Annotated in this window: 49 protein-coding genes (1 of these 49 only partly in view); 24 read left to right on the top strand and 25 right to left on the bottom strand. The window is 49.4% G+C overall.

The window, feature by feature from the left end:
• Positions 1-38: 38 nt before the first annotated feature.
• The 5 genes from prfA to ACTHUF_RS03010 form a co-directional block, all read right to left on the bottom strand.
• On the bottom strand, positions 39-1,115 hold the full coding sequence (gene prfA / locus ACTHUF_RS03030; protein ID WP_003745798.1) for a peptide chain release factor 1: 1,077 nt from the start codon (positions 1,113-1,115) through the stop codon (positions 39-41).
• A gap of 156 nt (positions 1,116-1,271) precedes the next feature.
• Positions 1,272-2,540, bottom strand: coding sequence for an Nramp family divalent metal transporter (locus tag ACTHUF_RS03025; protein ID WP_049348944.1), 1,269 nt, complete (start codon positions 2,538-2,540; stop codon positions 1,272-1,274).
• A 287-nt stretch (positions 2,541-2,827) separates the two neighbouring features.
• Positions 2,828-3,595, bottom strand: a complete 768-nt coding sequence (locus ACTHUF_RS03020; RefSeq protein ID WP_070823927.1) for a TatD family hydrolase — start codon at positions 3,593-3,595, stop codon at positions 2,828-2,830.
• A 12-nt stretch (positions 3,596-3,607) separates the two neighbouring features.
• Complete coding sequence (locus ACTHUF_RS03015; RefSeq protein ID WP_315093848.1) at positions 3,608-4,591, bottom strand: asparaginase; 984 nt, start codon at positions 4,589-4,591, stop codon at positions 3,608-3,610.
• A 66-nt stretch (positions 4,592-4,657) separates the two neighbouring features.
• Positions 4,658-5,320, bottom strand: a complete 663-nt coding sequence (locus ACTHUF_RS03010) for a DedA family protein (RefSeq protein WP_440407001.1) — start codon at positions 5,318-5,320, stop codon at positions 4,658-4,660.
• 285 nt (positions 5,321-5,605) lie between these two features.
• Here ACTHUF_RS03010 and ACTHUF_RS03005 point away from each other — a divergent pair, with 285 nt between their 5' ends.
• Together ACTHUF_RS03005 and ubiD are read left to right on the top strand one after the other, a co-directional pair.
• On the top strand, positions 5,606-6,115 hold the full coding sequence (locus tag ACTHUF_RS03005) for a DUF2199 domain-containing protein (RefSeq protein WP_083324777.1): 510 nt from the start codon (positions 5,606-5,608) through the stop codon (positions 6,113-6,115).
• Positions 6,116-6,443: 328 nt separating this feature from the next.
• Positions 6,444-7,922, top strand: coding sequence for a 4-hydroxy-3-polyprenylbenzoate decarboxylase (gene ubiD, locus ACTHUF_RS03000; protein WP_315093852.1), 1,479 nt, complete (start codon positions 6,444-6,446; stop codon positions 7,920-7,922).
• A gap of 267 nt (positions 7,923-8,189) precedes the next feature.
• Here the strand turns inward: ubiD and ACTHUF_RS02995 are convergent, their stop codons facing one another.
• The 4 genes from ACTHUF_RS02995 to nirK all read right to left on the bottom strand — a co-directional run bounded on the left by ACTHUF_RS02995 (position 8,190) and on the right by nirK (position 13,037).
• Positions 8,190-10,283, bottom strand: coding sequence for an AsmA family protein (locus tag ACTHUF_RS02995; protein WP_315094004.1), 2,094 nt, complete (start codon positions 10,281-10,283; stop codon positions 8,190-8,192).
• Between the two features lie 176 nt (positions 10,284-10,459).
• Positions 10,460-10,729: a 30S ribosomal protein S15 gene (rpsO, locus tag ACTHUF_RS02990; protein ID WP_036491726.1), complete on the bottom strand. Its 270-nt coding sequence runs from the start codon at positions 10,727-10,729 to the stop codon at positions 10,460-10,462.
• Between the two features lie 209 nt (positions 10,730-10,938).
• Positions 10,939-11,694 (bottom strand): formylglycine-generating enzyme family protein, encoded by a 756-nt coding sequence (locus ACTHUF_RS02985; protein WP_003745813.1) that lies wholly within the window; start codon positions 11,692-11,694, stop codon positions 10,939-10,941.
• A 173-nt stretch (positions 11,695-11,867) separates the two neighbouring features.
• Positions 11,868-13,037, bottom strand: a complete 1,170-nt coding sequence (nirK, locus tag ACTHUF_RS02980; RefSeq protein ID WP_004519389.1) for a copper-containing nitrite reductase — start codon at positions 13,035-13,037, stop codon at positions 11,868-11,870.
• A 399-nt stretch (positions 13,038-13,436) separates the two neighbouring features.
• Between nirK and ACTHUF_RS02975 the strand changes: the two genes are divergently transcribed.
• The 3 genes from ACTHUF_RS02975 (at position 13,437) to ACTHUF_RS02965 (ending at position 17,650) form a co-directional block, all read left to right on the top strand.
• Entirely contained in the window at positions 13,437-15,692 is a 2,256-nt protein-coding gene (locus ACTHUF_RS02975; RefSeq protein ID WP_003745817.1) for a nitric-oxide reductase large subunit, read from the top strand.
• Positions 15,693-15,787: 95 nt separating this feature from the next.
• Positions 15,788-16,687 carry a 50S ribosomal protein L3 N(5)-glutamine methyltransferase gene (gene prmB, locus ACTHUF_RS02970; RefSeq protein ID WP_440406997.1) on the top strand — a complete coding sequence of 300 codons (900 nt, stop codon included), beginning with the start codon at positions 15,788-15,790 and terminating at the stop codon, positions 16,685-16,687.
• 225 nt (positions 16,688-16,912) lie between these two features.
• Positions 16,913-17,650, top strand: a complete 738-nt coding sequence (locus tag ACTHUF_RS02965) for a toxin-antitoxin system YwqK family antitoxin (RefSeq protein ID WP_440406995.1) — start codon at positions 16,913-16,915, stop codon at positions 17,648-17,650.
• A 46-nt stretch (positions 17,651-17,696) separates the two neighbouring features.
• Here ACTHUF_RS02965 and ACTHUF_RS02960 read toward each other — a convergent pair whose 3' ends face one another.
• Positions 17,697-18,257 carry an adenine phosphoribosyltransferase gene (locus ACTHUF_RS02960; RefSeq protein ID WP_003745823.1) on the bottom strand — a complete coding sequence of 187 codons (561 nt, stop codon included), beginning with the start codon at positions 18,255-18,257 and terminating at the stop codon, positions 17,697-17,699.
• A gap of 168 nt (positions 18,258-18,425) precedes the next feature.
• Here ACTHUF_RS02960 and gmk point away from each other — a divergent pair, with 168 nt between their 5' ends.
• The 3 genes from gmk (at position 18,426) to ACTHUF_RS02945 (ending at position 21,565) form a co-directional block, all read left to right on the top strand.
• A complete protein-coding gene (gene gmk, locus ACTHUF_RS02955) occupies positions 18,426-19,043 on the top strand; it encodes a guanylate kinase (RefSeq protein ID WP_003745825.1) in 618 nt (205 codons plus the stop codon).
• Positions 19,044-19,095: 52 nt separating this feature from the next.
• On the top strand, positions 19,096-19,302 hold the full coding sequence (gene rpoZ / locus ACTHUF_RS02950) for a DNA-directed RNA polymerase subunit omega (protein WP_003682294.1): 207 nt from the start codon (positions 19,096-19,098) through the stop codon (positions 19,300-19,302).
• A gap of 106 nt (positions 19,303-19,408) precedes the next feature.
• On the top strand, positions 19,409-21,565 hold the full coding sequence (locus tag ACTHUF_RS02945) for a RelA/SpoT family protein (RefSeq protein ID WP_440406993.1): 2,157 nt from the start codon (positions 19,409-19,411) through the stop codon (positions 21,563-21,565).
• 122 nt (positions 21,566-21,687) lie between these two features.
• Here the strand turns inward: ACTHUF_RS02945 and ACTHUF_RS02940 are convergent, their stop codons facing one another.
• From ACTHUF_RS02940 to ACTHUF_RS02930, 3 genes are all read right to left on the bottom strand, one after another.
• Positions 21,688-21,849 carry a hypothetical protein gene (locus ACTHUF_RS02940; protein WP_003745829.1) on the bottom strand — a complete coding sequence of 54 codons (162 nt, stop codon included), beginning with the start codon at positions 21,847-21,849 and terminating at the stop codon, positions 21,688-21,690.
• A gap of 75 nt (positions 21,850-21,924) precedes the next feature.
• Complete coding sequence (gene recX / locus ACTHUF_RS02935; RefSeq protein ID WP_315093866.1) at positions 21,925-22,386, bottom strand: recombination regulator RecX; 462 nt, start codon at positions 22,384-22,386, stop codon at positions 21,925-21,927.
• 96 nt (positions 22,387-22,482) lie between these two features.
• A complete protein-coding gene (locus ACTHUF_RS02930; protein ID WP_315093868.1) occupies positions 22,483-23,196 on the bottom strand; it encodes a phosphoglycolate phosphatase in 714 nt (237 codons plus the stop codon).
• Positions 23,197-23,617: 421 nt separating this feature from the next.
• Here ACTHUF_RS02930 and ACTHUF_RS02925 point away from each other — a divergent pair, with 421 nt between their 5' ends.
• From ACTHUF_RS02925 to ACTHUF_RS02910, 4 genes are all read left to right on the top strand, one after another.
• Entirely contained in the window at positions 23,618-24,883 is a 1,266-nt protein-coding gene (locus tag ACTHUF_RS02925) for a Glu/Leu/Phe/Val family dehydrogenase (RefSeq protein ID WP_003745834.1), read from the top strand.
• A 160-nt stretch (positions 24,884-25,043) separates the two neighbouring features.
• Complete coding sequence (locus tag ACTHUF_RS02920) at positions 25,044-25,862, top strand: FKBP-type peptidyl-prolyl cis-trans isomerase (RefSeq protein WP_315093870.1); 819 nt, start codon at positions 25,044-25,046, stop codon at positions 25,860-25,862.
• Positions 25,863-25,959: 97 nt separating this feature from the next.
• The gene (gene purN / locus ACTHUF_RS02915) at positions 25,960-26,586 is read left to right on the top strand and encodes a phosphoribosylglycinamide formyltransferase (protein WP_315094006.1); all 627 of its coding nucleotides are present in this window, start codon (positions 25,960-25,962) and stop codon (positions 26,584-26,586) included.
• Between the two features lie 30 nt (positions 26,587-26,616).
• Positions 26,617-27,285 (top strand): DUF3108 domain-containing protein, encoded by a 669-nt coding sequence (locus ACTHUF_RS02910; protein ID WP_440406990.1) that lies wholly within the window; start codon positions 26,617-26,619, stop codon positions 27,283-27,285.
• Between the two features lie 55 nt (positions 27,286-27,340).
• Here the strand turns inward: ACTHUF_RS02910 and ACTHUF_RS02905 are convergent, their stop codons facing one another.
• Entirely contained in the window at positions 27,341-28,834 is a 1,494-nt protein-coding gene (locus ACTHUF_RS02905; protein WP_039861979.1) for an Rne/Rng family ribonuclease, read from the bottom strand.
• Between the two features lie 238 nt (positions 28,835-29,072).
• Here ACTHUF_RS02905 and grxC point away from each other — a divergent pair, with 238 nt between their 5' ends.
• The 4 genes from grxC (at position 29,073) to recG (ending at position 35,382) form a co-directional block, all read left to right on the top strand.
• Positions 29,073-29,330: a glutaredoxin 3 gene (gene grxC, locus ACTHUF_RS02900; RefSeq protein WP_222570596.1), complete on the top strand. Its 258-nt coding sequence runs from the start codon at positions 29,073-29,075 to the stop codon at positions 29,328-29,330.
• A 21-nt stretch (positions 29,331-29,351) separates the two neighbouring features.
• Positions 29,352-29,786 carry a protein-export chaperone SecB gene (gene secB, locus ACTHUF_RS02895; protein WP_003745844.1) on the top strand — a complete coding sequence of 145 codons (435 nt, stop codon included), beginning with the start codon at positions 29,352-29,354 and terminating at the stop codon, positions 29,784-29,786.
• 262 nt (positions 29,787-30,048) lie between these two features.
• Positions 30,049-33,093 (top strand): TonB-dependent siderophore receptor, encoded by a 3,045-nt coding sequence (locus ACTHUF_RS02890; RefSeq protein ID WP_440407117.1) that lies wholly within the window; start codon positions 30,049-30,051, stop codon positions 33,091-33,093.
• 249 nt (positions 33,094-33,342) lie between these two features.
• The gene (gene recG / locus ACTHUF_RS02885; RefSeq protein ID WP_440406988.1) at positions 33,343-35,382 is read left to right on the top strand and encodes an ATP-dependent DNA helicase RecG; all 2,040 of its coding nucleotides are present in this window, start codon (positions 33,343-33,345) and stop codon (positions 35,380-35,382) included.
• Between the two features lie 64 nt (positions 35,383-35,446).
• Here recG and gdhA read toward each other — a convergent pair whose 3' ends face one another.
• A complete protein-coding gene (gdhA, locus tag ACTHUF_RS02880; protein WP_003745850.1) occupies positions 35,447-36,781 on the bottom strand; it encodes an NADP-specific glutamate dehydrogenase in 1,335 nt (444 codons plus the stop codon).
• A gap of 412 nt (positions 36,782-37,193) precedes the next feature.
• Here gdhA and ACTHUF_RS02875 point away from each other — a divergent pair, with 412 nt between their 5' ends.
• Together ACTHUF_RS02875 and smc are read left to right on the top strand one after the other, a co-directional pair.
• On the top strand, positions 37,194-37,988 hold the full coding sequence (locus ACTHUF_RS02875; RefSeq protein WP_315093878.1) for a thymidylate synthase: 795 nt from the start codon (positions 37,194-37,196) through the stop codon (positions 37,986-37,988).
• A 134-nt stretch (positions 37,989-38,122) separates the two neighbouring features.
• Positions 38,123-41,608, top strand: coding sequence for a chromosome segregation protein SMC (gene smc, locus ACTHUF_RS02870; protein ID WP_440406986.1), 3,486 nt, complete (start codon positions 38,123-38,125; stop codon positions 41,606-41,608).
• Positions 41,609-41,701: 93 nt separating this feature from the next.
• On the opposite strand, the gene ACTHUF_RS02865 is transcribed toward smc, so the two are convergent.
• From ACTHUF_RS02865 to pmbA, 3 genes are all read right to left on the bottom strand, one after another.
• Complete coding sequence (locus ACTHUF_RS02865; RefSeq protein WP_440406984.1) at positions 41,702-42,211, bottom strand: cold-shock protein; 510 nt, start codon at positions 42,209-42,211, stop codon at positions 41,702-41,704.
• 154 nt (positions 42,212-42,365) lie between these two features.
• Positions 42,366-43,535: a glycosyltransferase gene (locus ACTHUF_RS02860; RefSeq protein WP_440406982.1), complete on the bottom strand. Its 1,170-nt coding sequence runs from the start codon at positions 43,533-43,535 to the stop codon at positions 42,366-42,368.
• Positions 43,536-43,622: 87 nt separating this feature from the next.
• The gene (gene pmbA / locus ACTHUF_RS02855; RefSeq protein WP_315093884.1) at positions 43,623-44,954 is read right to left on the bottom strand and encodes a metalloprotease PmbA; all 1,332 of its coding nucleotides are present in this window, start codon (positions 44,952-44,954) and stop codon (positions 43,623-43,625) included.
• Positions 44,955-45,078: 124 nt separating this feature from the next.
• Here pmbA and yjgA point away from each other — a divergent pair, with 124 nt between their 5' ends.
• From yjgA to ACTHUF_RS02835, 4 genes are all read left to right on the top strand, one after another.
• Positions 45,079-45,612: a ribosome biogenesis factor YjgA gene (yjgA, locus tag ACTHUF_RS02850; protein WP_315093886.1), complete on the top strand. Its 534-nt coding sequence runs from the start codon at positions 45,079-45,081 to the stop codon at positions 45,610-45,612.
• Between the two features lie 71 nt (positions 45,613-45,683).
• On the top strand, positions 45,684-46,394 hold the full coding sequence (locus ACTHUF_RS02845) for a hypothetical protein (RefSeq protein WP_315093888.1): 711 nt from the start codon (positions 45,684-45,686) through the stop codon (positions 46,392-46,394).
• Between the two features lie 101 nt (positions 46,395-46,495).
• Positions 46,496-48,196, top strand: a complete 1,701-nt coding sequence (recJ, locus tag ACTHUF_RS02840; protein WP_315093890.1) for a single-stranded-DNA-specific exonuclease RecJ — start codon at positions 46,496-46,498, stop codon at positions 48,194-48,196.
• Positions 48,197-48,213: 17 nt separating this feature from the next.
• Positions 48,214-49,149 (top strand): DMT family transporter, encoded by a 936-nt coding sequence (locus ACTHUF_RS02835; RefSeq protein WP_315093893.1) that lies wholly within the window; start codon positions 48,214-48,216, stop codon positions 49,147-49,149.
• Between the two features lie 70 nt (positions 49,150-49,219).
• Here the strand turns inward: ACTHUF_RS02835 and ACTHUF_RS02830 are convergent, their stop codons facing one another.
• The 6 genes from ACTHUF_RS02830 to ACTHUF_RS02805 form a co-directional block, all read right to left on the bottom strand.
• On the bottom strand, positions 49,220-50,203 hold the full coding sequence (locus ACTHUF_RS02830; RefSeq protein WP_315093894.1) for a hypothetical protein: 984 nt from the start codon (positions 50,201-50,203) through the stop codon (positions 49,220-49,222).
• A gap of 18 nt (positions 50,204-50,221) precedes the next feature.
• On the bottom strand, positions 50,222-50,653 hold the full coding sequence (locus ACTHUF_RS02825; protein ID WP_315093895.1) for a hypothetical protein: 432 nt from the start codon (positions 50,651-50,653) through the stop codon (positions 50,222-50,224).
• An 18-nt stretch (positions 50,654-50,671) separates the two neighbouring features.
• Entirely contained in the window at positions 50,672-51,100 is a 429-nt protein-coding gene (locus ACTHUF_RS02820) for a hypothetical protein (protein ID WP_440406979.1), read from the bottom strand.
• A gap of 29 nt (positions 51,101-51,129) precedes the next feature.
• A complete protein-coding gene (locus tag ACTHUF_RS02815; RefSeq protein ID WP_315093898.1) occupies positions 51,130-51,591 on the bottom strand; it encodes a hypothetical protein in 462 nt (153 codons plus the stop codon).
• Between the two features lie 103 nt (positions 51,592-51,694).
• Positions 51,695-51,997 (bottom strand): hypothetical protein, encoded by a 303-nt coding sequence (locus tag ACTHUF_RS02810; RefSeq protein WP_315093901.1) that lies wholly within the window; start codon positions 51,995-51,997, stop codon positions 51,695-51,697.
• A gap of 148 nt (positions 51,998-52,145) precedes the next feature.
• Complete coding sequence (locus ACTHUF_RS02805; RefSeq protein ID WP_188213636.1) at positions 52,146-53,627, bottom strand: aldehyde dehydrogenase family protein; 1,482 nt, start codon at positions 53,625-53,627, stop codon at positions 52,146-52,148.
• A 340-nt stretch (positions 53,628-53,967) separates the two neighbouring features.
• On the opposite strand from ACTHUF_RS02805, the gene adhP reads away from it, so the two are divergent.
• Positions 53,968-55,011: an alcohol dehydrogenase AdhP gene (gene adhP, locus ACTHUF_RS02800; RefSeq protein WP_079453675.1), complete on the top strand. Its 1,044-nt coding sequence runs from the start codon at positions 53,968-53,970 to the stop codon at positions 55,009-55,011.
• Between the two features lie 69 nt (positions 55,012-55,080).
• Here the strand turns inward: adhP and ACTHUF_RS02795 are convergent, their stop codons facing one another.
• Positions 55,081-56,004 carry an RluA family pseudouridine synthase gene (locus tag ACTHUF_RS02795; protein ID WP_440406976.1) on the bottom strand — a complete coding sequence of 308 codons (924 nt, stop codon included), beginning with the start codon at positions 56,002-56,004 and terminating at the stop codon, positions 55,081-55,083.
• Positions 56,005-56,346: 342 nt separating this feature from the next.
• Between ACTHUF_RS02795 and ACTHUF_RS02790 the strand changes: the two genes are divergently transcribed.
• On the top strand, positions 56,347-57,671 hold the 5' portion of the coding sequence (locus ACTHUF_RS02790; RefSeq protein WP_440406974.1) for an HsdM family class I SAM-dependent methyltransferase. 736 nt of this gene lie beyond the right edge of the window; 1,325 of the gene's 2,061 nt are visible here — the first part of the coding sequence; it begins with the start codon at positions 56,347-56,349; its stop codon lies beyond the right edge, outside the window.

Below are 57,671 nucleotides of genomic sequence, written 5' to 3'. Positions count from 1 at the left end.
GGCCGTCTGAAAAGTATAAACGCAATGGACCAAATCCATCAATCCCCCATGGCCGCCAAAAGCTCGGCTTGATGCTCGGCAATCAGAGCGTTGGTGATTTCTTCCAAGTCGCCGTCCATCACAAAATCCAGCTTGTGCAGGGTGAGGTTGATGCGGTGGTCGGTTACGCGGCCTTGGGGATAGTTGTAGGTGCGGATGCGCTCGCTGCGGTCGCCGCTGCCGATGAGGGATTTGCGTTCGGCAGCCTCTTTGGCTTGGGCTTCGCGTTTTTGTGCGTCGTTTAAGCGGGCGGCGAGGACTTTCATCGCCTGCGCTTTATTGGCGTGTTGGCTGCGGCCGTCTTGGCATTCGACCACCATGCCGGTGGGCAGGTGGGTGATGCGGACGGCAGAGTCGGTTTTGTTGATGTGCTGACCGCCCGCGCCGGATGCGCGGAAGGTGTCGATGCGCAGGTCGGCCGGGTTCAACTCGATGTCTTCGAGTTCGTCCGCTTCGGGCATGACGGCAACGGTACAGGCTGAGGTGTGGATACGGCCTTGGCTTTCGGTGGCAGGGACGCGTTGCACGCGGTGGCCGCCCGATTCGAATTTCAGACGGCTGTACGCCCCGAGTCCGATAATGCGGGCGATGACTTCTTTATAGCCGCCCAACTCGCTTTCGTTGGCGGAAACGATTTCGACCTGCCAGCGGTTGCGTTCGGCGTAGCGGCTGTACATGCGCAGCAAATCGCCTGCAAACAGCGCGGCTTCGTCGCCGCCTGTTCCGGCGCGCACCTCGATGAAGATGTTTTTGTCGTCGTCGGCATCTTTGGGCAGCAAGAGTTTTTGCAGTTCGGTATCGAGCGTGTCGATTTTGGCTTTGGCCGCTTCGATTTCTTCGGCGGCAAAGTCTTTCATCTCAGGGTCGGACAGCATTTCTTCGGCATCCGCCAAGTCGCTTTGCGCCAGCTGATAGTTTTGGAACACTTCGACCACGGGGGTCAATTCGGCGTGTTCGCGCGTGAGTTTGCGGTAGTTGTCCATATCGGACGTGGCTTCAGGCTGTCCGAGCAAATGCGTGACTTCTTCCAGTCGGTCGCTGAGTTGTTGTAGTTTTTCTAAGATAGACGGCTTCATAAATTTTCCAAAATACGGATGCCGTCGAGTGGTCTGCAACGGCGAAATAAGGCGTTATTATAATGGGTTTGAATGGAAATTCAAAAAGATATGATGGATTGGAAAGGCCGTCTGAAACCTGTTTTGAAGTTTCAGACGGCCTTTTTTCATATGTGCTTATTTAGGCGCAGCCAAGATGCCTGTTTGGTTCAGCAGGAACAAAACGGTAAAGCCGGTCAAATAAATCAAACCGATAATGGCGAGGAAGTTCATGCCCATGGTCAGTTTGTGGCGTTTGTCGCCTTTGACGAGGCGGTAGTTCAACCAAGCGAACACTGGGGCGGCAACGAAAGCGGTAATCATGGCGAATTTGAGCAGCTCGGCCATTGCGCTGTTGAACCAGAAAATCACGGCCAAGCCTGAGCCTGCGACCCAAATGTTCCAAGCAAACAGTTCGAGGTTGCCGGTTTTGTCTTTACCGCGCAGCAGGCGTACCGGTTCGGCAATCGCGCGGGCGTAGCCGTCCACTACGGTAATCGTCGTGCCGTACATGCAGGCGAAGGCGATAAATGCCACTAATGGACGAGACCAGTCGCCGATGGTCACGGCGTACATATTAATCAGTTGGCCGACATATTTGCCGCCCGCCATTTGCACTTCTTCGCCGTTGCCGTATTGGACATATGCACCCAAGGCGAGGAAGACGACTGCCAAAATCGCGCTGGTGATGTAGCCGACGTTGAAGTCGAAAATACCGTCGCGGTAGCTGGAAGGGTTGATGCGTTGTTTTTCGGTAACCCACAAAGAGTTGATGGCGGAAATTTCAATCGGCGCAGGCATCCAGCCCATCAATGCGATGAGGAAGCCCAAGCCTGCCAGTGTCCATGGGGTAGGCTCGATAAAGTCGGGTTTCATCTGCATGCCGCGAGACATGGCCACGGCGGCTGCGGCGACGGTGGCGATGGTCAGGCTGACGATGATGATTTTGGAAACGTTGTCCAATGCTTTATAGCGGCCGCTTGCCAAAATCAGCAGGCAGGAAACCATAATCATGACGGATACCATGCCGGCATCGAAAGTCAGCGACGGGATTGCCATTTTGACGATGGCGGCGGTAACGATGGCGACTGCACCGGCATTAATCGTTGCCGATGCAATACACAAAATCAAAAATACCCACAAATAAACGCGGCTTTTTTCGGCATAGCCCTCAATCAGGCTTTTGCCCGTGTCCAGCGTGTAATGCGCGCTGAAGCGGAAAAACGGGTATTTGAACAGGTTGGTCAGAATAATAATCAGCGCAAGCTGCCAGCCGTAAAGTGCGCCTGCCTGCGTGGAGGCAATCAGGTGCGAGCCGCCGACTGCCGCCGAAGCCATCATGATACCTGGGCCCAGAGCATTGATTTTGCTCTTCCAGGTGGAAGCGTGTGTATGTTGTTCAGCCATAATTAGTTTCCGCCTTTTTCAGACGGCCTTATTATCAAAAAAAAGCATATTTTAACGTAAATAAAAAGTTTGCCCAATAATATGCGTAATACTTTTTATCAATCAAAGGGAAAATACGGTGTTAAAAAGCCGAGATGACGGAGTGAACGATATTTTGTGCCAAAAACATTTTTTCAGACGGCCTTGTATCGCTTTTTATCCATGAATATGGGGTAGGGAGGGCTGAGTGTGTCCGTTTGGAAACGGAACGGACGGGCGAGGCTTTTTGATGCCTTGAGGTCGGTATGTTAAGGGGAAGTATGGAGCAGGGAATTCACGTTTTGCTCGGTTGCTTCAGCCAGTTGTGCCAGCGGTACGCCGCGCAGTTCGGCGGCAATTTCGGCGATACGGCGGATGTTGGCCGGGGTATTGGTTTCGTGGCCGAGCATAAAAGGGCTGTCGGTTTCGAGAACGAAATCCGTGTCATCTAAGGCTTGTAAGGCGGTACGGACTTTTTTGGCATTGGGATTGAGCAGCAGTGAGCCTATACCGATTTTGAAGCCGAGTTTTACCAAAATCCGCGCTTCTTCTACGCTGCCGGAGAATGCGTGAACAATACCGCCTAGCGTGAAACCGGCGGTTTTGACGGCGGCGGCAATGGCGGTGGTGGCTTTCAGATTATGGATGATGACGCGGCGGTTGAGGTGTTGGGCGAGGATAAGTTGGCGGATAAAGACGTCGATCTGCGTGTCGCGTTGCGCTTGGGTTTGCTCTTTGCCATAAAAATCCAAGCCGATTTCGCCAACCCATGCTTGCGGATGCCGGATTAATTCTTTCTCTAACTCTTGGAATGCCGCTTCGTTGAGGCCGTCTGAAAACCACGGATGAATGCCCAAAGCGATATGGATATTTTCAGACGGCCTTTCCAACTGTGCAACGGAGTGCCAATCCTTGGGAGATGTAGCCGGTACGATAAAACGCGTCACGCCGGCGGCTTGCGCTTCGGCAAGCACGGCAGGCAGCGTGTCGGCAAGTTTGGGATCGACAAGATGGCAGTGGGTGTCGGTGAAAGTCATATTTAATGGCGGTTACCGCAGATTTAATTGTCGCAATTCTTGTCGCACCTTATCCGCATTCCAGTCATGCGATACGGCAAGGGTCATCAGCGCGGTGGCCGTTTCAAGATTGCATTTGCCGCCGTTGATGATGCCTGCCTGACGCAAAGCATCGCCTTGGGCATAGACGGCGGCGGCGCAACCTTGCGGCACTTGGCTGATGTTGAGCAGCAACTTGCCTTGTTGCGTAAAGGCTTGAACGGCTCGGACAAACGCATCGTTACTCGGCGCATTGCCGTGGCCGTAGCTTTGCAGAATCAGGGCTTGGGCGCAAAGGTGGGGCAGGCCGTCTGAAAGTTCTTGCGCGGCATAACCGGGAATCAGCGTGCGGACGGAAACTTTGGCTTCAGAATTGGGAAGACGCGGTTTGAGGCCGTCTGAATGTTGTGCCGGGGCGGTACGGATATTGTGCCAACCTTTGTTTTCCTCCCATTCGGCGAGTGCGCCAAAATGCAGGTTGTCGAAACCTGCGGCGGTTTCGGTGCTGACCTTGCTGCTGCCGACGGCGGGGAAGAGCTTGCCGTCAAAGGCAATCGCCACTTGTTTGAGCTTGAGCGAGAAAGCGGAAACGGCGGTGGCCAGGTTGCGCGGCGCATCGCTGTTGGCGGCATCGTAAGGCCATTGCGAGCCAGTCAGGATAACGGGTTTGTTCAAACCTTGCAGTGAGAGGGCGAAGAGGTTGGAGGTGTATGCCATGGTATCCGTGCCGTGCAACACCAAAATGCCGTCATAGTCAGGCAGCTTGGCGATAATAAGTTCCAACCAGTCGCGTTGGTTTTGCAGCGTTACCGCGGAAGAATCGATGAGCGGCTGACAAACGTGCCATACGAAATCAAGGCCGTCTGAAAAGGGGGTAAGGGCTTTATCGACGAGAGCGGTATCGGGACGCAGGCCAGCGCTGCTTTGGGTCATGCCAATGGTGCCGCCGGTGTAGAGGACGAAGATTTTTTGTTTCATGGTGTTTCTGATGAATGATTGAGGCCGTCTGAAAGAGGGGAAGTGTTTCAGACGGCCTGGAATGGTTTATTGATTGGTTTGTTTTTTAGCTTTTGCCGCGCGTTTTTCGTGCAGTTTCTCGCGGAAGAAGGTGTGGCGGCGGTGTTTTTTCCACCAAATCCAGCCGACAATGACTGCGCCGATGCCCAGTACGATAAAGATACCTGATTGCAGGCTGTGCATTTTTTTCATCAGCCAGTCGGTATTGCGTGCGCCGTATTCGCCCAAATAAATCCAAACCGGCACGGAAATCAGCGCGGCCAAACCGTCCATCAGGATAAAGCGCAGGTAGGAAACCTTGCGGCTGATGCCTGCAGTCACGAAAACGGCGGTACGCAGGCCGGGCAGGAAGCGGGCGACAAATAAAACCCAGTTGCCGTATTTGTCGAATTTTTCCTGTACTTGGGCATAGCGTTTGGGCGTCATCACACGCGCGATCGGTTTGAATTTAAGGATTTTTTGTCCCCAAATCCGGCTGGCCGCAAACATAAAGCCGTCGCCTACCAATACGCCGAGCATACCGACGGCAAACATAATATGCGAGTTGGTATAACCCAGGCCGGAGATTACGCCGCCGGTTACCAGCGTCAAATCTTCAGGAATCGGTACGCCGAAGCCGCAAATAACCAAAACGAAAAACACGGCCGCATAGCCGTATTCAACGAAAAAAGATTCTAAAAATGCAAACATGGCCGCCGTCCCACGATAGATATTGATTGATAACTGGATTAAGTTGGAATTCTACCAAAGATAAGGCCGTCTGAAAGCAATCACAAGCAGATATTGTTCAAATTTGACGGTAGTTTGCAAAAAATATGGAAATTTGGATGTGGAAAGTTGGGATATGGACGGATTTGGCAGGTACAATAGCCACTGGTTTATCTTTCAAACCCGAAATGGCGGTCTGTTTTCAGACGGCCTGTTTGGAAAGTTGGTTGTGGAATTAAAGAATCTAAAATTCAAAAGGAATCCATTATGTACACTTGTACTTCCTGCGGCGAAAACCATGAAGAGATGCCCGCAATCGGCTTTATCACTCCAGATCCCTATAATGAGCTAAGCGAGGACGAACGTAGTACCTACCAAGCCGAGTGTAACGGTGATTTCTGTATTATCCGCTATCCTGACCAAACTGACCGCTTTATCCGCACGGTGCTGCATATCCCCATTATCGGACATGAGGAAACGTTGGAATACGGCGTATGGGTATCTGTCAGCGAAAAGAGTTTTAACGATTATAAAAGCCACTTTCATGATAATTCGGAAAACGTTGTTTATTTCGGTATGATATGCAACTGGCTGCCCCCATATGAAACCAACACCTTCGGTCTGCATTGTAATGTTGTTACACAGTCTAATAACCAACGCCCTCTGCTGCAACCCCATCAAAGTGGCAAACATCCGCTGATACGTGACTTTTACCAAGGCATAGAATACGCTGAAGCGCAGGCAAGAATAGATGCGGTATTCGGATCGGATTACTAAGGACAAAAAGTAAACATTCCTCTCTTGAACGAAACCATACTTGATATTTCCTGCCTTTTCCTGCAACTGTTTTGTAAACCTGTCTGCTATTGAGCAAATTGTCCACTTCAGCGGAATGTCTACTGCCTTCGTGTCTGATACGATTACAGGTGAAATGTGGATAGATTTCTGCTACAAGGGCTGGAAGTTCCGTATTCACAACCCATATGGTAAATATTGGTTTTTGCTGAAAACAGCGAATGCCCAAAAGCCATATTGCAATAAATATATGATTCAGGCCGTCTGAAATCCCAAATTTGGTTTTAGACGGCCTCAAATAAGGATCAACATGAAATACAGAGATTTGCGAGAATTTATCGCCGGATTGGAAGCCGATGGCAAACTCAAGCGCATTCAGCATCCGGTGTCGCCGCATTTGGAAATGACCGAAATCGCCGACCGCGTGCTGCGCGCCGAGGGGCCCGCGCTGTTGTTTGAAAACCCGATTAAGCCCGACGGTACGCGCTACGATTATCCCGTGTTGGCGAATCTGTTTGGCACGCCCGAACGCGTGGCGCTGGGCATGGGCGCGGACAGCGTGTCCAAGTTGCGTGAAATCGGTAAAACTTTGGCATATCTGAAAGAACCCGAACCGCCCAAAGGCATTAAAGACGCGTTTTCCAAACTGCCGTTGCTGAAAGATATTTGGAGCATGGCGCCGAACGTGGTAAAAAACGCGCCGTGTCAGGAAATCGTGTGGGAAGGTGAAGACGTTGATTTATATAAACTTCCGATTCAGCATTGCTGGCCGGAAGACGTTGCGCCGCTGGTCACATGGGGTTTGACCGTTACGCGCGGGCCGCACAAAAAACGCCAGAACTTGGGCATTTACCGTCAGCAGTTAATCGGCAAAAACAAGCTGATTATGCGCTGGCTGTCGCACCGCGGCGGCGCGCTGGATTATCAGGAATTCCGCAAACTCAATCCCGATACGCCGTATCCCGTCGCTGTCGTGCTCGGTTGCGACCCTGCCACCATTTTGGGTGCGGTAACGCCTGTTCCCGATACCTTGAGCGAATACCAGTTTGCCGGACTGCTGCGTGGTTCGCGGACGGAACTGGTGAAATGTATCGGCAACGATTTGCAAGTGCCTGCCCGTGCCGAAATCGTATTGGAAGGCGTGATTCATCCGAACGAAACCGCGCTGGAAGGCCCGTACGGCGACCACACGGGCTATTACAACGAGCAGGATCATTTCCCCGTGTTTACGGTCGAACGCATCACCATGCGCGAAAACCCGATTTACCATTCCACCTACACGGGCAAACCGCCCGATGAGCCCGCTGTTTTGGGCGTGGCGTTGAACGAAGTGTTCGTGCCGCTTTTGCAAAAGCAGTTCCCCGAAATCACCGATTTCTACCTGCCGCCCGAAGGCTGCTCCTACCGCATGGCGGTGGTCAGCATGAAAAAACAGTACGCCGGACACGCCAAGCGCGTGATGATGGGCTGCTGGTCGTTCCTGCGCCAGTTTATGTACACCAAATTCATCATCGTGGTGGATGACGATGTGAATGTGCGCGACTGGAAAGAAGTCATCTGGGCAGTCACCACGCGCATGGATCCCGTACGCGACACTGTTTTGATGGAAAATACGCCTATCGACTATCTGGATTTCGCCAGCCCTGTCAGCGGACTCGGCGGCAAAATGGGTTTGGATGCAACCAACAAGTGGCCGGGCGAAACCAACCGCGAATGGGGACGGGTGATCAAAAAAGACCCTGACGTTACGGCCAAGATTGATGAGATTTGGGAGCGTTTGGGTTTGTAGATGTCATTTCTATTGGAATTTATACTTCAAATCGTGATGGAAATGATTGGGGCAATGTTTGAAGGTACGGTAGAAATATTGAGGCTCGATTGGAGCAAAAGAAAACTCTCCAAAGAAGGCTTGATAATGTTAACCGTATGGTCTGCCGTCATTGTTGCACTGATTGTGTATATGGTTATTCCTAAGTAAACATCTTATTCTGACAACACATCTGTTAAAAGGCCGTCTGAAACTTTTTGGGTTTCAGACGGCCTTTGATTTGAAAACCTAGCGCGGTTTGAGCCACTTCCATTGTTCTTGTATGGTTTCTTGCAGGGCTTTTTGTTTTTCTGCCGGTGTGTTCAAGCCATTGGTCAAGCGGCTGTAATCAAGGGTAATGGAAGGGTTTTGTACGGTTCCGCCGATTTTGAGGGGAATCGGTTTGTTTTTGGGTTGCAGTACGTTGCTGATAAGCAGGTTTTCGGACAACTTTTGGGTATTCAAATCGGTATAGCCGCTGCTGACAACGTGCAGGCTGTCGGAAAACAGTTCGGTGTTGATATGATGGCTGATGCCTTTCTCGATTTCACTATTGAGGATGAAATGATGGAAAGGGGTTTTGAGGTTGCTGTTATCGATTTTTTCCGAAGAGATGCCGTTTTTCAGAATGCTGTCCATATCGATGCCGTGCCATGCGCCGTTGGTAATATCGAGGAGCAGGCTGCCGTTTAGGGCTTGTATCATTTGGGCGCGGTCGTTGCCGGAAGTTTGAATGTCGATAACGGCGTCGCCGCTACCACTGAAACTGTGGAAACCGAACAGGTCTTGTAGCAGCGGCTGAATTTGTATGTCTTTTGCGTTTTGCTGAAGGTGATAGGAAGCAGGTTGGGTCGCCGCAATACTCAGTCCGCCTTCTGTTTTGCCGCCATAAAGCCCGGCTTTGAAACGGTGCAGGGCGATATGTTCTTTATCTGCAGTAAGCAGGGATTCGACGTTTTCAAGTTGCAGGCCGGCAGTTTGAATGCTGCCGATTTGAAGGTTGGCCTCAATGTCGGGCAGCCAGGATTTGGCCAGCAGGGAAGGAAGACTGAGTGACGGTTGGGTTTTCAGGTCTTCTAAGTAAGGGGTCAGATTGAGTTTTTGTAAGGCGATACCGGCGTCAAGGTGCGGGCGCGGTTGGGCATCGCGTTGGTATTTAAAGGCTAAGGCGAGGGCTTGTCTGTCAAATGCGCCTTTCAGACGGCCTTCCCATGTATTCAGGCTGAAGTTGGCCTGCCCTTCGAGTGTGCTGATGAAGCGTGGACGGGGAAGGCGGTTGATGGTGTCTTGCAGGGTACTGAGGTGCAGTTTGGGCGCATCGATGCCTTTGCCTTTTTGCCAAACCAACGGGCTGGAAAAGGTAAAGTTGGTTTGGAGGCGGTCGTTTTTATGGCTGCCTTTGAGTTCAAAATTGGCGGCGGTCAAAACGGTTGCGTAGAGGTTGGCTTTGTCCAGTTTGAATGAGCCGTCCCATTGGTTGTTTTCGCTGCCGGCGGTCAATGCGCCGTTGAGTGTGTTGAGGTGTAAATAGCCGTTTTTGAATTGCAATAGGGGCGAACGTGCGTTGATATGCAAGTTTTGAAAGCCGCTTTCGGCTTGCAGATTGAAGTCGCGGAGTAGGGCGGTTTGGTTTTGCCAATTAAGGCTGCCTGCGATTTGGGCATCCAGCTTGTTTTTGAATAATACGGTTTGCAGGTTCAGCTTAAGGGCGGGAACACTCCAACCGGCATTGTTGGGTACCAGATAGCCTGCACCCTGCCAACTGATAGGATTGCCAATGTTTTGCAGTGTGCCGCTGATGTCGAAGGGGCGGCCGTCTGAATCGGCTTGCTGCAGGGAAAATTGCAGATTGTTTAAGGCAATATTTTGCTCTTTAGTGTGATAACGGATGCTGCCGTTATTGATGATGATGCGGTTGAGCTGAAAACTTTCTTTTGACGATGGGTCTTGTTGCAGGCAGGCGGGCAGATGGTGTTTTGAGTCCAGTGTCAGTGTCGGGTTTAAAAGAATCCATTTTTCAAGTATGGGCGCATCCGACCATAGGCTGCTCCAGCCAAAGCCCATTTTGGATTCGGCGATGTTCAGCGTTGGCGTGTCAGGTTCGGAAGAGGAAAGGCTGAGGTCTTTTAAAATCAGCGTGGGGCGCGGCAGCCATTTTCTGCCGATAGTGGTGTTGTATTTGATTTGGCAGCCATGGGCGGAAAAGTTTTTTTGTATGAATGCGTTGATGTTTTCTGTGTTGAATATGCGGAACATTAAGGCACTCAATACCGCCGCGAGGCATAAAAGCGCGGTAATGCTGAAAACCAGGGTTTTCAGCCAAAATTTTCCTGAGTGCAACATCGAATGAACAGACAATTCAGATTCTCGCTTTGATGGGAGCTTTAAGGAATGATTGGGAGTTTAAGCCTTGCTGCTTAAGCGTGTGGAAGTATAACACAGGGTGAGCCTATGTTTCAGACGGCATGGGCATGTGAATAAAAACACCGCCCAAAGGCGGTGTTGATTTTAAGCATAAATTATTTACGCAGACCCAGGCGGGTAATCAGTGAACGGTAAGTATCAGGCTGAGTACGGCGCAGGTAAGACAGCAGGCGACGACGTTGGCTAACCATTTTCAACAGGCCGCGACGGCTGTGGTGGTCTTTAGGGTTGGCTTTGAAGTGAGGAGTCAGGTCGTTGATGCGGAAAGTCAACAGAGCGACTTGTACTTCAGAAGAACCGGTATCGCCTTCTTTGCGTTGGAAATCTTTAACAATTTGTGCTTTTTGTTCTACGGTCAATGCCATGATGGATAACTCCGAAAATAAAAGAACCTTTTCAGGTTCGGACAAGTTTGCCAAGCCAAACGACCTAAGCAAACTCCTAAGTGCCTTTTTATAAAGACGGGCGGATTATGCCACAATTTGTCTTTGTGTGCCACATCTTTTCAGACGGCCAAAAAAAGCGGCGATACCTTCCAGTACCGCCAAAGCTGCTTTGGTGATAAAACTAAACTTTATTTGCTTGCGCAGCGGAAGCCTAAGTTATTTAAAACATATTTGGATTGCAGGCTGGTACGGATGCCGTAGCGCAAGAAAGCAGCATAGTTGGATGGGTCGCTTGAGCCTACGGATGCGCCGCTACAGAACATTTGGGTGTTGGACGAACCGGCTGAGAGTTGGCTGCTGTTGAAGTCTTCAGTCCATTCCCAAATCAGGCCGTGCATATCGTATACGCCCCAGTAGTTGGGTTTGTTTTTACCGATGTCGTGCAGGCCGTTGCGGCCGCCGTCTGCATACCAATCTAAGATGGTACGGTTGTAGCCGGGTTCGGCAGAGCCGTCTTTTTGAGTGGCAGAGGCTAAGCCTGCAAATTCCCATTCGTCAATAGTCGGCAGGCGTTTGCCTTTGGAAACGCAGTAGGCATTGGCGGCAAACCATGAAACATTGGTTACCGGATGTTTGAGTTCGCTGGCCTTAGGCGCATAACTGTTGCTGCCGTTTTTTACCCAATGTTTCAGGTAAGCTTTTTCAGCTTGTTTAGAGCTGATTTTGTCTTTTTGCCATTGTGGATGTGTTTTCAAAAATTCGGCGAATTCGGCATTGGTTACAGGATATTTGTCAAGTTGGAAGGGCTTGACTTTAATAAGGGAAGTCTCTTTTTTGAGATAGAGAGGACGATAGCTGCCTCCTTCGATTTTTACCATTTCGGCTGCAAATGTATTGCCGCAGATTAAGGCACTGCCTAAGAGGAGGAGTCGTATGAGTTTCATGGTACGCCCTTATTATCGTTTGAAAACAGAAAATTTATTTTTAAGATAGCCTAATCATAACAAGGCCGTCTGAAAAATTAATCTGTCTGATTGAATAGGAAGATTAATTGTGATGGAAGCCACTGCGACTCTAAGAGAAGAGTAGCAGTGGCTTGGCGTATTAAACCGAGGGATTATTTAGCGGCTTCAGAAGCAGCAGGTGCGGCAGACGCAGCGGCTGGGGCAGAAGCGGCAGCACCGGCAGGTTGGTAAACGGTGTCGCTCAGTTTTTTGGTCATGATTTCAGGGTTTTCGTTACCCTCAACTTTCAATTGACCCAAAGCACCTTTGTTGAACGCACGGAAGATAGAGTGGTCAACTATAGTGTAGCTGCCTGGAATATCGACTTTGAATTCGATCATGGCGGCGCCACCAGCAGGAATCACAGTGCTTTGTACGTTTTCGTTAATCAGTTTACCACCTTCAACATATACTTTGTCGAAGATTTCGCCGATAACGTGGAAAGAAGATACCAAGTTAGGACCACCGTTACCAACGTACATACGAACAGTTTCACCAGCTTTAGCTTTCAGGGCATTGTCGCCGGCGATAGAGCCCACGTGGCCGTTGAATACAACGTATTCAGGTTGTTCGGCAATTGCTTTGTCCATATCGAAAGGTTGCAGGCCTTGAGCACCTTTTTTACCTTTAGTATAGAAGTCGCCTTGTACGATGTAGAACTCTTTGTCCACTTTAGGCAGACCTTCTTTAGGTTCAACCAAGATCAAACCGTACATACCGTTGGCGATGTGCATACCTACAGGAGCAACGGCACAGTGGTAAATGTACAAACCGGCTTGCAGAGCTTTAAAGCTGAAAGTAGAAGTGTGGCCTGGGGCAGTGAAGGAAGCTTCTGCACCACCGCCTTGACCGGTAGCAGCGTGGAAGTCAACGTTGTGAGGAACGGTAGAAGAAGGATTGTTAGAGAATTCTACTTCTACGGTATCGCCTTCGCGTACACGGATCATTTGACCCGGAACGTCGCCGTTGAATGTCCAGTAGTGGTATTCAACACCGTCTTCCATGGTCATGGTTTTTTCGACGGTTTCCATTTTAACGCGTACTTTAGCCGGATGATCGCGATCGATTGCAGGTGGAACTTCCGGAGCGTGAGTCATGATGGCATCGACTACAGGCAATTCTGAAGAAGGAGTCTCGGCAGCAGCTTGTGAGTCAGAAGCAGCAGCAGGAGCTTCGGCAGAAGCGGTGGCAGCCGGAGTTTCAGCTGGTTTAGCAGCTTGTTCGCCGCATGCGGCCAGTGCAAATACAGAAGCGATAAGTGCAGCTAAGGTTTGGCGTTTCATGTTTAAAGTTTCCTTATTGTAAGAAAAGTTAAGTATCCTGATAGGATGGTTTGAAATTTTGTATGATTATGTAGGCGCTTGTTTGGGTGTATTTTGACATAAATCAAATTGTTCAATGAATATGAATCTTTTAATCCTTAAATACTCCTTTAGTAGTATAAAAAACTAAACCGAAAAGTTTATTTTTGTGTGAAAATGTTAGTGTGGGCTTAACACAAAATATAACAAAGGAGGAGTTATACAAGATAATAGGAATCAATATCATGTAAGTTAATGGTTTTAAAGGAATATTATTGACAAAATATTTCTTTACTTTTAAAACCGTGATACAATCTTTAACATTCATATTTGATGAATTAATACCCAACCACTTTTTACCAAAATCAAGGAGTACTCAAAATGGGACAGTACAAGAAGCTTTGGTACTTGCTGTTTGCCGTACTGGCAGTATGCTTTACCATTCTTGGTTATATGGGTAGCGAGGTCTATAAAAAGGCTCCGCCATACCCTGAACAAGTCGTTTCTGCATCCGGCAAAGTCCTGATGACCAAAGACGATATTTTGGCAGGTCAATCTGCATGGCAAACTACCGGCGGTATGGAAGTTGGCTCTGTATTGGGTCACGGTGCATACCAAGCTCCGGACTGGACTGCCGACTGGCTGCACCGCGAGCTGGTTGCATGGTTGGATCTGACTGCGCAAGAAACTTACGGCAAAAAATTTGACGAAGTTTCTCCTGAGGAACAAGCTGTTCTGAAAACCCGTTTGGCTGACGAATACCGTAACCAAAGCCGTATTAAGGAAGACGGTTCTGTCGTTATCAGCGATACCCGCGTGAAAGCGATTGAAAGCATTCTGCCTTACTACCACGGCGTGTACAGCGACGATCCTAAGTTCCAAACCACTCGCGAACACTTTGCAATGAAAAACAACACATTGCCAAGCCAAGAAGCGCGTGAAAAACTGTTCAACTTCTTCTTCTGGACTTCTTGGTCTGCTTCGACCAACCGTCCTGACGAGAACTTCACTTACACCAACAACTGGCCGCACGAGCCTTTGATCAACAACGTACCGACTACTGAAAACTACATGTGGTCCTTCACCAGCGTGGTATTGTTGCTGATGGGTATCGGCTTGCTGATGTGGGGTTACTCTTTCTTGACCAAACACGAAGAGGTTGAAGTACCTACTGAGGATCCTATTTCCAAAGTACAACTGACTCCTTCTCAAAAAGCGTTGGGCAAATATGTATTCCTGACTGTTGCGCTGTTTGTCGTACAAGTACTGTTGGGTGGTTTGACTGCTCACTATACTGTCGAAGGTCAAGGCTTCTACGGTATCGATACCGCACTGGGCTTTGAAATGGCCGACTGGTTCCCATATGCGTTGACCCGTACTTGGCACATCCAATCCGCTATTTTCTGGATTGCAACCGGCTTCCTGACAGCAGGTCTGTTCTTGGCTCCGATTGTGAACGGCGGTAAAGATCCTAAATTCCAACGTGCCGGTGTGAACTTCCTGTACATCGCCCTGTTCATCGTAGTCGGCGGTTCTTATGCAGGTAACTTCTTTGCTTTGACCCACATCATTCCGCCTGAGCTGAACTTCTGGTTCGGTCACCAAGGTTACGAATACTTGGATCTGGGTCGCTTCTGGCAACTGTTGCTGATGGTCGGCTTGCTGTTGTGGCTGTTCCTGATGCTGCGTTGTACTGTCTCTGCCTTTAAAGAAAAAGGTACAGACAAAAACCTGTTGGCTATCTTCGTAGCTTCTATGGTCGGTGTGGGTGTGTTCTATGCTCCTGGCCTGTTCTACGGTGAAAAATCTCCAATCGCTGTGATGGAATACTGGCGTTGGTGGGTGGTTCACCTGTGGGTAGAAGGTTTCTTCGAAGTGTTCGCTACTGCCGCCTTCGCATTCATCTTCTACAACATGGGCTTTGTCCGCCGTAGTACTGCTACTGCTTCTACTTTGGCTGCTGCTGCCATCTTCATGTTGGGTGGTATTCCAGGTACATTGCACCACTTGTACTTCTCCGGCTCTACCTCTGCTTCTATGGCAATCGGTGCATGTTTCTCCGCTTTGGAAGTTGTACCTTTGGTTCTGCTGGGTCGTGAAGCTTACGAACACTGGTCTTACCAACATCTGTCCGATTGGGCGAAACGTCTGCGTTGGCCTCTGATGTGCTTCGTAGCAGTTGCCTTCTGGAACATGATCGGTGCCGGCGTATTCGGCTTCCTGATTAACCCGCCGATTTCCCTGTTCTACATCCAAGGTCTGAACACTACTGCAGTTCACGCTCACGCGGCTCTGTTTGGTGTGTATGGTTTCTTGGCTCTGGGCTTCGTATTGCTGGTTGCACGTTACCTGAAACCTAATGCTCAATTTGACGACAAACTGATGACTTGGGCATTCTGGCTGCTGAACGGCGGTCTGGTGGGTATGATTGCCATCAGCCTGTTGCCGGTTGGCGTGATTCAAGCTTATGCTTCTATCACTCACGGTCTGTGGTATGCCCGTAGCGAAGAATTCCTGCAAATGGAAATTCTGGATACCCTGCGTTGGGTTCGTACCGCTGCTGACTTGATCTTTATCGGTGGTGCTGTCTGCGTTGCTATCCAAGCTACCAAAATCGTATTCAGCCGCGATAAATAATCTTAAGCTGAATTAAATCGAAGGCCGTCTGAAAAGTTTTCAGACGGCCTTTCTGTTATAATTTCAATATTCTTAAATCGACAAGACAAAACATTATGTTTAAGCAAGCTGCTCAAGAGCTGACCACTGTTCGCGATTTATTGCGTTTCGCCGTCAGCCGTTTTAACGATGCCGGACTGTTTTTCGGACACGGAAGCGATAATGCCCATGACGAGGCAGCCTATCTAATTTTGCACACTTTGAATCTGCCTTTGGATATATTGGAGCCTTATTTGGATGCCAAATTGTTGCAAAGTGAGAAAGAAGAGGTATTGTCCATTCTCGAACGCCGCGCAGTGGAGCATATTCCTGCCGCGTATCTGACACATCAAGCATGGCAGGGCGAGTTTGATTTTTATGTCGATGAGCGCGTCATCGTGCCTCGTTCTTTTATTTATGAATTGCTTGGCGACGGTATCCGTCCTTGGATTGAACATGATGAGTTGGTGCATCGAGCTTTGGATTTGTGTACCGGTAGCGGCTGTTTGGCCATTCAAATGGCGCACCACTATCCTGATGCACAAATCGATGCCGTAGATTTGAGCTTGGATGCGCTGGAAGTGGCCGCGATCAATATTGAAGATTATGGCTTGGAAGACCGTATCAGCTTGGTGCATACCGATTTGTTTGAAGGTTTGGATGAAACCTACGACTTAATTGTTTCCAATCCGCCTTATGTTGATGCAGAATCTGTGGAAGCGTTGCCTGATGAATACCTACATGAGCCGGAATTAGCTTTGGGTAGCGGAGAAGATGGTTTGGACGCTACACGCCAAATCATTTTGCAGGCTGCGAAATATTTGAATCCGAAAGGTGTATTGCTGGTTGAAATCGGCCACAACCGCGAAGTATTGGAAGCTGCTTATCCGGAATTGCCGTTTACTTGGTTGGAAACCAGCGGTGGCGACGGGTTTGTATTCTTATTAACCCGCGAGCAATTATTGGGTGAAGAATAAATTGTTTTAATGTAATTGAAATAGAGGCCGTCTGAAAAAAATTCAGACGGCCTCTATTTTGTAATGTCTTTAATGTTTTAAGAAAATACAAACGCCTATGATATGTCGGTTGTGAAATCCAAGCAGGGTTTGAAACTATGGCTTATAATATTTGTCATAGATTCAAATGCCGGTAGATTTTTATTACTGACTTTTTGTAGAACATATACTGCCAAACCCAATATTATGAATAATTGTTTAAAATCAGGCCTGTTGGCTGCTGTTTTATTCAGTACGCCCGTTGTCGCTTTTGCCCAGCAATATACCGTTTATTTCAATCAAAACGGTAAACTGACGGCAACCATGCCTTCGGTTGCTTATGTCCGCCAATACAAAATTGCGGCAGGCAAGGCGCAGGTTCAGGATTTTTACTATCCATCAATGAAAAAATATTCTGATCCGTACGAGATACCTGCTGGTCAGATTAAGGTTTTTGTGCCGGCTCTGGACAATGGCACGCTGACTCTGTGGCATTTTAACGGGCAGAAAAAGATGGTTGGCAGCTATCGCAACGGCAAGCCGCACGGCGAGTGGATTAACTGGTATCTAAACGGCAAAAAATCTGCGGTCATGCCTTATCAAAACGGCTTAAGCGAGGGCATAGGCTCTCGTTATTACCGCAACGGCGTCAAAGAAAGCGAAATCCAATTCAAGCACGATAAGGCCAACGGTCATTGGAAACAATGGTATTCAGACGGCAGCCCGAAAACCGAAATGATGATGAGCAATGATAAACCGACGGAGATTATCAGTTGGGATGAAAATGGCCGCATTGTGTCTGAATTGAGTATTCGCAACGGCAAGCGCAGCGGCATTATTTTGGATTGGTATGATGATGGTGCGAAGAAATCCGAGTTGGTTTATAAAGACGACCAGTTGGTGAAAAAAACCTTTTGGGATACAGACGGATACGTTCTCGAATAATTTTGACAATAAAAAACCGCAGGCTGATCGGCTTGCGGTTTTTTTATTACATACAGCCTTTGTTTTGGCATAGGGTAAATAACGGCGCGCCGCTTTCGCGGATTTTTTTGCCGCCGTCCAAGTCGGTAAACTCCAAAATAGCAGCCGTTTCGATTACTTCGCCGCCCAGTTTTCGGATCAGCTCGACACCTGCCAGCATGGTGCCGCCGGTCGCCACCAAATCATCTACCAACAAAACGCGTGCGCCCGGCTTGATGGCATCAGTATGGATTTCTACCGTTGCTTCGCCATATTCCAAAGCGTAACTTTGAGAAACCGTATCAAACGGCAGTTTGCCTTTTTTACGAATGGGAACGAAGCCGACATTCAGCTGATAGGCCAAAGCCGCGCCAATGATGAAACCGCGTGCGTCCAAGCCTGCCACAACGTCAACTTTTTGCCCCATATAGCGGTAAACCAGTAAATCAACCAGCAGGCGGAAATATTCTGCGCTTTGCAAAACGGGAGTAATGTCATGAAACAAAATCCCTTTTTGCGGCCAGTTTTCAATTTTACGGATTTTGTCCGCCAAAGCTTCTACGCCCATTACTTCAGGATGAATCAACATTTCGACATTCCGAAATCAAAAAGTTTTTAACACGCCATTGTAGCGGTCATATGCAAACTTGCCAAATTAATCGATACAATAGCCAAATTTTGCAACTAGCCGTCTGAAATTCCGAGAAACATTGTGTTGTGTTATAATTTACAGATACATACCATCGGCTGAATTACCATGCAAAATCACAAAAAAGGCAATATTTTCATCATTTCTGCCGCTTCGGGCACAGGCAAAACGACTTTGGTGTCGCGCCTGTTGAAAAATCATGACGATATCCGTGTTTCCGTTTCTCACACCACGCGCCAGCCGCGCGAAGGAGAGGTGCATGGCGTGCATTACCACTTTGTCCCCAAAGACGAATTTGAATCACTGATTGAGCAAAGAGCCTTTTTGGAACACGCCAATGTGTTCGGCAACTATTACGGCACCAGCATCGCCGGCGTAAATTCGTTGAGCGAAGAGGGCTATGATGTGATTTTGGAAATCGATGTGCAAGGTGCGGCGCAAGTGCGTAAATCGTTGCCTGAAGCCAGCAGTATTTTCATTCTGCCGCCTTCCTTTGAGGTATTGGCGCAACGTTTGATCGGCCGTGGTACGGATAGCGAAGAAGTCATTCAAACACGCCTGTCCAAAGCCCGTCACGAGATTGAACAATCCGTTTTATTTGATTACGTCGTCGTGAATGACGATTTGGATCGTGCCGAAGCCGATTTGTTCCACATCATTAAAGCAGGCCGTCTGAAAAAATCCGCCCAGCAGGGATTTATCTCAAACCTGTTGGAAAATTCGTAAAAAACAGCGAAAATAACCGTTTATTTGAAACATAGAAAGAAAGCAAGCAAACATGGCCCGTATTACTACTGAAGACTGCACAGGTAAAATCCCTAACCACTTCGACCTCACACTCGTTGCCGCCCGTCGCGCACGCCAACTGGAAAACGGCAACACGCCTTTGGTTGACGACATCCGCAACAACAAACCAACCGTAACCGCCCTGCGTGAAATCGCAGCCGGACAAATTGGAACCGAGCTTTTGACACGCAACAAATAAACCAACCGGCAAACTGATAAAACCGCCGTGCGGACTGTATCGGTGCAATATAACAACCGATACAGTCTGACGGCTTAAAAAAATAGCCATAAAAGGCCGTCTGAAAATGCCAGCCCCACTGCCTACCGCTCCTTATGACCCGTTGACAGCAGAAGCGCGCGATCTTCTGTTTCGCACCGCATCCTATCTCAATGAGAATGAACAGGCCGAGCTTGAAAAAGCCATTGCCTACGCTTTTCATGCCCATGACGGACAAACCCGTAAGAGCGGCGAACCCTACATCACCCATCCCCTTGCCGTTGCCACGCAGCTTGCGATTTGGCACATGGATGTTCAGGGCCTTTGCGCAGGCGTTATGCACGATGTATTGGAAGACACGGGCGTAACCAAAGTCGAAATGGCGGCGGAATTCGGCGATACCATTGCCGAAATGGTAGACGGCCTCTCCAAACTGGAAAAACTCAAATTTGAAGATCATGCCGAGCATCAGGCGGAAAGTTTCCGCAAACTGATCCTCGCCATGACTAAAGACGTGCGCGTCATCGTCGTCAAACTGGCCGACCGATTGCACAATATGCGCACGCTCGGCTCTATGCGTCCGGACAAGCGCCGCCGCATCGCCAAAGAAACCCTTGAAATTTATGCTCAAATCGCCAACCGCATCGGTCTGAACAACGCGTATCAAGAGCTTCAAGACTTATCGTTCCAAAACCTTCACCCAAGCCGCTACGAAACCCTGAAAAAAGCCATGGACAACAGCCGCAAAAACCGTCGCGATGTTGTCGGCAAAGTGCTGCGTGCATTCAGTCAGCGTTTGGTCGGTGTCAATATTGAAGCCAAAATCAAAGGCCGCGAGAAAAACCTATACAGCATTCATCAAAAAATGCTGGCTAAAAAACTGCGTTTTGCCGAAGTAATGGATATTTACGGCTTTCGGGTCATCGTCAACAGCATTCCTGCCTGTTATGCCGCATTGGGTGCATTGCATAATTTATACCAACCCAAGCCCGGCCGTTTCAAAGACTATATCGCCATTCCGAAAAGCAACGGTTATCAAAGCCTGCACACGACCTTGGTCGGTCCTTACGGTTTGCCGATCGAAGTGCAAATCCGTACGCGTGAAATGGATGCCGTAGCCGAGGGCGGTATTGCCGGCCATTGGATTTACAAATCCGGTGAAAACACTCCGGATCAGGCCGTCCTCCATATGAACCGATGGTTGAAAAATATTCTTGACCTGCAAGCCAGCAGCTCAAATGCCATCGAGTTTCTGGAACATGTCAAAGTCGATTTGTTCCCCAACGAAGTCTATATCGTTACTCCGAAAGGTGATATTTTGACCTTGCCTAAGGGTGCAACGCCGATTGACTTTGCCTATGCCGTGCACACCAATATCGGTCATAAAACCGTTGCCGCGCGCATTAACAATGTCATGATGCCGTTGCGCACCAAGCTGAAAACCGGCGATACGGTCGAAATCATTACTTCCGAACATGCCAAGCCCAATGTGGCATGGTTGAATTTTGCCGTTTCCAGTCGTGCGCGCAGCGCCATCCGCCAATACGTTAAAAATCTGAATCGTCACGATGCCGTTGTTTTGGGTGAAAACCTGCTGCAAAAAGCTTTATCCAGCCTGCTGCCTAAAGATGTTTTGCTTTCAGACGACCTCAAAGAAAAATACCTTGCCGATTTGAATACCAAACAAACCTCGTTTGAAGAGGTCCTCTACAATGTCGGTATGGGGCATACTTTGCCGATACATGTTGCCATGCATATTGCCGAGTTGGCTGGCCAACATTTCGGCAGTGAGGTCAAACTCAGCCCGATTAAAGTCAACGATCAAGAGACCGGTCGGATTCATTTTGCCGAATGTTGCCATCCGATTCCAGGCGATCCGATTCGCGCCTTATTGGTCAAAGACAAGGGCATGATTATTCACCGTGATACCTGCCAAACTTTAGTCAAAGCCGATCCGGAAGAGCAGTTGGATGCCGGTTGGGACAGTATGCGTAATCAAACGTATCGCACCATCCTCAACGTCAAATCTGAAGATGCCCATGGCTTGTTGGCTTCAATGGCGCAAGCGATTTCCAACTCGGGTGCGGACATCGAATCTGTCGATACGCCGACCAAAGCGCAAGCAGGAACGGAAGGCTTTGTGGAATTTAAATTCACAATTAAAGTCAAGGACTTGGATCAGGTTAATCAGATTGTTCATGAAATGCATGCCAATCCGAATATCCGCAAAGTAATCCGAGGATAATCTGTAATAAGTGTGCTAAGTAAGAAAAGGCCGTCTGAAAGTATGTTCAGACGGCCTTTTGAGTATGTACAAACAAACTTCTTTCAGTTTGTTTTGAAGAAAAATAATGCTTCAGGTTGGATTTAACTCAACCAAAATCGGAAAACCAAGAAAAAAACTAAGACCAAAACGCCGGCCCAAACCAGCAACATGAATCCGGCCACTGCCTGACCCAAGCGGTAAACAGGGTTTTTGCGTTCGTCTTCAAGTAGGGGATTGGATGTATCGTGTGGTTTGTCGGACATGATGAAGCTCTGATTGGATTATTGAATGAAAGCGTAAGGGTACGCCGATAGCCGTAAAGATTCAAGTAGGAATGATTATTGATAGAAGTCTTCTTCTTCATTCCATGCGGTTTTTAAGACCGTCTGAATGGTGTCTGCACCAAAGCCGCGATACGCAAGGAAACGCGCTTGTTTTTGTTTTTCTTTCAAATCTTCAGCTTCTTGCTTGAATTTTTTACGCAAAACGGAAATGGCGGTTTGCAGCTCGTCCTCCCTGTCGGGTAGTAATTCCCGACAGTCATCCGCATCAATACCTTGTTGAGCCAAGGCTTGTTTGAGGCGAAGCGTGCCGTAACGGTTACTCTTGCTGTGAATATAGGCTTCAGCGTAACGTTGGTCGGATTGCCAATTTCGTTCGGCAAATTCGTCCAAAACCTTTTCCAATTCTTCTTCGCTTTCAGCGTGCGGGGCCAGTTTGCGTTTCAAACCGACGCGGCTGACTTCTTGACGGGAAAGAATATCCAAGGCGCGGGCACGTAAGGTTTTAGGGGGTCTCATGGGATGTGGCGGAGGTGAAGTGACTACATTGAATTACATTTTCAGACGGCCTGATTGGGAAAATGGCCGAAAAGGCCGTCTGAAAATAAAGCCGAATTATTCTTCGTCTTTATTTTTTTGCGGTTGCAGATTTTCGTAGATTTCAGGCAGGGCGCGAATCAACAAATCAGGTTTGGTTGCTTTGTCTTGGGAGAGCAAAGTCATGTCACCGTAGCCGAAGGTTACGCCGATGCTGAAGCAACCGGCCGCTTTGGCGGCAAGAATGTCATTTTTAGAGTCGCCCACCATCAGCATATTGGCAACATCGATGCCCAATACTTCGGCCGCATGCTGAAGCGGCAATGGGTTGGGTTTTTTCTCTGTCAGGCTGTCGCCGCCGAGAACCAGGCTGAAATAGCTGTCGAGATTAAGCTGTTTCAGCAGCTCGGCAGCCAGCACTTCATTTTTGTTAGTAATGACAACCAGCGGGATGCCCAAGGATTTGAGCAGGCCGAGGCCGGCTTCGGTTTCAGGGTAGGGGCGGGTAAAGTCGCTCAAGTGCTCGCGATAATATTTCATAAAGAACACAAAGCCTTTTTCCCAGATTTCAGGATCGGCTTCTTTTTCACGATCATGGGTGATGACACGATGAACCAATTTGCCGATGCCGTCGCCGACATAACTTTCAACCGTTTGAGTGGGTAAAACAGGCAAACCCAGGTATTCGCACATGGCTTGGGCGGCGGCGGTCAAATCCGGAATGGAATCGCATAAAGTACCGTCCAAATCAAAAGCAACGGCTTGAACGTGTTCTAAAGTAGCAGCGGTCATTAAATAGCTTTCTGTCATATCATTTAAGGCGTTATTTTAGCATTATTTCCCCGATTTGCCGATGTTTTGCTGATTTTTCAATGGCTGCTTATTTAAATTGTTAACAATTTTTGCAGGCGTAGGATTGGTTGTCTGTCGGGAAGGGTGGAAGTGATTTTGTCAACAAAAAGGGAGCTTGGGTAGGTATTGAAAAACAAAGAGTTTGTATCGTTTTTGGAAAGGGTTTGAGAAATATTGGGGCCGGGCCGTCTGAAAATTTTGAGTCAAGGCGTCTATATTTTCAGACGGCCTCAAACTAAATTCATATATAAATGAATGGATTTGCTTTTTATTGACTACATGCTATTACATTTTTTCCCGTTTTTGTATATAGTAACAAGTATGGCTCTCGTCTAATCATGTGTATGAAAAGGAAAAATACATGTCCGCATCTGCTGTTAAAGAAACACTGAATCCGTTTGAAATTGCACAAAAACAAGTAAAAATTGCCTGCGATCGCCTGAATGCCGACCCGGCAGTATTTGAAATCTTGAAAAAGCCGCAACGTGTTTTGGAAGTGAACTTCCCTGTCAAACTCGACAACGGTACAGTAGAAAATTTCACCGGTTACCGTTCCCAACACAATAACGCCGTCGGCCCTTACAAAGGCGGCGTGCGCTTCCATCCCAATGTGAATCTGGACGAAGTCAAAGCCCTGTCTATTTGGATGACCATCAAATGCTGCGTAGCCGGTATTCCTTACGGCGGCGGCAAAGGCGGCATCACTTTGGATCCGCGCAATTATTCCGAAGCAGAATTGGAACGCATCGCCCGCGCTTATTCCGAAGCCATTTCTCCGCTGATCGGCGAGAAAATCGACATTCCTGCCCCTGATGTGAACACCAACGGCAAAATCATGTCTTGGATGGTTGATGCCTATGAAAACGTGGTAAAACATTCTGCACCGGGCGTATTCACCGGCAAACCGGTTGAGTTCGGCGGCTCTTTGGCGCGTACCGAAGCCACCGGTTACGGCGTAAACTTCGCCGCCGTACAAGCTTTGGAAAAACTGGGCAAAGACGTGAAAGGTGCCACTTACGCCATTCAAGGTTTCGGTAACGTGGGCTACCACACCGGTTACTATGCACACAAATCCGGTGCGAAAGTCGTTGCCGTATCTACTGTTGACGTTGCCATCTACAACGAAAACGGCTTGGATATGGAAGCGCTGTTCAAAGAATACCAAGAAAAAGGCTTCATCACCAACGAAGCCGGTTACGGTAAAGAAATCAGCAATGCCGAACTTCTGGCTTTGGATGTGGACGTACTCGCCCCTTGTGCATTGGAAAACCAATTGACTTCCGAAAATGCAGGCAAAGTCCGCGCGAAAATCGTGGTTGAAGGCGCAAACGGCCCGACTACTCCTGAAGCCGACGTTATCCTGCGTCAAAACGGCGTATTGGTTGTTCCTGACATTTTGGCAAACTGCGGCGGCGTGGTTGTATCTTATTTTGAATGGGTACAAAACCTGCAAGGCTACTACTGGGAGTTTGACGAAGTTCAAGAGAAAGAAACCGTTGTCCTGCGCCGTGCGTTCCGCGATATTTGGAACTTGGCTCAAGAATACGATGTCGACCTGCGTACCGCTTCTTACATGATGAGTATCCGTCGTGTTGAAAAAGCAATGAAACTGCGCGGCTGGTATTAATCGTTTGACCGATAGCTAAGATTAGGCCGTCTGAAACCTGTTTTCAGACGGCCTTAATATTTTTGATAAGCGCCTTTACAAATTTTAATCCACTTTGATTCCATTTCAATCAAACTCAGCTATAATCCCCTTTTTTGACCTTTCCGGAAAAGACATAATCATGAACAAAACTTTCAAATTCAGCGCATTGGCTTTGTCTGCTCTGTTGGCGATGACTGCTTGCAACCAACAAAAAGACACTGCCGCCAAAGATGCTCCTGCTGCTTCCGCAGCTTCAAATGCGACTGCAGATGCTTCCGCCATCGGTTCTACTGCCCAACAAGCCAGCTACGCAATGGGTGTGGACATCGGCCGTTCATTGAAACAAATGAAAGACCAAGGCACAGAAATCGATTTGAAAGTCTTCACCGAAGCCATGGAAGCCATGTTTGAAGGCAAAGAAGTCAAAATGACTGAAGCCCAAGCTCAGGAAGTGATGATGAAATTCCTGCAAGAGCAACAAGAAAAAGCGGCTGCCAAACGTGCTGAAGATGCCAAAGTAAACTTGGAAAAAGGCGAAGCGTTCTTGAAAGAAAACGCGACTAAAGAAGGCGTGAAAACCAGCGCTTCCGGTCTGCAATACAAAATTACCAAAGAAGGCGAAGGTAAAAAACCGACTAAAGACGACATGGTTACCGTTGAATACGAAGGCCGTCTGATTGATGGTACCGTATTTGACAGCAGCAAAGCCAACGGCGGCCCAGTCAGCTTCCCTGTAAGTCAAGTGATTCCAGGTTGGACTGAAGGTATCCAACTCTTGAAAGAAGGCGGTGAAGCAACATTCTACATCCCGGCTAAATTGGCTTACCGCGAAGTGGGTGCCGGCGATAAAATCGGCCCGAACGCCACTTTGGTATTCGACGTGAAACTGGTTAAAGTCGGCGCGCCTGACACTGCCGCACAACAACCAGTACAAGTTGACGTACAAAAAGTTCAATAATCCGAATCAAGGCTTACGCCCTTAAACAACGGATAAAAGGCCGTCTGAAAAAATTCCGTTTCAGACGGCCTTTGTTCCAAACCAACAAGGAATTATGATGAAAAATATCGTCATCCTTATTTCTGGACGCGGCAGCAATATGCAGGCGATTGTGAATGCCGATATTCCTGATGCCAACATTGCAGCCGTATTGAGTAACAACGAGACCGCAGCCGGATTGGCCTGGGCGGCAGAGCACGGTATTGCCACCGATAGTTTGAACCATAAAAACTTCGACTCGCGTCTGGCATTTGATCAGGCCATGATGGAGAAAATCGATGCCTATCAGCCTGATTTGGTCGTATTGGCAGGCTTCATGCGCATTTTGACTCCGGAGTTCTGCGCACATTATGAAAACCGCCTGATCAACATTCATCCGTCCATTCTGCCTTCTTTCACCGGTTTGCATACCCATGAACGCGCATTGGAAGCAGGTTGCCGAGTGGCAGGCTGTACCATCCATTTCGTAACGCCCGAGCTGGATTGCGGCCCGATTATTTCACAAGGCATTGTTCCTATTTTGGATGGCGATACCGCCGACGACGTTGCCGCACGCGTGCTGGCGGTTGAACACCAGCTGTTCCCGCAAGCCGTTGCCGACTTTGTTGCAGGCCGTCTGAAAATCGAAGGCAACCGCGTTTTGAATGCACAACGCAATGCTGCCGGTCAAAGCCTGTTGGCTTAATTAAAACACCATACACACAAGGAAAACATCATGAATCCGATTAAAACAACCTTATTGACACTTTCCCTGCTCACTGCCTCCGTCGGCGTGCAAGCCGCCGAATTGCCGCAATCTGCCGTTTTACAATACTCAGGCAGCTACGGTATTCCTGCGACCATGACCTTCACACGCAGCGGCAACCAATACAAAATCGTCTCTACCATCAAAGTACCGCTTTACAATATCCGCTTTGAATCCGGCGGCAGCATCAACGGCACAACCTTGCATCCGTCTTACTACAAAGATGTACGCGGTGGCAAAGTGTATGCCGAGGCCAAATTCTCCGGCGGCAACATCACTTACGGCAAAGCAGGTGATTTGAAAACCGAAAAATCCGGCCCGGCCATGGACTTGTTCACTTTGGCATGGCAACTGGCCGCCAATGACGTGCGTCTGCCGTCAGGTTTGAAAATTACCAACGGTAAAAAACTGTACACCGTCGGCAGCATGAACAAAATCGGCAACGAAAGCTATAAACTGAACGGCGGTACAACGCCTGTGAGCAAATATCGCGTCCGCCGCGGCGACGATACCGTTACTTACTCGTTTGCTTCCGATATTGACAATATCCCTGCGCAAATCAGCTATACCGATGACGGCAAAACCTACAACCTGAAACTGACTTCCGTCAAAATCAACGGTAAAGTAGTGAAACCGTAATCTTTATTTGCTCAAACAAGAAGGCCGTCTGAAAAGTTTTCAGACGGCCTTATCTTTACAGCAACACAATATCGTATTGTTCCTGCGTGTAGGCAGTTTCGACAGCCAGCGAAATCGGTTTGCCGATAAAGTCTATCAACATCGCCAGCGATTGCGATTCTTCGTCTAGGAACAAGTCGATGACATTCGGAGCGGCCAAGATGCGGAAGGCTTGGACATCGTAGCGGCGCGCTTCGCGGACGATTTCGCGTTGGATTTCGTAGCACACGGTTTGCGGCGTTTTCAGACGGCCCCGGCCTTGGCAGGAAGGGCAGGGTTCGCAGAGGATTTGGCTTAAGTTTTCACGCGAGCGTTTGCGGGTCAGCTCAACCAAACCCAAACTGGTGAAACCGTTGAGGGTAACGCGGGTACGGTCGAAGGCGAGGGCTTTGGCAAGCTCTTGCAGGACGGCTTCGCGGTGGGCTTCCTGTGCCATATCGATGAAGTCGATGATGATGATGCCGCCGAGATTGCGCAGGCGAAGTTCGCGGGCGATGGTGTGGCAGGCTTCGAGGTTGGTGCGGAAGATGGTTTCATCAAAATTGCGCGCGCCGACAAAGCCGCCGGTGTTGACATCGATGGTGGTCATGGCTTCGGTGGACTCGATGATGAGGTAGCTGCCGAAGTTGAGGTTGACGCGCGGTTGCAGGGCGCGGGCGATTTCCTGCTCGATGTTGTGGGTTTCAAATAGGGGGCGTTCGCCTTTGAACAGCTCGATTCTGCCCAATGCGCCTTGAACGTATTGTTCGGCAAACTGGGTCATGCGGCGGTGGTTTTCAGTCGAGTCGACCAGGATTTTGTGCGTATCGAGGCTGAACATATCGCGCAAAACACGCAGGCTCAATGGCAAATCTTGATAGAGCAGGGTTTCGGGCGGTTGGATTTTCGCCTGTTTTTGAATGTGTTCCCACACTTTGGTCAGATAGTTGATGTCTGATTGCAGCTGGGCATCGGAAGCGTTTTCGGCGTTGGTGCGGATGATGTAGCCGTGGCAGGCGTTTTCTGGCAGCAGGTTGTTGAGGCGCTCCCTCAGGCTGCTGCGTTCGGCATCGTCCTCAATGCGTTGGGAAATGCCGATGTGGTCTTCTTGCGGAAGATGAACGAGGAAACGGCCGGCCAGTGAGATTTGGGTGGAAAGCCGCGCGCCTTTGGTATTGATGGGGTCTTTGATGACTTGAACCAAGACGGACTGGCCTTCAAAGAGCATGTGTTCGATGCGTTGGGTTTCGTCCGGATTGCGGCGTTGTTCGAGGACGTCGACGATGTGCAGAAACGCGGCGCGCTCCAAGCCGATATCGATGAACGCGCTTTGCATGCCGGGGAGGACGCGTTTGACGACGCCCAAATAAATATTGCCGACCAAGCTATGGCCGCTGTTGCGCTCGATGTGCAGCTCGCAGATATTGTTCTCTTCCAAAACGGCCACACGCGTTTCTTGCGGCGTGATGTTGACGAGGACGGTTTCGGGCGGACGCACGGCGTCCTTGGGGATGGGGATTCCTGAAAGCATGGGGATACCTGATTTTGAATAGAAAAACTTTTGCGAAGTGTTCTTCTTCAAAAAAACAAATGGCAAAAGTCATTCAGCGAAAGCGCTTATCATACTTTAATTATGGGTTTTCCGCATCTGCGCAGATGTTTACAGTCAAGAGGCCGTCTGAATGTTTTTTACAACCGTACGGCGGGAACACTTGTAAAATAACGCTTATGCCCATATAGTCATGAACATTGGTATTTTGGAAGAAATCATGCAAACCGTTACTGTTTATACCGGTCCGTATTGTCCGTACTGCACCATGGCGAAAAGGCTGTTGCAGGCGGTGGGCGTGAAAGAAATCAACGAAATCCGCATCGACGGCAATCCGGAAATTTTTGCCGAAATGCAGCAGCTTTCCGGCCAGCGCAGCGTGCCGCAGATTTTTATCGGCGACACCCATGTCGGTGGCTTTACCGATTTGTACCGCTTGCAGCAGGAAGGCAAGTTGGACGAATTACTGAATCCTTAACCCTTAACTTAGGAAAATAAAATGAGCGAAGAATTGCAACCCGTATTCAGCGTTGAGCGTCTGTATGTAAAAGACTTGTCTTTGGAAGTGCCTCACGCGCCACAAATCTTCTTGGAGCAAGGCGAGCCTGAAGTGGATATGCGCGTTTCTACCGGCAACACCAAACTGGAAGACGGTTTCTACAGCGTTGACGTTACCGTGACCGTGACTGCCAAACTGAACGAAGAGCGCACCATGTTCTTGAACGAAGTTACCCAAAGCGGCATCTTCCGTCTGGAAAACATTCCTGAAGAAGACGTACAACTGCTGTTGGGCGTTGCTTGTCCGAACATCCTGTTCCCTTACGCACGCGAAGCCATTTCCAACAGCGTAACCCGCGCCGGCTTCCCACCTGTATTGCTCGCTCCGATCAACTTCGAAGCCATCTACCAACAACAACAGGAAGCTAACGCTTAATCGCGTTATACCTAAATTGAGGCCGTCTGAAACATTGCGTTCAGACGGCCTTTTTTATCTAAAAATCAGGACATAAGAAAAAATCTATAACAAAAAGTTCATATATTAATGCAATAAGTATATAATGATATCGTTTATCATTACGATTTAATTTTAAATTTTATAGGTTATATACCATTTAAAATCAATAAATTGTAATTTTTATCTAGCAGATAAGTAGATTATATTAATTAAGGAAATAGTTGTGAAACCTGATTTTCAAATGAAAACAATTTGTTTGTTATTAGTGCTGCCTTGCCAAACTGTTTTTGCAGATACGGGACATCAAGAAGTGGAACATGTAGATATGGATACGGTCAAGGTCAGTGGCAAACGGCAGGCACAAAGGAATACCGAGCGCAGTCAGTCTTATACAATTGGAACGATGGCAACAGCGACTGGCTTGCGTATTTCAGGCAAGGATACGCCGCAGTCGGTGAGCGTAATGACGCGTCGGCAGCTAGATGATAAAGCAATATATTCTTTAGAAGAGGCAATGAAAAACACTACGGGAATCAACGTGGTTCGCGATTCGGGCCTACAAACTCGTTTTTTGTCTCGTGGTTTCTATGTTGATCAGATTGGTGAAGACGGTATTACCACGAATGTGTCTGGACGTTCGGGCTATACGGCAAAAATCGATGTTTCACCGAGCACAGACCTTGCTGTTTATGATCACATTGAGGTTGTCAGAGGTGCAACCGGTCTTACTCAATCCAATTCCGAACCGGGTGGAACCATTAATTTAATCCGTAAGCGGCCAACAGCTTTGTTTAAGCATACCGGTGAAATCAGTACTGACCATAGGGGCAGCAAGCGTTTGGCTTTGGATGTATCTGGAAGCTTGAATAATGAACATACGGTACGCGGTAGGCTGGTTGGTGTTCATGAGGACCACCGTTCTTTTAAAGAGGGTGTATGGAACAAGAAAGACATGGTTTATGGCGTGATCGATACGGATTTGAGTGATAACAGTATGTTGACATTGGGCGGCACTTATCAGAAAAATAAAGACATTCCCGATTTTGCCGGCGTGATTTTACCTTGTGAGGATCAAAAAACTGCGGCCTTCAGCTCCAGTCCTGCCTGTAACAATCCTTTGAAATTGCCACGTAAAACTTATTTGGGTGAAACCTCATGGTCACGCCTGAATGCTGATAAATACAATATTTTTTCCGGTTTCAAACATGTCTTTGACAATGGATGGCAACTCAATGCAGAAATTTCTTATACGCATAATGATTCAGATGCCAAAGTCGGACAATTTTTTCTGAAAAACGAACACGCGGCAGGTATTTCAGCATCTGAGGCAACGGGTTTCTTAACCGAGAAGGGGGAGGTTATTCCTTTTGAGCCTAAAGACAAGGCGTTGGCAAAATTAAAAGAATATCGTGATGGTGTCACTAAAACATATGAAGAGAAAAAAGCAGATTACATTGCCCATCGTTTCGATGCATCTGCTTTTGAACAATATCGCTCCCAAAGGGCGGCAGCACGTCGGGCAGGTTTTGATCAATGTATGCAGGACATTGGTTTGGATTTCCTGTGCAACGACTGGCAGGATCCGGGTGTAGAAGTAGATAAAAAAGAGTTTATTGATAAGGAGCTTGCAAAGCAAGGCATTGTTAACAATGCAGAAGGCCTGTTTCCCAACCGTCTATACGACTCAGCATACAATCTTCGCCGCACATTCAACCGCCGTTACAATTTCATGCCGTTGCACTATACCAAACACGATGTGCAATGGGGCTTTAAGCTGGATCTGACAGGTAACTACCGCCTGCTTGGACGTGAACATGATTTCTTTGTCGGCTATGCGTATAACAATGAAAAAATCCGTTCTGCTTATACGGAAATCTATCAAAACCGTTATTTTGTCCGTCCTCAAGGTTATGCAGGTGCAGGCAGTTGCGGCATTCATCCCGATGGTCCGGAGCGTAATCCTTTAGAAAAAGGTATTGTCGAGCCAGATTGGCATATTTATAACGAAAAAGGTAATAACAAAATCTATGTGCCGGAATGCAGTGGCGCGCATATTACCAAATATACTCCCCGTTTGGATGCGGAAGGCAAGCCTGTCTGGACAGTCAACGACAATGGTGAGCGCGTAATGGTGCAAGATCCTGTTTACGAATTGGATGCAAATGGAAACAAAATACAGGAGCGGGATGAAGAGGGAAATTTGAAATGGGCAAACCAATATCTGAAAATACCGCTGTGGAAAACTGTTCAGGTTGCAGATGATCATGTTCCGGCGTTATACAATTATTCGAAATACCTTAACACGAATAAAACACATTCTTTGACTGTCAGCACCCGCTTTAATGCAACCAACCGTCTGCATCTCTTGGGCGGTATGCACTATACGCGCTATGAAACCACACAAACCAAAGAAATGCCTGTACGCTACGGCCAGCCTGCTACGGCATTTCAAACTGAGAGTAGTAACAAAATCGACAAAGAACACTACACCTCAAAAATGCAAAGTCATCGGTTCACGCCATATGCAGGCATTACCTACGACCTGACACCGCAACAAAGCTTGTATGCCAGCTATACTAAGATTTTTAAACAACAGGATAACGTTGATGTAACCAGCAAATCCGTTCTTCCACCACTCATCGGGACTAACTATGAAATAGGTTGGAAAGGGTCGTTCCTGCAAGGCCGTCTGAATGCTTCGCTTGCCTTGTTTGTTTTACAGCAGAAAAACCGTACCGTTGTCGATTTTGGATTTGTTCCTGATACTAGTCGTAACGGAGGTTCATTCCAAACCATCGCTAAACCTGTGGGTAAGGTTAAGAGTAGCGGCGCAGAACTTGAATTGGCTGGCGAATTGTCGGAAAACTGGCGTATTTTTGTTGGCTACACATATAACAAAAGCAAATATAAAAATGCTGCAGAAGTCAATGCGGAGCGGTTGGAGAAAAACACGACTGCCGACCCGTATAACTTCAGTAACTTCACGCCGGTACATATGTTCCGCCTCGGTACAAGCTACCGCTTGCCTCAAACTAAGTTGACCTTGGGTGGCGGAATATCCGCGCAAAGTCGCACAAGTAGCCTTTACAATATTCGCCAAGGAGGCTACGGACTTATAGATGGCTTTGTTCAATATGACTTTTACAAACACGGCAGAATCAGCCTGATAGGAACTAACCTGGCTGACAGGACGTATTTTGAAAACAACTATAACCGTACGCGAGGTCAAAACAATTTCTATGGCGAACCGCGGACAGTCAAACTGAAATTGGATTGGCATTTCTAGAGTGAATGGATCATTATTTGGTATGTGAACATTATTGGCCAAATTCCTGATAAAGGTATGGATTGAACATCCTTCTTTTTTGAAAGCTGTTTACTAACAATGGCTGAAGTTAATTCGATAGCTGGCGTATTTTCAAATATTAATTTGTTTCAAGTATTCAGCTTTGAAGGCCGTCTGAAACATTGCGTTCAGACGGCCTTTTTGTTTTCGGATAAAATACAGCAAACTTTCAATCAGCTGCCTTTTAAGATGACGCCCGAAACCCAAAAACAGCTCAAAATCACCGATGTTTCCGCCAAGAAACTCGAAAAACTCAACCTCCATACCGCATGGGATTTGGTATTGCACCTGCCGTTGCGTTATGAGGACGAGACGCACATCATGCCGATTAAGGACGCGCCGATCGGCGTGCCGTGTCAGGTTGAGGGTGAGGTCATCCATCAGGAAGTAACGTTCAAACCGCGCAAGCAGCTGATCGTTCAAATTGCCGACGGTTCCGGAAGCGTCCTTTTTTTGCGTTTCATCCACTTTTACGCCAGTAACCAGAAACAGATGGCGGTCGGCAAACGCATCCGAGCCGTGGGCGAAATCAAACACGGGTTTCACGGCGACGAGATGATTCATCCCAAAATCCGCGATGCCGAGAGCAGCGGTTTGGCGGAAAGCCTCACGCCGATTTATCCGACCGTAAACGGTTTAAATCAACCCACTTTGCGCCGTATTATTCAGACGGCCTTGGACGTTACGCCGCTGCACGATACCTTGCCTGATGCTTTATTAGGCCGTCTGAAACTGCCGCACCTCGCTGAAAGCCTGCGCCTTTTGCACTCTCCGCCGCCGAGCTTCACCATTCATCAACTTTCAGACGGCACGCTGCCTGCATGGCAGCGGCTCAAATTTGACGAACTTTTGGCGCAACAGCTTTCCATGCGCTTGGCGCGGCAGAAGCGTGTCAGCGGTACGGCGGCGGCATTGGGTGGCGACAGCACGCTGACCCAAGCCCTGCGCCACGCCTTGCCGTTTGCCCTGACTGATGCGCAAGAAAGGGTCGTGTCCGAAATCCGCCGCGACATGGCGCAAACCCATCCTATGCACCGCCTGCTGCAAGGCGATGTCGGCAGCGGCAAAACCATTGTGGCTGCCTTGTCCGCGTTGACCGCCATTGAATCCGGTGCGCAGGTAGCTGTAATGGCACCGACCGAAATCCTTGCTGAACAGCATTTCATCAAGTTCAAACAATGGCTTGAGCCGTTGGGCCTTGAAGTCGTCTGGCTTTCCGGCAGCCAGCGTAAGAAAGCCAAAGACGAAGCCAAAGCCAAACTCGCCGACGGCACCGTCAAAATTGCCGTCGGTACACACGCTCTGTTTTCAGACGACGTCGAGTTCCAAAATCTCGGCTTGGTGATTGTGGACGAACAACACCGTTTCGGTGTCGCCCAACGCCTCGCCCTCAAAAACAAAGGACGAGACGTCCACCAACTGATGATGTCCGCCACGCCCATCCCGCGCACGCTCGCCATGAGTTTTTTCGCCGACTTGGACGTGTCCGTCATCGACGAATTGCCGCCCGGGCGCACCCCGATTAAAACCCGCCTCGTCAACAACGTCCGCCGCGCCGAAGTCGAAGGCTTCGTCCTCAACATCTGCCGCAAAGGGCAGCAGGCATACTGGGTCTGCCCGCTGATTGAAGAAAGCGAAACCCTGCAACTGCAAACCGCCACCGAAACCCTAGCCCAGCTTCAGGCGGCCTTGCCCGAACTCAATATCGGCTTGGTACACGGGCGCATGAAGGCCGCCGAAAAAGCCGAAGTCATGGCGGAATTTGCTGCAGGCCGTCTGAACGTATTGGTCGCCACCACCGTCATCGAAGTCGGCGTAGATGTGCCCAACGCCGCCCTGATGGTAATCGAACACGCTGAGCGCATGGGCTTGGCGCAGCTGCACCAATTACGCGGACGGGTAGGGCGCGGCGCGGCAGAAAGCGTGTGCGTCCTCCTGTTTGCCGAACCCTTGAGCGAACTCGCCAAAGCGCGGCTGAAAGTCATCTACGAACACACCGACAGCTTCGAAATCGCCCGCCAAGACCTCAACATCCGCGGCCCCGGCGAATTTCTCGGCGCGCGCCAAAGCGGCGTCCCCATGCTGCGCTTCGCCAACCTCGAAGAAGACCTGCACCTCTTGGAACAAGCGCTCGAAATTGCGCCCATGTTAATCGAACAAAACCCTGAAATCGTCGAAGCGCATCTGGCAAGGTGGCTTTCCAGCAGGGAAGGTTATTTGGGCGTATAAAATTTGCATGAAAAGAAAAAGGCCGTCTGAAAACAGACGGCCTTTGGTTTGGCTGGATAGAGGTTTAGAAACCTTGCGCCAACATGGCATCGGCTACTTTGACGAAACCGGCAATGTTCGCACCATTGACGTAGTTTACTTTGTCGCCGACTTTGCCGTATTTCAGGCAGGATTCGTGGATGTTGTGCATGATGTCGAACAGGCGTTGGTCGACTTCTTCACGGGTCCAAGACAGGCGGATGGCGTTTTGGCTCATTTCTAAACCTGAAGTTGCCACGCCGCCGGCGTTGGAGGCTTTGCCTGGAGCGTAGAGGATGCCGGCTTTGATAAATTGTTCGACCGCGCCTAAAGTTGACGGCATGTTCGCACCTTCGGCAACCACATAGCAACCGTTTGCCAGCAGGATTTTGGCAGCGTCTGCGTCCAATTCGTTTTGGGTGGCGCAAGGCAGGGCGACTTCGGCCGCGATGTTCCACGGTTTTTGGTTTTCAAAGTATTGCAGGCCTTGTTCTTTGGCGTAAGTGGCCACGCGTTCGCGGCGTACTTCTTTCAGCTCGATCAAAGCGGCCAGTTGCGCTTCGGTCATACCGCTGTCAGGGAAGAGGACAAAGCCGTTGGAGTCGGAAACGGTCAATACTTTTGCACCCAGTTGGATGGCTTTTTCGGCAGCGTATTGCGCCACGTTGCCGGAGCCGGAAATCAACACGCGTTTGCCTTCAATACTGTCGTTGCGGGTTTCCAGCATGGCTTGGGCAAAATACACGCAGCCGTAGCCGGTGGCTTCAGGGCGAATCAGGCTGCCGCCCCATTCGAGGCCTTTGCCGGTCAGGACGGAAGCAAATTCGTTGCGGATTTTTTTGTATTGTCCGAACAGATAGCCGATTTCGCGGCCGCCTACGCCGATGTCGCCGGCAGGAACGTCAGTATCGGCACCGATGTGGCGGTAGAGTTCAGTCATAAAGGCTTGGCAGAAGCGCATTACTTCGGCATCGGATTTGCCTTTAGGGTCGAAGTCGGAACCGCCTTTGCCGCCGCCCATAGGCAGGGTGGTCAGCGCGTTTTTGAAGACTTGTTCAAAGGCGAGGAATTTCAACACGCCCAAATCGACGGTCGGGTGGAAACGCAAACCGCCTTTGTAAGGGCCGATGGCAGAGCTCATTTGAATACGGTAGCCGCGGTTGACTTGAACTTGGCCTTTGTCGTCCATCCAAGTGACGCGGAACATAATCACGCGTTCCGGTTCAACAATACGCTCAAGCAGGCTTTGTTGGGTATATTTCGGGTTTTTCGCCAAAAACGGATCCAAACTCATGAATACTTCTTCAACGGCTTGGTGGAAGGGTTCTTGGTTGGGGTTGCGTTGTTTAAGATTGGTAAACAGGGTGTTCAGGTCAGTCATTTTTCAACTCCTATCGAGTGAGATGTTTCAATATTTATGTTTTGAAATATAACTGTAAAAAATTTACTTGCCAAGAAAAATTTTAACCAGATTGTTGACATTATTTTTTTACCAATTTGTAAAATTAGAATTATATTTTTATTCTTATTGAAAATTATGGATTATATTTCATATATTAAAAATAATAAGACATAAAGTTCTAAGTAATTAAACTAGAAAATTTCAAAATTTTTTTGTAAAATTTCATTTGGCTCAAATTTTCGTGTAAATAAATGCTAAATTGTCAACATTATTAACGGATATACGCTAAGCCTAGAGGAAGGGTTGGCCCATTGCAGACAGAGAGGCAGGCCGTCTGAAAATTCGGTACAATACGCATCAAATTCCCACAGCACATACATTAAGGAAACCCATGAAAGCCTATCACGACCTTATGCGCCATGTCCTCGACAATGGTATCGACAAATCCGACCGTACCGGTACCGGCACGCGTTCCGTGTTCGGTTATCAAATGCGTTTTGATTTGAGTGAAGGCTTTCCGCTGTTGACCACCAAAAAATTGCATCTTCGCTCGATTATTCATGAGCTGCTGTGGTTTCTCAAAGGCGATACCAACATCAAATACCTGAAAGACAACAACGTTTCCATTTGGGACGAATGGGCGGACGAAAACGGCGATTTGGGCCCGGTTTACGGCTACCAATGGCGCAGCTGGCCCGCACCCGACGGCCGCCATATCGACCAAATTGCCAATGTGGTGGAACAAATCAAGAAAAATCCCGACTCGCGCCGCCTGATTGTGTCCGCATGGAATCCTGCTTTGGTTGACGAAATGGCCTTACCGCCTTGCCACGCGCTGTTTCAATTTTACGTTGCCAACGGCAAACTGTCCTGCCAGCTTTACCAACGCAGCGCCGATATCTTCCTTGGCGTACCGTTCAACATCGCCAGCTACGCATTGTTGACCATGATGATGGCGCAAGTGTGCGGACTGGAAGCCGGTGAGTTTATCCATACGTTTGGCGATGCCCATTTATACAGCAACCATATCGAGCAGGCCCAGCTGCAATTAAGCCGCGATTTCCGAAGCCTGCCGACCATGAAAATCAACCCTGAAGTCAAAGACTTGTTTGCCTTCAAATTTGAAGACTTCGAGTTGGAAGGCTATGATCCGCATCCGCACATCAAAGCCGTCGTGTCGGTGTAATCCAAGCTAAAAAACAAAAGGCCGTCTGAAAGTTCAGACGGCCTTTTTATTTGATTTGAATCGTCAGATTTTCTCTCAACGGATTAGCGTATTTCCGTTAAAATACGCCTTCTCTTCCGATTCGAAACATTGCCATGCGCCTGACCCACATCAAACTCTCCGGCTTCAAATCTTTTACCGACCCGACCACGATTCATGTGCCGGGGCAGCTTGTTGCGGTTATCGGGCCGAATGGCTGCGGCAAGTCGAATGTGATTGACGCGGTGCGCTGGGTGTTGGGTGAGGCTTCGGCGAAGCAGCTTCGCGGCGAGAGTATGCAGGACGTGATTTTTAACGGTGCGGCAACGCGCCGTCCTGCGCCGAGGGCTTCGGTGGAGCTGGTGTTTGACAACAGCGACCACAGTTTGCAGGGCGCGTGGGGGCAGTATGCCGAGGTGAGCATCAAGCGGCAGCTGACGCGTCAGGGCGAATCGACTTATTTCATCAACAATCAGACCGTACGCCGCCGCGACATTACCGATTTGTTTTTGGGTACGGGCGTGGGCGCGCGCGGTTATGCCGTTATCGAGCAGGGGATGATTTCGCGCATCATCGAAGCGCGGCCGGAGGAGTTGCGCGCCTATATCGAGGAAGCGGCGGGAGTGTCTAAATATAAGGAACGCCGCAAGGAGACGGAAGGCCGTCTGAAAGACACGCGCGAGCATTTGCAGCGTTTGGGCGATTTGCAGAACGAGTTGGCGCGTCAGGTGGAAAAGCTGGAAAAACAGGCGGAAACCGCCGAACGCTACAAATCCCTGACCGCGCAGTTGAACCAGCAACAGGATTTGCTCGATTACGCCCAATGGCAGCAATCGCTTGCCGCCGCCGACAAGGCAACCGCGCAGTATCAGTCTTTGCAGGCGCAGCAGGACGAAACCGCCGCGCAGGTTCAGGTGTTAAACGACGAAGTACACGCCTTGCAGACCGCCGAACAGTCGCAGCAGCAGGCAGTGCATGAATTGAGCAACAAACGCGGCGTGTTGCGCGAGCAGATTGCCCGTTTGGAAGAACAAATCCGCCATCAGCAAAACCTGCACCAACGCATCGAACGCGACAAGCAGGCGGCGCAGGCGCAGTTGCAGCGCATCCATCAGGAGCAGCAGCAAATCCGCGTGCAGCTTGAAGAAAACGAGTTGCAGGCCGAAGAAAAGCAAACCGAATTGGCAGAATGGGCGATGCAGGTTGCCGAACACGAAGAGCGTCTGCCCGAATTGGAAGAAGCCCAAGCCACGCTCAACGCCGCCTTCCAAACCCAGCAGGACGAGGCAAACCGCATCCGCCGCGAACTGGCGTTGAAGCAGCAGCAGCTTGCCCATGCCGAACAAACCGTTGCCAAGCACGAAGAGCGCAAAGGTCGTCTGAAACAGGAAAACCAAGCCCTGAACCTGCCCGACGAAGCCGAAACCGCCGCCGCGCAGGAAGCCGCCGCCTTGTTGCAAAGCCAGCAAGAGCATTACGAAGAACAAATCATTGCCGCGGAAGAAGCCTTACACGCCGCCCGCGAGGCGTTTCAGATGGCCTCAAACCGCTTCCAAAGCCTGAAGCAGCAACACATCACCTTGCAGGCGCAACAGCAGGCGTTGTCGCAAATCCTGTCGCAACAGCAGGAAGCCGCCGACTTCTGGCAGGCAACCGACCACGCCGCCGCGCCGCAACTGTGGCAACACATCACCGCGCCCGCAGAGTGGCAGCACGCCTTGTCCGTCATCCTTGCCGAACGCCTGCACGCCCGCGCCGTGCCTTCTGGCTTCATTCCGCCCGAACCTTTGCCCCAAGGGCAGGCGGCATGGCTTTCAGACGACCTCTCTGGCGGCATCAAAAAATCCCTACCCGTACAGGCACTGTTGAACCAAATCCAAGCGCAGCCGCCTTTTCAGACGACATTGCACCACTGGCTCGACGGCGTATTGTGCGCGCCCGATTTGAGCTACGCCCTCGCGCATCAAAACGATTTGGGTGCACACCAAATCTGGCTCACGCCCGAAGGCCATCAGGTCGACAAAGTCAGCGTCCTGCTCTATGCCAAACCCGCGCAGGAGAGCCTGATTGCCCAAAAAGCGCGCCTTGACGGCATCGCTTCCGAACTGGAAAACCTCGCCCCCGAACTCTCCGCCGCCGAAGCCGCGTTCAAACAGACGGAAGCCGCCGTGCGCTCGTCCGAAGTGCAACATAAAAACCTGATGCAGCAGCAACAGCAGCACACGCGCCAATACAGTCAGGCGCAACAACGCGCCGCCGAACTCTTGGCGCGCACCAACCAAGGGCAAATCCGCCGCGAACACATCGAGCGCGAACTGGCGCAGTTGGCGGAAGAACAGACCGTGTTGCAACACACGTCCGACGGGCTTTCAGACGACATCGCTACTTTGCAGGAAGCTGCCGCCGAACTCGAACACCAACAGCAAACCACCGCGCACAGCCGCCAAGAGCAGCAAGGCCGTCTGAAACAGGCGCAGCTTGCCCTGTTGGAAGCCAACCGCCAATACGGGCTGGCGGAAGTTGCCGTCCACAAACTCAACCAGCAAAAACAAAACTACCAGCAGCAAATCGCCCGGCTCGAACAGCAAACCTTGGACTGGCAGGAACGCCAGCAAGAGCTTGCCCTCGCCTATGAAACCGAGTTCCAAAACGACGAGCAGCACATCAAGCTCGACGAGCTGACCGAAGCCGTGCACACGCTGGACGAAGAATACATCGCCGCGCAGGAAAAACTCGCGCAGATTCAGGAGCAGGGCAGGGAGCAATACGCCCGCGTACAAACCCTGCAAACCAAGCTACCGCAGCTTCAGGCCGCCACCCAAACCGCCCTGTTGCAGCAGCAGGAAGCCCTGATTAACGCCAAACGCTACCATCAAAACCTGACCGAACGCGCCGCTGATTTGGACGCGCTCGAAGCCTTGGCGAAAGAATCGCCGAAAGTATTGAACAGCAGCATCGGCAGCCTCACCCAGCAAATCGAAGCCCTCGGCGCCGTCAACCTCGCCGCCCTGCAAGAACTCGAAGAAGCGCGCGAACGCGACGGCTACTACCGCAGCCAAAGCGAAGACGTGCAGGCCGCCATCACCCTTTTGGAAGAAGCCATCGCCCAAATCGACGACAAAACCAAAGCGCGTTTCAAAGAAACCTTCGACGCCGTCAACGGCAAAGTCCAAACCTTCTTCCCGACTCTGTTCGGCGGCGGCGAAGCCACCCTCAAAATGATAGGCGACGACCTCCTGACCGCCGGCGTGTCCATCATGGCGCGCCCGCCCGGCAAGAAAAACAGCACCATCCACCTCCTCTCCGGCGGCGAAAAAGCTCTCACCGCCATGAGCCTCGTGTTCGCCCTGTTCAGCCTTAACCCCGCCCCTTTCTGCCTTCTGGACGAAGTCGACGCCCCGCTGGACGACGCCAACACCTCGCGTTTCTGCAACCTGGTCAAAGAAATGTCGGCGCAAACCCAGTTCCTCTACATCTCCCACAACCGTCTGACCATGGAAATGGCAGAGCAGCTGGTCGGCGTAACCATGCAGGAAAAAGGCGTATCACGCGTCGTTGCCGTAGACATCAAACAGGCGTTGGAAATGGCCGAACCGAATTGAGGTAAGAATAAAGGCCGTCTGAAAGAATGAGGAAGAAATCTATAATTTCATCTTCCCATTTTTTCAGACGGCCTTTTTGTATTGGATAAAGCGTTATTGTTTCGACGCATCATCTTGGGTGCGTTGAGGTTGCTTTGTGCGTTGGTTGCTGCGGTTGACGGCATCGCGCCATGCTTTGCGTTCGGCTTCGATTTTGGCGGCTACTTCGTGAACCATGGTTTCTTGTTTTTTGACGGTAGGTTCTTTTGGTGTGTTGTCGGAAAAGTGGAGGCCATACCACAAGGCGGCGAAAATGCTGCAGACGAAGATAACGGCGATCAGGCCGACGATGGCCTGTTTGCCGGCGAGGGGTTTTTCGGGGGGAGGAACGAGGACATCGAAGCAGTCGGCGCAATCGAGGGCGAAGCAGACGTTTTCAGCTTCTTTGCGGCCGCGCCGGCCTTCTGTGATGTTGAAGGAGATGTGTTGCCCTTCGGCCGGTAGGCGGGTAAGGGTGGTGAAGGCGGCAAGGGCAAGAAAGATTTCTTGGCCTGTGTCTTCTATGGTTGCGGCGCCGAAGCCGCGCTTGCTGTTCCAGCGAGTAATCGTTCCGTAATAGCGCATAATGTATGTGGGGATATTATTATAGGTAACAGTTTTTCCTTGGACTGATTCTAAATCAAAAAGTTTAGTTATTGTCTTAATTTTACACTAGATTTGTCTTGTTGGAAGAAGGCGGGCCATCTGAAGGATTTCAGACGGCCTGCATGGTTTATGCCTATTTATTAAGCACTTTTTGGAAGGTGTCGATCAGGTGTTGCGCAATGGCACGGCTGCCGAATTGTTGCAGGCAATCTTGGCGCAAACGGACGGGATCGTAGTGTGCATGGTTTTCGTATAGGGTGAGCAATGCTTTGGTCAGTTCCGGTATGTTTTCGATTGGCACCAGCAGGCCGTTGTCGGAAGTGACGATGGATTCGGGGCCGCCGCAGCGTGTGGCGATAACGGGCAAACCTTGCGACAGTGCTTCGATATAGACGACGCCGAAGGTTTCGGTACGGCTGGCGAGGACGAATGCGTTGCTGTGGCGCATGAGGTCTAGGGTTTGGTCGGTGGTCAATGCGCCGGTAAAGGTAACGGCGTGGTTGATGCCCAAGTCGCTTGCCAGTTGTTTTAGACGGCCTTCTTCTGCGCCGCTGCCGCCGATTTTGAGTTTGAGTTGCGGATAGGTTTTGAGTGCTTCGGCAAAAGCAGGCAGGAGCAGGTCGTGGCCTTTGAGGTGGCGCAGGTGGGAGACGCTGCAGAAGGTGAAGTCTTGATGGTTTTTTTCGGGGAACTCGAAATCCTGTTCAAAATTTCCGCCCAGCATATTGGGCAGATATTGCCAGTCTGTACCAGCGTAGGTTTTTTCGAGAATGCGGCAGAAATCACGGCTGACGGCGAACCGGGCCGCGCTGTGGCGCACGGCTTCGTGCATGGATGGCCATTGGTTTTTGCGGACAAGGCCGCGTGAAATGGCGCTGCTGTGTTCGGTAATGACGTAGGGAATGCCGTATTTTTTGAAGATGGCGCAGGCCAAAATGGCGGCGTAGTTGACGCAATGGGCGTGAATTACGTCTGGTTTGCCGTTGTCGGCGATATAGGCTTCAAAAGCTTTCATGCCTGCGTTGACCCAGCGGATACGGTCGATGTCGACAACCGGGCAGCGCGGGAAGAAATACATGCTGTCGTAGGCGTAAGTGTTGAGTCCGCCTTGCTGATGGCGGCGCAGGCCGTAGAAGCGCGAGAAGATGGTTTTCGGCTGGCTTCTCAAGTAGCGGAACATGGGAACGACCATGCCGATTTTCATGCCTTCGCGTTGCAGGGCTTGGGCTTGGAGGCGGAAAAAGATTCCGTCCACGTCGGTTTCGGAAGAGGGGTACCAAGAGGGGATGACGACAATATGCATGATGTGTTTTTTATGGAAGTAGATAACGGCGAGGCCGTCTGAAAAGAAAAGATATCTTTCAGACGGCCTTTTGTATATTTAGTTCAATCAGTTGCCGGCAACCGTCATTTTGGAAACCAAGACGGAGCCGATTTGGTTGGACGAACGGCGTAATGCGTCGTCTGCCACGCCGATGATGTCGCGGTACATATCCTGCAAACGTCCGGCAATGGTGATTTCCTGAACCGGATAGGCAATGACGCCGTTTTCCACCCAAAATCCGGCCGCGCCGCGCGAGTAGTCGCCGGTAATGGTGTTGACGCCTTGTCCCATCAATTCGGTAACCAGCAAACCTGCCCCCATTTCTTTCAACAGGTCGGCCTGCGTGGCATGGGTGTGGTTCAGATACAGATTGTGTGCGCCGCCGGCGTTGCCCGTTGTCTGCATACCGAGTTTTTTCGCGCTGTAACTGCTGAGGAAATAGCCTTCGATTATGCCGTTTTTCACCACAAAACGCGGCTGAGTGGCGACGCCTTCGGCATCGAAATAAGTGCTGCGGAACGAGCGCAGGATATGCGGTTCTTCACGAAGGCTGAGGAACTCGGGCAGTACCTGTTTGCCGATGCTGTCAATCAGGAAGCTGCTTTGGCGGTAGAGCGCGCCGCCGCTGAGTGCGCCGATAAGGTGGCCGATTAAGCCGACGGCGACAGTGGTGTCGAACAGTACGGGATAGCTGCCGGTCGGAACGCTGCGGCTGTTCAGACGGCGTAAAGTCCGTTCGGCTGCGGTTTTACCGATGAGTTCGGGCGCGTCCATGTCTTCGTGACGGCAGGAAGAATCGTACCAATAGTCGCGTTGCATGCCGTGTTCGTCGCTGGCGACCACGCTGCAAGAAATGCTGTGGTGCGTGCTTTGCTGATGTGCGGCAAAGCCGTAGGTGTTGCCGTAAACGTATTGGTAATGGCCGGTATGAACCGATGCGCCTTCGGAATTTTCAATGCGTTTGTCCGTTGACAGCGCGGCCTGTTCGCATTGCTTGGCCAAATCGATGGCGGACTCGGTACTCAAATCCCATTCGTGGTAGCGGTCGAGGTCGCCGATATGGGTTGCCATCAAGGCAGCATCGGCAAGGCCGGCGCAATCGTCTTCGGCGGTATAGCGCGCAATATCGATGGCGGCTTTGACCGTATCTTGCAGGGCGAGTTCGGAGAAGTCGGCAGTGCTGGCGCGGCCTTTGCGTTGACCGACATAGACCGTAATGTCTAAAGATTTGTCTTGTTGGAACTCGATTTGTTCGATTTCGCCCAGGCGCACGCTGACGCTTTGGCCGAGCGACTCGCTGAAATCGGCTTCGGCCGAGGTAGCGCCGGATTGTTTGGCCAAATCCAGCGTGTGTCCGCACAAGCGCAACAGCTCGTCCGGTGTGTGGTTAAACAGCATAAAAAGGTTTCCTGACAGGGTTTTGCGGCATTTTAACCGTTTCAGACGGCCACTGCAAAAATCGCACGGAAAGGCCGTCTGAAAACTGATAAAATAGGCAGATTCAGAAAATCAGGTAAACACAATGTTTGAACAAGAAGACGAATGGGTCAGCAAAACCCAAATGAAAAAGCAGATGAACGATTTGCAGGCTTTGGGTATGGAATTGACCAAGCTCTCCAGCGATACGTTGAAAAAAATCGGCTTGGACGAAGACCTGTTCGAGGCCATTGCCACCTATAAAAAAATCACGTCCAACAGCGCGCTCAAACGCCAAGCCCAATTTATCGGCCGCCTGATGCGCGATACCGACCCCGCACCCATCGAAGCCTATTTGGCCAAACTGCGCGGTGACAATGCGGCACACAATGCCTTTTTGCAACGCGTCGAGCAGGCGCGTACCCGACTGTTGGCAGACGATGGCGCGATTACCCAATTTATGGCCGATTTTCCGCAGGCCGACGCCGGTAAATTGCGCACTTTAATCCGCAACACCAAAAAAGAGCAGGAACAAAACAAACCGCCGAAAAACTTCCGCGCGCTGTTCCAAGAAATTAAAGCAGTGATGGAGGCCGGTCAATCCAATGCTTCAGAAGAAGGGCAGGATTGGGAGGAATAAACCTTAAGGCCGTCTGAAAACGGATTGCAGTTTTCAGACGGCCTGTATCGTAATACCGAAGGAGGATGACCATGAAATTTTGCCGCTTTGTACCCGCTTTGTTAATCAGTGCACTAACCCTGAATGGTTGTACTGCCTTTCTTTGGGGAGGGAACAACCCGTTCCATAAAACCACAACCGAAAAAACCGTTGCCAAAGACAAGATTCACGCATTTGGCGTGGTTGCCAAAGACAATACGCAATTGGAAACAGGCAGCTTGGTCATGATGGGCAAAAAATATTGGTTTGTCGTTAATCCTAAAGATTCGGCCAAGTTGAAGGCGGTCTTGGATGTTAAATTGGACAAACAGTTTCAAATGGTTCAGCAAAACCCAAGATATGCGTATGAGGCTTTGCCGGTCGAATTGAAATCCCCTGAAGCGCAAACTTTCCGTTCAAAATTCTGCCTGCGTTACGATACTCAAAAAGCTGCCGAGATTGCCAAGTTGAAACAGCTGGCGTTCAAGCCGGTCGAACTCGATGACGAAACTGTCTACACACGGTGTATTTCTACCGAAGGTCATTATTATGCGACGCCGAAAAATGTTGCCGAAGACCGCCGTTTTGACACTGCTGTCCCGGTCAGAATTTATTATACGGAAACCAAAAAAAGCACAGACGTTCAGAAGTTGACGGAGAATATCCTGCAAACACCATTTACATTGGCTTTGGACGCAGTCGGCGCAGTGATAGCAGTCCCCTATGTCGTAGTCAGTGAAATTATCGATGCTTCACGCAAATAATATCCAAGGCCGTCTGAAAACGGATTGCAGGTTTCAGACGGCCTGGCCCTTAAAATAAACGCTTCAAAAAGATTAATTTTTTCTCTTTAAACCCACACACCATGTCCGTCAAAATCCAAACACGTTCCATTAATCCGACTGTTTTTAACGACTTGCTCACTGCCGGTACCGATCCTTTGATTGCGCGGCTGTGTGCTGCACGTGATGTGCAAAGTCCGGCTGAGTTGGACGACAAGCTTGCTGCGCTTTTGCCGTATCAAACGCTGACAAACTGCGAAGCCGCCGCCGGCCGTTTGGCAGATGCGGTCGAGCGTCAGGAAAAAATCCTGATTGTCGCCGATTACGATGCCGACGGTGCAACGGCGTGTGCCGTCGGTATGAGCGGTTTGGCGGCGATGGGGGTGAAAGTGGATTTTCTTGTGCCCAATCGCTTTGAACACGGCTACGGCTTAACGCCCGAGCTGGCCGAAATCGCGGCAGAACAAGGCGTGGATTTATTGGTAACGGTGGATAATGGTATCGCCAGCATTGCAGGCGTGGCGCGGGCGCAGGAATTGGGTTTGGATGTGATTGTGACCGACCACCATCTGCCTGCCGAGACCGTGCCCGACTGCATCATCGTCAATCCGAACCAAAAAGGTTGCGGTTTCCAAAGCAAAAGCTTGGCGGGCGTGGGCGTGATTTTCTATGTATTAATGGCTTTGCGTGCCGAACTGCGCCGCCGCAATTATTTTTCAGACGGCCTGAAAGAGCCGAATCTGGGCGACCTCTTGGATTTAGTCGCACTCGGTACCGTCGCCGACGTCGTCCCCCTCGACCACAACAACCGCATCCTTGTGTCGCAAGGTTTGAAACGGATGCGTTCGGGCAAAATGCGCCCCGGCATCCGTGCCTTGTTTGAAGTGGCGCGACGGGATTGGCGCAAGGCGCAGCCGTTTGATATGGGCTTTGCGTTGGGACCGCGCATTAACGCCGCCGGACGGTTGGACGATATGTCGGTCGGCATTGCCTGTCTGTTGGCGCGAGATGATGCCGAAGCGCAGGAACTGGCGGCCCAGTTAAATAATCTCAATATCGAACGCCGCGAAATCGAGCAGTCTATGCTGCAAGACGCGCTGAATGATTTTCCTGAAACCTTGCCTCCAGGGCAGACGACTTTGGTGGCGTATCGCGACGACTTCCATCAAGGCGTGGTCGGCATTGTTGCTAGCCGTCTCAAAGACCGTTTTTATCGCCCGACCATCGTGTTTGCGCCTGCCGACAACGGCGAAGTGCGCGGTTCGGGACGCTCCATTCCCAATTTGCACCTGCGCGATGCTTTGGATTTGGTGTCCAAACGCCACCCCGATTTGATTTTGAAATTCGGCGGACACGCAATGGCGGCGGGTTTGAGCATACTTGAACACAATATTCCCGCATTTCAGACGGCCTTTGAAGAAGCCGTGCGCGAGATGGTGTGCGAAGACGATTTGTCGCAAACTTTCATCACCGACGGCAGCCTGCCAGCCCGCGATATTACGCTGGAACAGGCGCAGAACCTTGCCCGCCACGTTTGGGGACAAGGCTTCGCGCCGCCGAGCTTTACCGACGAGTTTCACGTTATCCGCCAGCAGCCTTTAGGCGCGGAAGGCAAACACAAAAAAGTCTGGCTGCAAAAAGACGGCTACGAATTTGAAGCCATGTTTTGGCGTTGCAGCGAAGACATTCCCGAATACATCCGCACAGTGTACCGCCCCGTTGCCAACGAATGGCGGAATAATCTCGAATTACAGCTTTATATCGACTACTGGGAAGCCGCGTAAGTAAAGGCCGCCTGAAGATGAAGAAACAAAAAACTTGGCTCGGATTTTCATTGGCGCTGCTTGCCACCATGACTTGGGGCTCGCTGCCGGTCATCGCCCAACAGGCCTTAAAAGCCGTCGATGCGCCCACGCTGGTATGGATACGCTTTTTAGTGGCTTCGCTGGTGTTGTTTGCGTTGTTGGGGCTGACCGGCAAGCTGCCGAGGCCGTCTGAATTTTCCAAGCAAACCTTATTTTTATTGGTGTTGGGCATTATCGGCATTTCCGCCAACTTTGTGCTTGTTGCCATGGGTTTGCACTATATTTCGCCGACAACCACGCAGGTGTTATGGCAGCTCTCGCCCTTTACCATGATTTTGGTCGGCGTTGGCGTGTTTAAAGAAGCCTTTACGCACTGGCAAAAAATCGGCTTGATGCTTTTGCTGACGGGTTTGGTCATGTTTTTCAACGACAAATTCGGCGAACTTTTCAGCTTGGGCAGCTACGCGGTCGGGGTAATCATGGCGGCTTCGGGTAGCATGATTTGGGTGTGCTACGGCGTGGCGCAAAAACTTCTGTCCAAACATTTCAATTCGCAACAAATCCTGCTCATGATTTATTTTTGCAGCAGCTTTGTTTTCCTGCCGTTTGCCGAACCGCCGCAAATCGCCCATATCGGCAATCCGTTTTTATGGGGATGCTTTATTTATTGTTGCTTGAACACGCTGATCGGTTATGGTTCATTCGGCGAAGCGCTCAACCATTGGGACGCTTCAAAAGTCAGTATTGTTACCACGCTGATACCCGTATTTACCATGATATTTTCCACCATCGGTCATTACCTTGCCCCTGATTATTTTGCCGCTTCGGATATGAATATCGTCAGCTATGTGGGTGCCATGGTGGTTGTGGCCGGGGCATTGCTGGCTGTGGCCGGAGAGAAAGTGATGGGGCTTTTTTTGAGAAAGATATGAAGCATTTATTGCGAAACAGAATAAAGCAAGGCCGTCTGAAACAGGTTTCAGACGGCCTCATGTGAAACGATCAGCCGAAAGACCGTCCTCCCAATTCCCTTTCCGCAGGATTCTGCTGCACAGAAATTTCCCTCGCTGCCGTTTGTTGCTGTTCCTGTTCCATTCTTTCCTGCACTTTGGCATTGAAAGCATCAACAACTTCACGGTTTTCCGCCAAAACTTGTTTGGCGAAAGAGCCGTCCTTATCGTTGAGCAAGCCTTGAACCAAGGCATGGAATTTATCTGTTTGGGTTCGCGGTTTTTCGCGGGTCGGAGCGGTAACGTCCTCGATGTGTTTGTCTCTGCGACGGGCATCGGCGGGATTTTTGACACCGTAAGCCGTATTCATACGGAAGTTTTTTAAATCTTCCATATCCAGTTTGCCTTCGACTTTGACCTGTCGTCCTCCCGGCAGCCTTACTCCGTTATCTTCTTTACTCTGGCTGAGGAATTCCACCAAAGCTTCGTTTACTTTTTTGCCATATTGGTTGCGTATATCGGCGATAAAAACTTGTGCCTGCATACTGGATTGCAGGAATTTCTTGTTTTCAGGATTTTGAATGTTTGAGATAATTTCATTTACTTTATCGGTTTTTTTGTTCAGAACTTTAACATAATCCCGATTGATTAATGAGATACCGGTTTCGGAAGCCAAAGCCTGATTCAATTTCGGTTTCAAATTTTGATACACCTGTTTGTCTTCGGCAGACATTTTATTGAACGGCTTGTATAGATGAATTTGCATCTGCTTTATTTCATTATCGGAAATAAAACGGTTGCCTTTTGAGTCTATTGCCTCTCGCGCAATCCGTTCCAATAATTGCTGTCCTTTGTCATTGCCGCCTATGTCGTATTGGATGGGGCCGAAACTCGGACCGCTGGCAGCCTTCTCCGCATTCGATATTTTGTACGCGCCGTGCCCGCCCGACAATTCGTTTACCATCATGGTTTGATGAATATAGTATTTCAAACCGTCTTCCGGTTTCAGATGGTCTCCGCCTGTAAAACGACTCATAATCAGTCTCCTAAAAAATTAAAAACGTTCCAATGCTTTTAAATGGTGTTGTGTTTGTTGAACGTCACACAGATAGAGGATTTTGTCTGAAGGAGTTTTCAAGTCGGTTGTGATTGTCGGGTCGGAACAAAGCTCCTCCTTATAAGCCTTCCATTTTGAACGGACGTTTATAAAATATTGTTTGGACAGCCCATGTAGCTTTGAATCTTTGGTAGCGGCACGTCGAAATAAATCTTTGTACTTCATGTCCAGTTTGTTTTCAAGTTTCAGCAGAGTAATTTCTAAACAATCTTCATCCATTTGGTCAACAGGTTCGGGACAAAGATTCTTTTCTTGTTTCGGTTTAACGGCATTTGCAGCTTTATCAGACGACCCTGCCGCACCGACACAGGCAGCGGATGCCATCACGGCCAGCAGTGGCAGAATGTAACGGATTTTGTGTTTCGACATATCAGTCTCCTAAAAAAATCAAAAACGTTCCAATGACTTCAAATGATGTTGTATTTGTTCAATATAACATATATAAAAAACTCTGTCCGCCGGTAATTTTAAATCAGTCGTTACCGTCGGATCATCACAGAGTTCGTTCCGATAAGCCTCCCATTTTGAGCGGACGCTTGCAAAATACTGTTTGGATAAACCGTGCAGTTTTTTGTCTTTGGTGGCAGCCCGCCTGAATAAATCTTTATATTTTGTGTTCAATTTTCCTTCGAACTCCCTTGATGTAAGCCTCAAACAATCTTCATCCATTTGGTCAACAGGTTCGGGGCAAAGATTCTTTTCCTGTTTTGGTTTAACGGCATTTGCAGCTTTATCAGACGACCCTGCCGCACCGACACAGGCAGCGGATACCATCACGGCCAGCAGCGGCAGAATGTAACGGTTGTTGGATTTCAATATATCAGCCTCCTAACTATCTATCAGCTTTATAAAGAATTTTCAAAGCGTTCCAACGCTTTCAAATGGTTTAAATTCTGCTCGAATCTGCAAATACGGATGTAGCGTCCTGCAAGAGGACGAACTTTCGTCGTAACGGATGGGTCTGAACACAGCATTTCCGTATAACTTTCCCAATTCTTACGGATAGTCAAGAAATATTCTTTGGATACTCCATTCAATTTTGGGTCTTTTGAATCGATGCGGTGCAGCAGATTTTCGTATTTCTTATTCAATTGCTTTTCCAACCTCATACTGAAAATATCCACACATTCATAGCCTTGTCCGTCTATGTCTTTCATCATGCTCTGAGGGCATATGTCCTTATTGTCCTGTTTTTGCCTTGTTACCTTTGGAACAGCCTTTTCAGACGGCCCTGCCGCACCGACACAGGCGGCGGATGTCATTATTACCAGAAACGGCAGAATGCAACGGATTTTGTGTTTCGGCATATCAGTCTCCTAAAAAAATCAAAAACGTTCCAATGACTTTAAATGATGTTGTATTTGCTCAATGTAACACATATAAAAAACTCTGTCCGCCGGTGATTTTAAATCAGTCGTTACCGGTCGGATCATCACAGAGTTCGTCCCGATAAGCCTCCCATTTTGAGTGGATGCTTGTGAAATACTGTTTGGATAAACCGTGCAGTTTTTTGTCTTTGGTGGTAGCCCGCCTAAATAAATCTTTATATTTTGTGTTCAATTTGCCTTCAAACTCCCTTAATGTAAGCCTCAAACAATCTTCATCCATTTGGTCAACAGGTTCGGGACAAAGATTCTTTTCCTGTTTCGGTTTAACGGCATTTGCAGCTTTTTCAGACGACCCTGCCGCACCGACACAGGCGGCGGATGTCATTAATTGCCAACAACGGCAGAATGTAACGGATTTTGTGTTTCGACATAATTTATCTCCTAAAAAAGTTATTGTGTAATTGATAAGGCCGTCTGAAACAGGTTTCAGACGGCCTTTTATGTCCTAAATCAGATTAATGTGAATTGCCGAATCAATAGAAGCCTTCGCGTTCTTCACGGGTGCTGATGTAGATGTTTTTCACTTGGGTGTAGGCGGCGAGCATCATTTTGTGGGTTTCGCGGCCGATACCTGAAGTTTTGTAGCCGCCAAACGGCGCGCCGGCAGGCAGGCGGTTGTAGCAGTTCACCCAAACACGGCCGGTTTCCAATGCGTTGGAAACGCGCAGGCAGCGGTTGATGTCGGTACTCCACACTGCGCCGCCCAAGCCGTATTCGCTGTCGTTGGCCATTTTGATGACTTCTTCTTCGGTTTTGAATTTAATCACGGTGGCAACCGGGCCGAAGATTTCTTCTTGGGCAACGCGGGCTTCGTTGCTGTTGGCTTCAATCAAAGTAGGCTCGACAAATTCGCCTTTGCCCAATTCGCCTTCGATTTTTTTACCGCCGGTAATGATGCGGCAGCCTTCCTGTTCGCCGATTTTGACGTATTTCAAAATGGTCTCGAGTTGACCGGCATTGACTTGCGAACCCATTTGGGTGTCGTCTTCCCAAGGCAGGCCGACTTTGATTTTTTTGAATTCTTCAGCCAAAGCATTGACGAATTTATCGTAAATACCTTCCTGAACGAAGATACGAGAACCGGCGCAGCAAACTTGGCCTTGGTTGAACAAGATACCTTTTTGCGCGCCTTCGAGCGCTTTGTCGAAAGGCATATCGTCGAAGAAGATATTGGCAGATTTGCCGCCCAATTCCAAAGTGGACGGAATCAGCAATTCGGCGGCGGCGATGCCGACGCGGCGGCCGACTTCGGTTGAGCCAGTAAAGGCCAGTTTGTTGAAGCCTTTGTGGTGCAGCATGTATTCGCCGGATTTGGAACCGCGGCCGGTAATCACGTTCAACACGCCTTTAGGCAGCAAGTGGTTGATTTTTTGAGCGAAGGACAACAGGCTCAATGAAGTGCTGGAAGAAGGGTGGATGACGATGGTACAACCTGCGGCCAATGCCGGAGCGATTTTCCATGCGGCCATCAAGAATGGGAAGTTCCAAGGAATGATTTGGCCGACAACGCCGATCGGTTCGCGCAAAACGATGGACAGGTCTTCGGCATCAAGCTGGGTTGCCGTGCCTTCTTCGCCGCGGATGACGCTGGCGAAATAGCGGAAATGGTCGGAAGCCAAAGGTACGTCGGCGGCGCGGGTTTCGCGGATGGGTTTGCCGTTGTCCAAGGTTTCTTGCAGGGCGAACAATTCGGCGTTTTCGTCAATCACATCGGCGATTTTGTTCAAAATGGCCGCGCGTTCGGCAGTCGTGGTTTTACGCCATGTTTTGAACGCTTCTTGCGCAGCGGCCACGGCAGCATCGACATCGGCGTCGGTTGCGTCTGTGAACTTGGCCAATTCATCGCCATTGGCAGGGTTGTAAGAGGATAAAAGTTTGCCTTCGCTACCTTTCGTCCATTCGCCGTTGATTAAAAGGCCATATTCTTTATCAAACACATTTAAATCTTTTGCCATAATGCTGTCTCCTTAATGAATGGGAAGGCGTGTTTCTGCGCCATAAAAACAGCTTATGCTTTTTTCTTTTTAGGTTCAAGTACTAAAAATGAGAATGTTCTCAAAATTTACGTTTGCAATGTTGTTTCATGTAGCAGGCCGTCTGAAAAATAAAGGATTTGATTGAAATGAAAGTGCATTTGTTAATATATTTAAAGATTCAGACGGCCTGAATAAGATTTGTTATGGTATAACATCATAACTTGTTGTTTTGAAAAAGATTATGGGTTGACGGCTTCGAACATGGGGAGTATTCTCATTTATGGCTAAACAGTTTTTTCGACACTCTAGGAGACGCTCCATGAAAATGCATGCTGTGGTAGTAAACAAAGATGTAGCAGGTGATGTAGAAGTTGTTGAACGCGAACTGCGTCCGCTGGAATACGGCGAGGCGTTGGTGGAAGTCGAGTATTGCGGCGTGTGCCACACCGACTTGCACGTTGCGGCAGGCGATTACGGCGACAAACCGGGTCGCGTGTTGGGACACGAAGGCATTGGTTTGGTTAAAGAAGTTGCCGACGGTGTGAAAAATCTGAAAGTTGGCGACCGTGTCAGCATTGCATGGCTGTTCCAAAGCTGCGGTTCTTGCGAATACTGTAATACCGGCCGCGAAACCTTGTGCCGCTCTGTATTGAACGCAGGCTATACTGCCGACGGCGGTATGGCGACCCATTGTATCGTGAGCGCAGATTACGCAGTCAAAGTCCCTGAAGGCTTGGACCCTGCGCAAGCTTCGAGCATCACTTGTGCCGGCGTAACTACTTATAAAGCGATTAAAGTTTCCGGCGTTCGTCCGGGCCAATGGATTGCGATTTACGGCGCAGGCGGTTTGGGCAACTTGGCAGTTCAATACGCAAAAAAAGTATTTGGCGCGCACGTTGTTGCCGTTGATGTCAACGATGAAAAACTGGCTTTTGCCAAAGAAACCGGTGCGGATTTGGTAATCAATGCCGCCAAAGAAGATGCGGCTCAAGTCATCCAAGAGAAAACCGGCGGCGCACACGCAGCCGTTGTCACAGCCGTATCCGCTGCTGCCTTCAATTCAGGCGTTAACTGCGTTCGCGCAGGCGGCCGTGTTGTTGCAGTTGGCTTGCCGCCTGAGTCTATGGATTTGTCTATCCCACGTTTGGTATTGGACGGCATCGAAGTGGTCGGCTCTTTGGTCGGTACCCGCAAAGATTTGGAAGAAGCATTCCAATTCGGCGCAGAAGGCTTGGTTGTGCCTAAAGTCGAATTGCGTGCTTTGGATGAAGCGCCTGCCATCTTCCAAGAAATGCGCGAAGGTAAAATTACCGGCCGTATGGTGATTGATATGAACAAAGAGTGCAGCTGCATTCATCACTAATCAAATGATTTTGTGACAAAAAGGCCGTCTGAGACTTTTCAGACGGCCTTTTTTATTGGATTGGATAACTTAAAGTGCAAAACCGCTTTCAAATACGCGTATTTTTCCGCTGACAGGATCGGTGAACTCTATTCTTTTGGCCAGAAGTTTTAAAGGTTTGTCGTAGTCTTCCTCTCCGGCCGCCAATGGGGTAGGGTAAAGCGCATCGTTCATCAGCGGCATGTTCAAACTCATCATATGCACGCGCAGCTGGTGTTTCTTCCCGGTATGCGGAGTGAGGCGGTAGAGGCTGAATGCGCCGCGGTTTTCGATAAGTTCGATGGTCGTGTGGGCGTTGGGTTCGCCTTCCGTTTCCCGCGTGAGAAAGAATTTTTCGCCGCGTTCCATTCGTGACGAAATATGCAGCGGATAGTCCAAATCCGTCCGCGTCGGCGCCACCGCTTCATAGGTTTTTCGGACGGTTTTTTCTTGGAACATGGTCTGATAATCGCGACGCGTGGCAGGATTGAGCGAAAGCAGCATAACGCCTGCCGTATCTTTGTCCAAGCGATGAATCGGCGTAATGTCTTCAACGTTCAAATGCTGCAATTCAGGCCGCAAACGCAGGCGCGTGAGCAGGGTTTCTCGCAAAAACCTGCCGCTGGGGATGACGGGCAGAAAATGCGGTTTGTCCACTACAAGCAAATGCTCATCAATATGCAAAATCTTTTCTTCAAACGGAATACGCGGCTCGCTCTCACGGCTGGTTTCACGGTAATAAAACATCGTCTTGCCGGGTTCGAACAAAGTATTTTCATCAAACGGCACGCCATCCGCGCCCACCACAAAACCGCTGTTTAGCCGCCGCTGCCAGTTTTCTTTGCCGACAAAGGGAAAATGAGCGCATAAAAAATGCAGCAGCGACAAGCCGTAAAACTGCTTTTCATGCGGCAAAACCAAGTAGCTGGGTTTGACACCGTCTAAAAGGGGGAGGGGATTGGTACGTTTTTTCATGCGGCGGATTGTACTCGGTTTTTAGGATTTTTTCAGACGGCCTTTATGATTGCTATTGACGCGATATTGCACTTTTTATCATCATTTTCGTTGTAGGTGGAAATCTATCTTTTATAACGGACAACCTGTTGTAGAGTAGGAAAACTGTCTTTTCTCAGGAAGAATAGGAACGAGATCTTTTCCGGATTTGATATTGCAAACAGATTAACTATTCAAGTCAAAGGTTGTTTGAAATTTTGAGGATGGTTTTCAAACGACTTCAGGAGGAATAAATCAAGCATGAAAGGGGCGAGTATATTATCATAGCGGTTGTTTACACATTTCATATGTCGGATAAAACCAATGACCCAAGCAAGCAAAAAATCCAACAAATCCATTGAACCCAATATCGCTGACCTTGCCAACGGCTGGCTGAAATCCTACAAGCTCGATTACAGACTTGAACAAGCAAGTCTAAATACTGAAATCGACAAAGCCTTAGACGACTATTATTCCAAAAATGGTGGCATTGGCGGAAACCGTCCCGATGTGAAGCTATTGTTACAAAGTAGTAAAAACGGGCGTTACTACCCCGTGCTTATCGAATATAAAGGTCATAAAGACAAGCTGGAAAAACTCGATGCTGATGGTAATGTCGAAAACCGCAACGCTAAAAACGAGCCAATTTTCAAAAACATCAACGGCTATGCCGTAAACGGCGCGGTACATTACGCCAACGCCGTACTACACCATACCAGTTACACTGACATCATCGCCGTCGGCATGACGGGCTACAAAGACGAGCAGGGAGAAATTCGTTATGAAATCGGCGTGTATTATGTGTCTAAAAGCAATTTAGGCGTAGGGCAACGTGTCGGCGATTTTAATGACTTTTCATTTCTAGCAGCAGAACACTTTGAAGATTTCATCAGCCAAGTCGAAGAACTCTCGCTAACGCCCGAAGAATTGGACAGGCTCAAAGAAAAGCGTGAAAAAGAAATCGATGCCAGCCTGACCAAACTCAACAACGACATCTACCAAAACGAAAAAGGCCTAGGCGAAAACGACCGTGTCTATCTCGTTGCCGCCGCCATCATCGCCACCATCGGTATACCCGGAAAAGTTGCGCCGCTGGAAAAATCCGACCTCAAATCATCAAACGAACGCGGCTGGCGAGACGGCGACATCCTTGTGCGCAAAATCGAGTCTTTCTTGGAAGAAAAAGCCCTACCCAAAGAAAAGAAAGAGATGATTTTACGCACATTGTCCAATACCCTTCTAACCGAAAACATCAACAAAGTTCATAGTGGCGAAACCCAATTAAAACGTGTCTTTACCAAAATTGTCGATGACTTGGGTATCTACTACAAAATCGGGCTGACTACCGATTTTACTGGCAAGCTCTTTAACGAAATGTACTCATGGCTGGGCTTTACTCAAGATAAGCTCAACGATGTGGTGCTGACCCCGTCTTATGTCGCCACATTACTTGCCAAACTTGCCCGTGTTAATAAAGATTCCTATGTTTGGGACTTCGCCACAGGCTCAGCCGGGCTTTTGGTCGCCGCCATGAATGAAATGCTGATAGATGCCAAAAACAGTATCAGCTCGCCCGAAGAACTCCGCAAAAAAGAAGCCCAAATCAAAGCTGAACAGCTTTTGGGTTTAGAATTACTTTCCAGCGTCTA

The sequence above is a fragment of the Neisseria sp. P0024.S006 genome (genome assembly GCF_051956595.1).
Lineage (GTDB): Bacteria > Pseudomonadota > Gammaproteobacteria > Burkholderiales > Neisseriaceae > Neisseria.
Note: the sequence above shows the minus strand (reverse complement) of the source record. Positions and strands in the feature narration are given on the sequence as shown.

What these genes read in the sequence shown, in the direction of transcription:
- prfA (WP_003745798.1), bottom strand. Translation starts at nt 1,115, where the DNA reads ATGAAGCCGTCTATCTTAGAAAAACTACAACAACTCAGCGACCGACTG.
- ACTHUF_RS03025 (WP_049348944.1), bottom strand. Translation starts at nt 2,540, where the DNA reads ATGGCTGAACAACATACACACGCTTCCACCTGGAAGAGCAAAATCAAT.
- ACTHUF_RS03020 (WP_070823927.1), bottom strand. Translation starts at nt 3,595, where the DNA reads ATGACTTTCACCGACACCCACTGCCATCTTGTCGATCCCAAACTTGCC.
- ACTHUF_RS03015 (WP_315093848.1), bottom strand. Translation starts at nt 4,591, where the DNA reads ATGAAACAAAAAATCTTCGTCCTCTACACCGGCGGCACCATTGGCATG.
- ACTHUF_RS03010 (WP_440407001.1), bottom strand. Translation starts at nt 5,320, where the DNA reads ATGTTTGCATTTTTAGAATCTTTTTTCGTTGAATACGGCTATGCGGCC.
- ACTHUF_RS03005 (WP_083324777.1), top strand. Translation starts at nt 5,606, where the DNA reads ATGTACACTTGTACTTCCTGCGGCGAAAACCATGAAGAGATGCCCGCA.
- ubiD (WP_315093852.1), top strand. Translation starts at nt 6,444, where the DNA reads ATGAAATACAGAGATTTGCGAGAATTTATCGCCGGATTGGAAGCCGAT.
- ACTHUF_RS02995 (WP_315094004.1), bottom strand. Translation starts at nt 10,283, where the DNA reads ATGTTGCACTCAGGAAAATTTTGGCTGAAAACCCTGGTTTTCAGCATT.
- rpsO (WP_036491726.1), bottom strand. Translation starts at nt 10,729, where the DNA reads ATGGCATTGACCGTAGAACAAAAAGCACAAATTGTTAAAGATTTCCAA.
- ACTHUF_RS02985 (WP_003745813.1), bottom strand. Translation starts at nt 11,694, where the DNA reads ATGAAACTCATACGACTCCTCCTCTTAGGCAGTGCCTTAATCTGCGGC.
- nirK (WP_004519389.1), bottom strand. Translation starts at nt 13,037, where the DNA reads ATGAAACGCCAAACCTTAGCTGCACTTATCGCTTCTGTATTTGCACTG.
- ACTHUF_RS02975 (WP_003745817.1), top strand. Translation starts at nt 13,437, where the DNA reads ATGGGACAGTACAAGAAGCTTTGGTACTTGCTGTTTGCCGTACTGGCA.
- prmB (WP_440406997.1), top strand. Translation starts at nt 15,788, where the DNA reads ATGTTTAAGCAAGCTGCTCAAGAGCTGACCACTGTTCGCGATTTATTG.
- ACTHUF_RS02965 (WP_440406995.1), top strand. Translation starts at nt 16,913, where the DNA reads ATGAATAATTGTTTAAAATCAGGCCTGTTGGCTGCTGTTTTATTCAGT.
- ACTHUF_RS02960 (WP_003745823.1), bottom strand. Translation starts at nt 18,257, where the DNA reads ATGTTGATTCATCCTGAAGTAATGGGCGTAGAAGCTTTGGCGGACAAA.
- gmk (WP_003745825.1), top strand. Translation starts at nt 18,426, where the DNA reads ATGCAAAATCACAAAAAAGGCAATATTTTCATCATTTCTGCCGCTTCG.
- rpoZ (WP_003682294.1), top strand. Translation starts at nt 19,096, where the DNA reads ATGGCCCGTATTACTACTGAAGACTGCACAGGTAAAATCCCTAACCAC.
- ACTHUF_RS02945 (WP_440406993.1), top strand. Translation starts at nt 19,409, where the DNA reads ATGCCAGCCCCACTGCCTACCGCTCCTTATGACCCGTTGACAGCAGAA.
- ACTHUF_RS02940 (WP_003745829.1), bottom strand. Translation starts at nt 21,849, where the DNA reads ATGTCCGACAAACCACACGATACATCCAATCCCCTACTTGAAGACGAA.
- recX (WP_315093866.1), bottom strand. Translation starts at nt 22,386, where the DNA reads ATGAGACCCCCTAAAACCTTACGTGCCCGCGCCTTGGATATTCTTTCC.
- ACTHUF_RS02930 (WP_315093868.1), bottom strand. Translation starts at nt 23,196, where the DNA reads ATGACCGCTGCTACTTTAGAACACGTTCAAGCCGTTGCTTTTGATTTG.
- ACTHUF_RS02925 (WP_003745834.1), top strand. Translation starts at nt 23,618, where the DNA reads ATGTCCGCATCTGCTGTTAAAGAAACACTGAATCCGTTTGAAATTGCA.
- ACTHUF_RS02920 (WP_315093870.1), top strand. Translation starts at nt 25,044, where the DNA reads ATGAACAAAACTTTCAAATTCAGCGCATTGGCTTTGTCTGCTCTGTTG.
- purN (WP_315094006.1), top strand. Translation starts at nt 25,960, where the DNA reads ATGAAAAATATCGTCATCCTTATTTCTGGACGCGGCAGCAATATGCAG.
- ACTHUF_RS02910 (WP_440406990.1), top strand. Translation starts at nt 26,617, where the DNA reads ATGAATCCGATTAAAACAACCTTATTGACACTTTCCCTGCTCACTGCC.
- ACTHUF_RS02905 (WP_039861979.1), bottom strand. Translation starts at nt 28,834, where the DNA reads ATGCTTTCAGGAATCCCCATCCCCAAGGACGCCGTGCGTCCGCCCGAA.
- grxC (WP_222570596.1), top strand. Translation starts at nt 29,073, where the DNA reads ATGCAAACCGTTACTGTTTATACCGGTCCGTATTGTCCGTACTGCACC.
- secB (WP_003745844.1), top strand. Translation starts at nt 29,352, where the DNA reads ATGAGCGAAGAATTGCAACCCGTATTCAGCGTTGAGCGTCTGTATGTA.
- ACTHUF_RS02890 (WP_440407117.1), top strand. Translation starts at nt 30,049, where the DNA reads ATGAAAACAATTTGTTTGTTATTAGTGCTGCCTTGCCAAACTGTTTTT.
- recG (WP_440406988.1), top strand. Translation starts at nt 33,343, where the DNA reads ATGACGCCCGAAACCCAAAAACAGCTCAAAATCACCGATGTTTCCGCC.
- gdhA (WP_003745850.1), bottom strand. Translation starts at nt 36,781, where the DNA reads ATGACTGACCTGAACACCCTGTTTACCAATCTTAAACAACGCAACCCC.
- ACTHUF_RS02875 (WP_315093878.1), top strand. Translation starts at nt 37,194, where the DNA reads ATGAAAGCCTATCACGACCTTATGCGCCATGTCCTCGACAATGGTATC.
- smc (WP_440406986.1), top strand. Translation starts at nt 38,123, where the DNA reads ATGCGCCTGACCCACATCAAACTCTCCGGCTTCAAATCTTTTACCGAC.
- ACTHUF_RS02865 (WP_440406984.1), bottom strand. Translation starts at nt 42,211, where the DNA reads ATGCGCTATTACGGAACGATTACTCGCTGGAACAGCAAGCGCGGCTTC.
- ACTHUF_RS02860 (WP_440406982.1), bottom strand. Translation starts at nt 43,535, where the DNA reads ATGCATATTGTCGTCATCCCCTCTTGGTACCCCTCTTCCGAAACCGAC.
- pmbA (WP_315093884.1), bottom strand. Translation starts at nt 44,954, where the DNA reads ATGCTGTTTAACCACACACCGGACGAGCTGTTGCGCTTGTGCGGACAC.
- yjgA (WP_315093886.1), top strand. Translation starts at nt 45,079, where the DNA reads ATGTTTGAACAAGAAGACGAATGGGTCAGCAAAACCCAAATGAAAAAG.
- ACTHUF_RS02845 (WP_315093888.1), top strand. Translation starts at nt 45,684, where the DNA reads ATGAAATTTTGCCGCTTTGTACCCGCTTTGTTAATCAGTGCACTAACC.
- recJ (WP_315093890.1), top strand. Translation starts at nt 46,496, where the DNA reads ATGTCCGTCAAAATCCAAACACGTTCCATTAATCCGACTGTTTTTAAC.
- ACTHUF_RS02835 (WP_315093893.1), top strand. Translation starts at nt 48,214, where the DNA reads ATGAAGAAACAAAAAACTTGGCTCGGATTTTCATTGGCGCTGCTTGCC.
- ACTHUF_RS02830 (WP_315093894.1), bottom strand. Translation starts at nt 50,203, where the DNA reads ATGAGTCGTTTTACAGGCGGAGACCATCTGAAACCGGAAGACGGTTTG.
- ACTHUF_RS02825 (WP_315093895.1), bottom strand. Translation starts at nt 50,653, where the DNA reads ATGTCGAAACACAAAATCCGTTACATTCTGCCACTGCTGGCCGTGATG.
- ACTHUF_RS02815 (WP_315093898.1), bottom strand. Translation starts at nt 51,591, where the DNA reads ATGCCGAAACACAAAATCCGTTGCATTCTGCCGTTTCTGGTAATAATG.
- ACTHUF_RS02810 (WP_315093901.1), bottom strand. Translation starts at nt 51,997, where the DNA reads ATGACATCCGCCGCCTGTGTCGGTGCGGCAGGGTCGTCTGAAAAAGCT.
- ACTHUF_RS02805 (WP_188213636.1), bottom strand. Translation starts at nt 53,627, where the DNA reads ATGGCAAAAGATTTAAATGTGTTTGATAAAGAATATGGCCTTTTAATC.
- adhP (WP_079453675.1), top strand. Translation starts at nt 53,968, where the DNA reads ATGAAAATGCATGCTGTGGTAGTAAACAAAGATGTAGCAGGTGATGTA.
- ACTHUF_RS02795 (WP_440406976.1), bottom strand. Translation starts at nt 56,004, where the DNA reads ATGAAAAAACGTACCAATCCCCTCCCCCTTTTAGACGGTGTCAAACCC.